The organism is Kitasatospora sp. NPDC094028, assembly GCF_049543595.1.
Lineage (GTDB): Bacteria > Actinomycetota > Actinomycetes > Streptomycetales > Streptomycetaceae > Kitasatospora.
In genome coordinates this window covers 1-54,179 of record NZ_JBMVFA010000019.1, presented here as the reverse complement: position 1 = coordinate 54,179, position 54,179 = coordinate 1, and the positions used below count along the sequence as shown (strand labels likewise).

The 54,179-nt window shown below is 73.0% G+C and carries 57 protein-coding genes (1 of these 57 running past the window's edge); 35 read left to right on the top strand and 22 right to left on the bottom strand.

Going from position 1 to position 54,179, the window contains the following annotated elements:
* The 3 genes from ACPC54_RS25800 to ACPC54_RS25790 all read left to right on the top strand — a co-directional run.
* On the top strand, nt 1–751 hold the 3' portion of the coding sequence (locus ACPC54_RS25800; protein ID WP_498968063.1) for an alpha/beta fold hydrolase. It extends 278 nt beyond the left edge of the window; 751 of the gene's 1,029 nt are visible here — the last part of the coding sequence; its start codon lies beyond the left edge, outside the window; it ends in the stop codon at nt 749–751.
* 139 nt (nt 752–890) lie between these two features.
* Complete coding sequence (locus tag ACPC54_RS25795) at nt 891–1,418, top strand: COG4315 family predicted lipoprotein (RefSeq protein ID WP_498968062.1); 528 nt, start codon at nt 891–893, stop codon at nt 1,416–1,418.
* Nucleotides 1,419–1,460: 42 nt separating this feature from the next.
* Nucleotides 1,461–1,964, top strand: coding sequence for a DinB family protein (locus ACPC54_RS25790; protein WP_498968061.1), 504 nt, complete (start codon nt 1,461–1,463; stop codon nt 1,962–1,964).
* 42 nt (nt 1,965–2,006) lie between these two features.
* On the opposite strand, the gene ACPC54_RS25785 is transcribed toward ACPC54_RS25790, so the two are convergent.
* On the bottom strand, nt 2,007–2,747 hold the full coding sequence (locus ACPC54_RS25785) for a 3-oxoacyl-ACP reductase family protein (protein WP_498968059.1): 741 nt from the start codon (nt 2,745–2,747) through the stop codon (nt 2,007–2,009).
* A 146-nt stretch (nt 2,748–2,893) separates the two neighbouring features.
* Between ACPC54_RS25785 and ACPC54_RS25780 the strand changes: the two genes are divergently transcribed.
* From ACPC54_RS25780 to ACPC54_RS25760, 5 genes are all read left to right on the top strand, one after another.
* Nucleotides 2,894–3,079 (top strand): hypothetical protein, encoded by a 186-nt coding sequence (locus ACPC54_RS25780; RefSeq protein WP_498968058.1) that lies wholly within the window; start codon nt 2,894–2,896, stop codon nt 3,077–3,079.
* Nucleotides 3,080–3,313: 234 nt separating this feature from the next.
* Nucleotides 3,314–4,330 (top strand): cytochrome c oxidase assembly protein, encoded by a 1,017-nt coding sequence (locus tag ACPC54_RS25775; protein WP_498968189.1) that lies wholly within the window; start codon nt 3,314–3,316, stop codon nt 4,328–4,330.
* A 75-nt stretch (nt 4,331–4,405) separates the two neighbouring features.
* Nucleotides 4,406–5,044 carry a YdcF family protein gene (locus ACPC54_RS25770; RefSeq protein WP_498968056.1) on the top strand — a complete coding sequence of 213 codons (639 nt, stop codon included), beginning with the start codon at nt 4,406–4,408 and terminating at the stop codon, nt 5,042–5,044.
* A gap of 84 nt (nt 5,045–5,128) precedes the next feature.
* Entirely contained in the window at nt 5,129–5,827 is a 699-nt protein-coding gene (locus ACPC54_RS25765) for a hypothetical protein (RefSeq protein ID WP_498968055.1), read from the top strand.
* A gap of 72 nt (nt 5,828–5,899) precedes the next feature.
* Entirely contained in the window at nt 5,900–6,328 is a 429-nt protein-coding gene (locus ACPC54_RS25760) for a hypothetical protein (RefSeq protein ID WP_498968054.1), read from the top strand.
* 88 nt (nt 6,329–6,416) lie between these two features.
* Here ACPC54_RS25760 and ACPC54_RS25755 read toward each other — a convergent pair whose 3' ends face one another.
* The 3 genes from ACPC54_RS25755 to ACPC54_RS25745 form a co-directional block, all read right to left on the bottom strand.
* Complete coding sequence (locus ACPC54_RS25755) at nt 6,417–8,636, bottom strand: NADP-dependent isocitrate dehydrogenase (protein WP_498968052.1); 2,220 nt, start codon at nt 8,634–8,636, stop codon at nt 6,417–6,419.
* A 165-nt stretch (nt 8,637–8,801) separates the two neighbouring features.
* On the bottom strand, nt 8,802–9,170 hold the full coding sequence (locus ACPC54_RS25750) for a DUF4180 domain-containing protein (RefSeq protein ID WP_498968051.1): 369 nt from the start codon (nt 9,168–9,170) through the stop codon (nt 8,802–8,804).
* A 13-nt stretch (nt 9,171–9,183) separates the two neighbouring features.
* Complete coding sequence (locus ACPC54_RS25745) at nt 9,184–9,588, bottom strand: helix-turn-helix domain-containing protein (protein ID WP_498968050.1); 405 nt, start codon at nt 9,586–9,588, stop codon at nt 9,184–9,186.
* A gap of 240 nt (nt 9,589–9,828) precedes the next feature.
* On the opposite strand from ACPC54_RS25745, the gene ACPC54_RS25740 reads away from it, so the two are divergent.
* Both ACPC54_RS25740 and ACPC54_RS25735 read left to right on the top strand, forming a co-directional pair.
* A complete protein-coding gene (locus ACPC54_RS25740; RefSeq protein ID WP_498968049.1) occupies nt 9,829–10,140 on the top strand; it encodes an SAV_915 family protein in 312 nt (103 codons plus the stop codon).
* A complete protein-coding gene (locus ACPC54_RS25735; protein WP_498968048.1) occupies nt 10,137–10,469 on the top strand; it encodes a hypothetical protein in 333 nt (110 codons plus the stop codon). The genes ACPC54_RS25740 and ACPC54_RS25735 overlap by 4 nt, the downstream gene beginning before the upstream one ends.
* Nucleotides 10,470–10,476: 7 nt before the next feature.
* Here the strand turns inward: ACPC54_RS25735 and ACPC54_RS25730 are convergent, their stop codons facing one another.
* Nucleotides 10,477–10,728, bottom strand: coding sequence for a hypothetical protein (locus ACPC54_RS25730; RefSeq protein WP_498968047.1), 252 nt, complete (start codon nt 10,726–10,728; stop codon nt 10,477–10,479).
* Nucleotides 10,729–11,096: 368 nt separating this feature from the next.
* Between ACPC54_RS25730 and ACPC54_RS25725 the strand changes: the two genes are divergently transcribed.
* A complete protein-coding gene (locus tag ACPC54_RS25725; protein WP_498968046.1) occupies nt 11,097–12,755 on the top strand; it encodes an APC family permease in 1,659 nt (552 codons plus the stop codon).
* 68 nt (nt 12,756–12,823) lie between these two features.
* On the opposite strand, the gene ACPC54_RS25720 is transcribed toward ACPC54_RS25725, so the two are convergent.
* Nucleotides 12,824–14,452 (bottom strand): FAD-dependent oxidoreductase, encoded by a 1,629-nt coding sequence (locus ACPC54_RS25720; protein ID WP_498968044.1) that lies wholly within the window; start codon nt 14,450–14,452, stop codon nt 12,824–12,826.
* Between the two features lie 343 nt (nt 14,453–14,795).
* Between ACPC54_RS25720 and ACPC54_RS25715 the strand changes: the two genes are divergently transcribed.
* From ACPC54_RS25715 to ACPC54_RS25675, 9 genes are all read left to right on the top strand, one after another.
* The gene (locus tag ACPC54_RS25715) at nt 14,796–15,968 is read left to right on the top strand and encodes a SchA/CurD-like domain-containing protein (protein ID WP_498968043.1); all 1,173 of its coding nucleotides are present in this window, start codon (nt 14,796–14,798) and stop codon (nt 15,966–15,968) included.
* A 31-nt stretch (nt 15,969–15,999) separates the two neighbouring features.
* Complete coding sequence (locus ACPC54_RS25710) at nt 16,000–16,428, top strand: cupin domain-containing protein (RefSeq protein ID WP_498968042.1); 429 nt, start codon at nt 16,000–16,002, stop codon at nt 16,426–16,428.
* Nucleotides 16,425–17,681, top strand: a complete 1,257-nt coding sequence (locus ACPC54_RS25705; RefSeq protein WP_498968040.1) for a beta-ketoacyl-[acyl-carrier-protein] synthase family protein — start codon at nt 16,425–16,427, stop codon at nt 17,679–17,681. Before ACPC54_RS25710 ends, ACPC54_RS25705 begins: the two co-directional genes overlap by 4 nt.
* A 5-nt stretch (nt 17,682–17,686) precedes the next feature.
* Nucleotides 17,687–18,928, top strand: a complete 1,242-nt coding sequence (locus ACPC54_RS25700; RefSeq protein WP_498968038.1) for a beta-ketoacyl synthase N-terminal-like domain-containing protein — start codon at nt 17,687–17,689, stop codon at nt 18,926–18,928.
* A gap of 49 nt (nt 18,929–18,977) precedes the next feature.
* Entirely contained in the window at nt 18,978–19,238 is a 261-nt protein-coding gene (locus ACPC54_RS25695) for an acyl carrier protein (RefSeq protein ID WP_498968037.1), read from the top strand.
* Between the two features lies 1 nt (nt 19,239).
* Nucleotides 19,240–19,695, top strand: a complete 456-nt coding sequence (locus ACPC54_RS25690) for an SRPBCC family protein (protein ID WP_498968036.1) — start codon at nt 19,240–19,242, stop codon at nt 19,693–19,695.
* Between the two features lie 17 nt (nt 19,696–19,712).
* A complete protein-coding gene (locus ACPC54_RS25685; protein ID WP_498968188.1) occupies nt 19,713–20,033 on the top strand; it encodes a TcmI family type II polyketide cyclase in 321 nt (106 codons plus the stop codon).
* 309 nt (nt 20,034–20,342) lie between these two features.
* The gene (locus tag ACPC54_RS25680; RefSeq protein WP_498968035.1) at nt 20,343–20,810 is read left to right on the top strand and encodes a hypothetical protein; all 468 of its coding nucleotides are present in this window, start codon (nt 20,343–20,345) and stop codon (nt 20,808–20,810) included.
* A gap of 81 nt (nt 20,811–20,891) precedes the next feature.
* Nucleotides 20,892–21,587 (top strand): class F sortase, encoded by a 696-nt coding sequence (locus ACPC54_RS25675; RefSeq protein WP_498968033.1) that lies wholly within the window; start codon nt 20,892–20,894, stop codon nt 21,585–21,587.
* A 71-nt stretch (nt 21,588–21,658) separates the two neighbouring features.
* Here the strand turns inward: ACPC54_RS25675 and ACPC54_RS25670 are convergent, their stop codons facing one another.
* Together ACPC54_RS25670 and ACPC54_RS25665 are read right to left on the bottom strand one after the other, a co-directional pair.
* Entirely contained in the window at nt 21,659–22,687 is a 1,029-nt protein-coding gene (locus ACPC54_RS25670) for a methyltransferase (protein ID WP_498968032.1), read from the bottom strand.
* A 54-nt stretch (nt 22,688–22,741) separates the two neighbouring features.
* Nucleotides 22,742–23,824 (bottom strand): right-handed parallel beta-helix repeat-containing protein, encoded by a 1,083-nt coding sequence (locus ACPC54_RS25665; protein ID WP_498968030.1) that lies wholly within the window; start codon nt 23,822–23,824, stop codon nt 22,742–22,744.
* Nucleotides 23,825–24,076: 252 nt separating this feature from the next.
* Between ACPC54_RS25665 and ACPC54_RS25660 the strand changes: the two genes are divergently transcribed.
* Complete coding sequence (locus ACPC54_RS25660) at nt 24,077–25,018, top strand: deoxyribonuclease IV (RefSeq protein ID WP_498968029.1); 942 nt, start codon at nt 24,077–24,079, stop codon at nt 25,016–25,018.
* A gap of 62 nt (nt 25,019–25,080) precedes the next feature.
* Nucleotides 25,081–27,228 carry an MMPL family transporter gene (locus tag ACPC54_RS25655; RefSeq protein WP_498968027.1) on the top strand — a complete coding sequence of 716 codons (2,148 nt, stop codon included), beginning with the start codon at nt 25,081–25,083 and terminating at the stop codon, nt 27,226–27,228.
* 45 nt (nt 27,229–27,273) lie between these two features.
* Here ACPC54_RS25655 and ACPC54_RS25650 read toward each other — a convergent pair whose 3' ends face one another.
* Entirely contained in the window at nt 27,274–27,504 is a 231-nt protein-coding gene (locus ACPC54_RS25650) for a hypothetical protein (protein WP_498968026.1), read from the bottom strand.
* Nucleotides 27,505–27,916: 412 nt separating this feature from the next.
* On the opposite strand from ACPC54_RS25650, the gene ACPC54_RS25645 reads away from it, so the two are divergent.
* The 3 genes from ACPC54_RS25645 (at nt 27,917) to ACPC54_RS25635 (ending at nt 30,238) form a co-directional block, all read left to right on the top strand.
* Complete coding sequence (locus ACPC54_RS25645; protein WP_498968025.1) at nt 27,917–29,380, top strand: amino acid permease; 1,464 nt, start codon at nt 27,917–27,919, stop codon at nt 29,378–29,380.
* A gap of 93 nt (nt 29,381–29,473) precedes the next feature.
* Nucleotides 29,474–29,686, top strand: a complete 213-nt coding sequence (locus tag ACPC54_RS25640) for a hypothetical protein (protein ID WP_498968023.1) — start codon at nt 29,474–29,476, stop codon at nt 29,684–29,686.
* Between the two features lie 249 nt (nt 29,687–29,935).
* Nucleotides 29,936–30,238, top strand: coding sequence for a DUF1330 domain-containing protein (locus ACPC54_RS25635; protein WP_498968021.1), 303 nt, complete (start codon nt 29,936–29,938; stop codon nt 30,236–30,238).
* 186 nt (nt 30,239–30,424) lie between these two features.
* On the opposite strand, the gene ACPC54_RS25630 is transcribed toward ACPC54_RS25635, so the two are convergent.
* Complete coding sequence (locus ACPC54_RS25630; RefSeq protein ID WP_498968020.1) at nt 30,425–31,633, bottom strand: alpha/beta hydrolase family protein; 1,209 nt, start codon at nt 31,631–31,633, stop codon at nt 30,425–30,427.
* 268 nt (nt 31,634–31,901) lie between these two features.
* On the opposite strand from ACPC54_RS25630, the gene ACPC54_RS25625 reads away from it, so the two are divergent.
* Both ACPC54_RS25625 and ACPC54_RS25620 read left to right on the top strand, forming a co-directional pair.
* Entirely contained in the window at nt 31,902–32,939 is a 1,038-nt protein-coding gene (locus ACPC54_RS25625; RefSeq protein ID WP_498968186.1) for a methyltransferase, read from the top strand.
* Nucleotides 32,940–33,071: 132 nt separating this feature from the next.
* Nucleotides 33,072–34,577, top strand: a complete 1,506-nt coding sequence (locus ACPC54_RS25620) for a purine-cytosine permease family protein (protein WP_498968019.1) — start codon at nt 33,072–33,074, stop codon at nt 34,575–34,577.
* A gap of 189 nt (nt 34,578–34,766) precedes the next feature.
* On the opposite strand, the gene ACPC54_RS25615 is transcribed toward ACPC54_RS25620, so the two are convergent.
* Nucleotides 34,767–35,939, bottom strand: coding sequence for an IS30 family transposase (locus tag ACPC54_RS25615; protein WP_498968017.1), 1,173 nt, complete (start codon nt 35,937–35,939; stop codon nt 34,767–34,769).
* A 301-nt stretch (nt 35,940–36,240) separates the two neighbouring features.
* On the opposite strand from ACPC54_RS25615, the gene ACPC54_RS25610 reads away from it, so the two are divergent.
* Nucleotides 36,241–36,963, top strand: coding sequence for a G1 family glutamic endopeptidase (locus ACPC54_RS25610; RefSeq protein ID WP_498968016.1), 723 nt, complete (start codon nt 36,241–36,243; stop codon nt 36,961–36,963).
* Between the two features lie 69 nt (nt 36,964–37,032).
* Here ACPC54_RS25610 and ACPC54_RS25605 read toward each other — a convergent pair whose 3' ends face one another.
* The 9 genes from ACPC54_RS25605 to ACPC54_RS25565 form a co-directional block, all read right to left on the bottom strand.
* A complete protein-coding gene (locus ACPC54_RS25605; RefSeq protein WP_498968014.1) occupies nt 37,033–38,058 on the bottom strand; it encodes an SDR family oxidoreductase in 1,026 nt (341 codons plus the stop codon).
* Between the two features lie 37 nt (nt 38,059–38,095).
* Nucleotides 38,096–39,358: a beta-ketoacyl-[acyl-carrier-protein] synthase family protein gene (locus tag ACPC54_RS25600; protein WP_498968013.1), complete on the bottom strand. Its 1,263-nt coding sequence runs from the start codon at nt 39,356–39,358 to the stop codon at nt 38,096–38,098.
* The gene (locus ACPC54_RS25595) at nt 39,355–39,609 is read right to left on the bottom strand and encodes an acyl carrier protein (protein WP_498968012.1); all 255 of its coding nucleotides are present in this window, start codon (nt 39,607–39,609) and stop codon (nt 39,355–39,357) included. Before ACPC54_RS25595 ends, ACPC54_RS25600 begins: the two co-directional genes overlap by 4 nt.
* Before the next feature lie 25 nt (nt 39,610–39,634).
* Complete coding sequence (locus ACPC54_RS25590; RefSeq protein WP_498968010.1) at nt 39,635–40,867, bottom strand: aspartate aminotransferase family protein; 1,233 nt, start codon at nt 40,865–40,867, stop codon at nt 39,635–39,637.
* Nucleotides 40,864–41,322 (bottom strand): type II toxin-antitoxin system RatA family toxin, encoded by a 459-nt coding sequence (locus ACPC54_RS25585; protein ID WP_498968009.1) that lies wholly within the window; start codon nt 41,320–41,322, stop codon nt 40,864–40,866. The genes ACPC54_RS25590 and ACPC54_RS25585 overlap by 4 nt, the downstream gene beginning before the upstream one ends.
* The gene (locus ACPC54_RS25580; protein WP_498968008.1) at nt 41,309–42,526 is read right to left on the bottom strand and encodes a GNAT family N-acetyltransferase; all 1,218 of its coding nucleotides are present in this window, start codon (nt 42,524–42,526) and stop codon (nt 41,309–41,311) included. The genes ACPC54_RS25585 and ACPC54_RS25580 overlap by 14 nt, the downstream gene beginning before the upstream one ends.
* Nucleotides 42,523–43,656, bottom strand: coding sequence for an acyl-CoA dehydrogenase family protein (locus ACPC54_RS25575; RefSeq protein ID WP_498968006.1), 1,134 nt, complete (start codon nt 43,654–43,656; stop codon nt 42,523–42,525). Before ACPC54_RS25575 ends, ACPC54_RS25580 begins: the two co-directional genes overlap by 4 nt.
* A 69-nt stretch (nt 43,657–43,725) precedes the next feature.
* A complete protein-coding gene (locus tag ACPC54_RS25570) occupies nt 43,726–44,769 on the bottom strand; it encodes a cytochrome P450 (RefSeq protein WP_498968004.1) in 1,044 nt (347 codons plus the stop codon).
* Nucleotides 44,770–45,267: 498 nt separating this feature from the next.
* Entirely contained in the window at nt 45,268–45,873 is a 606-nt protein-coding gene (locus ACPC54_RS25565) for a TetR/AcrR family transcriptional regulator (RefSeq protein ID WP_498968002.1), read from the bottom strand.
* Nucleotides 45,874–45,946: 73 nt separating this feature from the next.
* Here ACPC54_RS25565 and ACPC54_RS25560 point away from each other — a divergent pair, with 73 nt between their 5' ends.
* On the top strand, nt 45,947–46,852 hold the full coding sequence (locus ACPC54_RS25560) for an alpha/beta fold hydrolase (protein WP_498968001.1): 906 nt from the start codon (nt 45,947–45,949) through the stop codon (nt 46,850–46,852).
* 129 nt (nt 46,853–46,981) lie between these two features.
* Here the strand turns inward: ACPC54_RS25560 and ACPC54_RS25555 are convergent, their stop codons facing one another.
* Nucleotides 46,982–47,812, bottom strand: a complete 831-nt coding sequence (locus ACPC54_RS25555) for an SAM-dependent methyltransferase (protein ID WP_498967999.1) — start codon at nt 47,810–47,812, stop codon at nt 46,982–46,984.
* A gap of 219 nt (nt 47,813–48,031) precedes the next feature.
* Between ACPC54_RS25555 and ACPC54_RS25550 the strand changes: the two genes are divergently transcribed.
* The 5 genes from ACPC54_RS25550 to ACPC54_RS25530 all read left to right on the top strand — a co-directional run bounded on the left by ACPC54_RS25550 (nt 48,032) and on the right by ACPC54_RS25530 (nt 51,037).
* Nucleotides 48,032–48,604, top strand: coding sequence for an RNA polymerase sigma factor (locus tag ACPC54_RS25550; RefSeq protein ID WP_498967998.1), 573 nt, complete (start codon nt 48,032–48,034; stop codon nt 48,602–48,604).
* A complete protein-coding gene (locus tag ACPC54_RS25545; RefSeq protein WP_498967995.1) occupies nt 48,601–49,302 on the top strand; it encodes a hypothetical protein in 702 nt (233 codons plus the stop codon). The genes ACPC54_RS25550 and ACPC54_RS25545 overlap by 4 nt, the downstream gene beginning before the upstream one ends.
* Before the next feature lie 87 nt (nt 49,303–49,389).
* Complete coding sequence (locus ACPC54_RS25540; RefSeq protein ID WP_498967994.1) at nt 49,390–50,259, top strand: LysR family transcriptional regulator; 870 nt, start codon at nt 49,390–49,392, stop codon at nt 50,257–50,259.
* Between the two features lie 122 nt (nt 50,260–50,381).
* The gene (gene dmpI / locus ACPC54_RS25535) at nt 50,382–50,564 is read left to right on the top strand and encodes a 4-oxalocrotonate tautomerase DmpI (protein ID WP_498967992.1); all 183 of its coding nucleotides are present in this window, start codon (nt 50,382–50,384) and stop codon (nt 50,562–50,564) included.
* 275 nt (nt 50,565–50,839) lie between these two features.
* A complete protein-coding gene (locus tag ACPC54_RS25530; protein WP_498967991.1) occupies nt 50,840–51,037 on the top strand; it encodes a hypothetical protein in 198 nt (65 codons plus the stop codon).
* A 214-nt stretch (nt 51,038–51,251) separates the two neighbouring features.
* Here ACPC54_RS25530 and ACPC54_RS25525 read toward each other — a convergent pair whose 3' ends face one another.
* Nucleotides 51,252–52,634: an ABC1 kinase family protein gene (locus ACPC54_RS25525; protein WP_498967990.1), complete on the bottom strand. Its 1,383-nt coding sequence runs from the start codon at nt 52,632–52,634 to the stop codon at nt 51,252–51,254.
* 620 nt (nt 52,635–53,254) lie between these two features.
* On the opposite strand from ACPC54_RS25525, the gene ACPC54_RS25520 reads away from it, so the two are divergent.
* Nucleotides 53,255–54,088, top strand: a complete 834-nt coding sequence (locus tag ACPC54_RS25520) for an SAM-dependent methyltransferase (RefSeq protein WP_498967988.1) — start codon at nt 53,255–53,257, stop codon at nt 54,086–54,088.
* Nucleotides 54,089–54,179: the final 91 nt, after the last annotated feature.

Here is a 54,179-nt window from a genome sequence, read left to right as displayed (position 1 = left end):
GGTGCACCTGGTCGGCTGGAGCATGGGCGGCGGCGTGGCGCTCCAACTGCTGCGCGACCACCCGGAGTCGGTCCGCTCGCTCACCCTGGTCAACCCGGTCTCCCCGTACGGGTTCGGCGGCACGAACGGGGTCGACGGAAAGCTCAACTCGCCGGACGGCGCGGGCTCCGGCGCCGGCGGCGCGGCGCCCGAGTTCGTCCGGCTGCTGCGCGAGGGCGAGTCGGGCGCCGAATCGCCGTTCGCGCCCCGGTCGGTGCTGGACACGGCCTACGTCAGCGAACCGCTGGCGGAGCCGGAGCGGTACGTGACCGCGATGCTGACCACCCGGATCGGGGAGGACCACTACCCGGGCGACAGCCGCACGAGCGAGGCGTGGCCGGGCTTCGGGCCCGGGGAGCGCGGGGTGCTCAACTCGATGGCGCCGACGCACTTCCGGATCGACGACCTGGAACTGGTCGAGCCGAAGCCGCCGGTGCTGTGGATCCGCGGCTCGGCCGACGTGATCGTCTCCGACACCTCGCTCTTCGACCTGGCCCACCTGGGAGCGATCGGCGCCGTCCCGGGCTGGCCCGGCGCGGCCGAGTGCCCGGCGCAGCCGATGGTCGCGCAGACCCGCGCCGTCCTGGACCGCTACGCCGCGGCGGGCGGGCGGGTGCGCGAGGTGGTGGTCGAAGGGGCCGGGCACAGCGTGCAGTTGGAGCGGCCGGAGGAGTTCCTGGCCGCGCTGGTGGAGACGCTCGGCGAGGCCTGACGGCCGTGCGGTCCAGCGGCCGGCCGAGCAGCCCGGCCGGCCGCTGAACGCCCGCCGCCCCGGTCGCGTACCCCCTGGCGAGTCGCTTCGCAGGCCCATCGCCCCGCGGCCGGCGGCCCGTACGGAAGGAGCGTGCACCATGCGCCGTGTCGCCTGGGCAGCCACCATGCTGCCCGCCCTGGCCCTCGCAGCAGCGTGCGGCAGCGGCGGCGGTTCCAAGCCCGCCACGTCCAGCCCGCCGGCGTCCCCGGCACCGGCGCCCTCGGCGCCCGCCCCCTCGACCAGCCCGCCGAGCACGGGCACGGGCACCGTGGTCGCCGTCCACGGCAACAAGCTCGGCATGATCCTCACCGACAGCCAGGGCCGCACCCTCTACCTGTTCGAGAAGGACACCCCGACGATGTCCAGCTGTGACGGCGCGTGCGCGTCCGCGTGGCCGCCGCTGACCACCACGGGCGCTCCGCAGGCGGGCAGCGGCGTCGACGCCGCCCAGCTCGGCACCGTCACCCGGGCCGATCACAGCATCGAGGTGACCTACCACGGCCACCCGCTCTACTACTTCTCCGGCGACCAGAAGCCGGGCGACACCAACGGCGAGGGCTCGACCGCCTTCGGCGCCGGCTGGTACGTCCTCGCCCCCTCCGGCAGCAAGATCGACAACAGCTGACGCCCCGGCACGGCTGTCGGAGGCGCCTGCTAGCGTCCGGCCATGATGAAAACCGTGCCGTACACCGGCGAGGAGAAGGAGAGCCTGCACACGGCTCTCGACCGGCACCGCGACGTGGTGGTCTGGAAGATCCAGGGGCTCGACGACGAGCAGCTGCGCCGGCCGATGACGCCGTCCGGGACGAGCCTGCTGGGCCTGGTCAAGCACCTCGGCGGGGCCGAGCTGTGGTGGTTCCGGGAGACTTTCGGCCGGGAGACCGGTCCGATGCCGTTCGACATCGAGGCCGACGAGACCTCCGACATGCGGGTCGAGCCGCACGAGTCGACCGCCGACATCCTGGCGTTCTACACCCGGGCCCGGGCCGCGGCCGACGAGGTGATCCGCGAGCTCGACCTGGACGACACCGGCACCTCCTACTCGGGCACCACCGTCTCGCTGCGCTGGGTGCTGATCCACATGACCACCGAGACCGCCCGACACGCCGGCCACCTGGACATCCTGCGCGAGCTGGCCGACGGCGCGACCGGCGACCACGACCGCAGCTGAGTCGTCGGCCCCGCCCCGGGCCCCCTCATCCGGGGGCAGCGGTCACGCGGTGTAGCCGCCGTCCACGGCGAGGGCGGTGCCGGTGACGTAGCGGCCGCCGGGGCCGGCCAGGAACGCCACGGCGGCCGCGATGTCCTCGGCCTGCCCGTACGTCCCCAGCGCGGTGAGCGAGCGCTGGAAGTCGGCGGAGTCGCCGTCCGCCGGGTTCATGTCGGTGTCGATCGGGCCCGGGTCGACGATGGTGGCGGTGATCCCGCGCGGGCCGAGCTCCCGGGCCAGGCCCTTGGTCAGCCCGGTGAGGGCGGTCTTGGCGGTCGCCTGCAGCACGAAGTTCGCGCCGGGGACGCGCCCGTTGAAGCAGGACCCGATGCTGATGATCCGCCCGCCCTCGCCCAGGTGCCGGGCGGCGGCCTGGGCCGCGAGGAACACCGAGCGGATGTCGACGGCGAGCACCCGGTCCAGTTCCTCGACGGTCACCTCGGCGAGCGGGCCGTAGGTGAGGAAGCCGGCGTTGTTCACCAGGATGTCGAGGCGGCCCAGCTCCCGCACGGCCGTCTCCACCGCCTGCTCCGCGGCCCCCGCCTCGGCGAGGTCGGCCCGGACGGCGACGGCCCGGCCGCCGGCGGCCCCGATCTCCTTGACCACCGCGCGGGCCTGCTCCTCCGCCCGCACGTAGGTCAGCGCCACCGCCGCGCCCTCGGCCGCCAGCCGCTTCGCCACCGCGGCGCCGATCCCCCGGCTGCCACCGGTCACCAGGGCCACCTTGCCGGTCAACTCGCTCATCGTTCTTCCCCCTTCGTGGATGCCGCGTTCGCGACTCACCCACGGTAGGAGTTGACACCGATGTCAGGTTCAAGCGCTTTCTTCACGGCGGACGGCCGCTGTGCCATGCTGCACCAGCCCGATTCCCTCCGCCCGATGGGACCCTGATGACTCGCCGGACAGCCGCCCTGCTCCTCGTCCTCGCCGCCGCCCTCCCGGTCGCGGCCGCCACCGCCGGCACCGCCGGGGGCCACACCGACCAGCGCTCGGAGCACACCACCACGGCGCTCGCGCCCACCGGCGGCACCGCCGGGGGCCACACCTCCGAGCGCGGCGAGCCGAGCCACACCTGATCCACCCCGCCCGGGGCCGGGGCCGCCCCGGCCCCGGGCGGCCGCCGCGCGCCGCGCCGGCCGTGACGCACCGCACCCGCCCCGCCCCCGGGAACCCGTACGGAGGGGGTGGGCGCACCGCCCGAGGTAAGACCCGCCTAGGCTGTATGCCAAGCAAAACGGGCGAACCGGACCCTCCCCTGGGGCCACGAGGACGGAAAGCAGGACCCGCCGATGGGCGACGGAATGTCAGGCATGCACCACCACGGCGGGATGACCCGACTAGGCCCGTTCACCTTCGACAACGTCTGGACCTGGTCCCCCGACTGGGTCTTCCTGCTCGGCGGGCTGGTCGCCCTCGGCCTCTACCTGGCCGCCGCCGTGCGGCTGTACCGGCGCGGCGACAAGTGGCCGGTCGGCCGGGTGGTCGCCTGGGTGGCGGGCGTCGGCTCGCTGCTGCTGGTCACCTGCACCGGGCTGAACGACTACGGCATGGTGCTGTTCAGCGCGCACATGATCCAGCACATGGTGCTGTCCATGCTGACGCCGATCCTGCTGCTGCTGGGCGCGCCGATCACGCTGTCGCTGCGCGCGCTGCGCCCGGCCGGCAAGGGGCGCCCGCGCGGGCCGCGCGAGCTGCTGGTGGCGCTGCTGCACAGCCGGTACGTCCGGGTGATCTCGCACCCGGCGTTCACCATCCCGCTGTTCATCGCGAGCCTGTACGGGGTCTACTTCACCCCGATCTTCGACTTCCTGATGCAGTACCGCGCCGGGCACATCTTCATGATGGTGCACTTCCTGGCCACCGGTCTGGCCTTCTTCTGGCCGATCATGGGCGTGGACCCGGGCCCGCACCGGCCGGGCCACGTGATGCGGATCATCGAGCTGTTCATGGGGATGCCGTTCCACGCGTTCTTCGGCGTCGCCGTGATGATGGCCAGCCACCCGCTGGTGACCACCTTCACCGTGGACGGCGCGCCGCCCGGAACGAACCTGCTGGAGGACCAGAAGCTGGCCGGCGGGATCACCTGGGCGTTCGGCGAGATCCCGACCGCGATCGTGCTGGTCGCCCTGGTGTACCAGTGGATGGGCTCCGAGCAGCGCCAGGCCCGCCGGCGCGACCGGGCCGAGGACCGCAGCGGCGACGCCGAGCTGGAGGCGTACAACGCCTACCTGGCCTCGCTGAACAAGCGCGGCCAGCGCCCGGCCGCGGCCCGGACCGCCCAGGCCGCTCCGGCCCCCCGGACCGCCCCGGCGGCCGACGCCGGCTGAGCCCGCCCGCCGCACCGCACAGGACCCCCGTTCCGGCCCAGGAACGGGGGTCCCGTCGTACGCGTTCGACCGGACATGCACGTCCTGCTCCTGCCCGCCCTCCTGCTCACCGGCTACGTCCTGCTCTGGCTGCTCGGCTTCCTCGGCGTCGCGCTGTGCCAGCGGCGCCGGCCGGTGCCGGAAGGGGCCGACTACCTGGTGGTGCTGGGCGCGGCGCTGGACGGCTGCGAGCCCGGCCCGGCGCTGGCGGCCCGGCTGGACGCCGCGCGGGCGCGGTTCGCCGCCGAGGAGGCCGCCGGGCACGCGCCGCTGCTGCTGGTGACCGGCGGGAAGGGCCCGCACGAGGAGTGCACCGAGGCGGCCGCGATGGCCCGCTACCTGATCGCCCGCGGCGTCCCCGCCGGGCGGGTGCGGCGCGAGGAGCGGGCCGTGAACACCGCCGAGAACCTGCGGTTCAGCGCCGCCCTGATGGCCGCCGAGCGGCCCGGCTACCGCTGCACGGTGGTCACCAGCGGCTTCCACACCGTCCGGTCCGCCGTCGCCGCCCGCCGGGCCGGCGCCCCGGCCCACACCCTCGGCGCAGACCCGCTGCTCGCCCACGGCCCGTACGCCCTGCTGCGCGAGGCGGTGGGCACCGCGCTGGCCTGGCCGCGGGCCAACGGCGCCGTGCTCCTGCTACTGGCCGTCGGCGGGGTTCTGCTCGGCCCGGCCTGATCCCGCGGGCGCGCACGGCCCCCTGGATCAGCTCGCGCCGATGAGTCAGTATGAGAACGGAACCGAGTGCGGAGGGGGGGCTCTGTGACGTACGGGACGGCGTACCGGACCCGGGGGGAGTGGAGCAGGATCCAGCGGGCCTGCGTGCCGGCGGCCCTGGTGGCGGCCCTGGTCGCCACGGTGGTGGGCGGGCTGGCCGTCTGGCGGTGGATGGCCGACGACCAGGGGTGGGAGGCCTGGCACGGGTGGGCCCTGGGGGCGGCCGTGCCGGTCGGCCTCGCGGCCGCCGTGCCGTTCCGGCGGGAAGGCGTCCTGTCCGAAGCCGTCGCGGTCCTCCTCGTGTTCATGCTCCTGCCGCCGCTGGTCGGCGTCGGCGCGGCGGCGGCCGCGACCGGCGACATCCGGGAGTGGGGGCGCACCGGCCAGGCGGTGACGGCCACGCTGAGCGGCTGCCACGTCTCCGGCACGGTGCCGTTGGAGACCGACCGGGGCACGATCGGCTCGGTCGACGTCTACAGCTGCACCTACCGCTGGACGGCCGCCGGGCAGGACTGGGAGCAGGTCCGCCGCTCCCCGTTCGGCAACCACCCGGACGGCTACCGGGAGCAGGTGTGGACGGACGGCACGACCGGCGAGGTGGCCGAGCACCACCCGATCCGGATCGGCCTGTGCCTCCTGCTCGCCCTCGCCTGCCTGCTGGTCACCGTGCCCTCCTGGGGCGCGCACCTGGACCTGCTCCACCAGCACGGCCTGCTCGGGCGCCGCCCGACTGCCGACGACTGAGCCCGCCCCCTGGTCCGCGTCGGCCCCGGTCCGTCAGGATGTGGGCAGGACCGAACGGGGAGGGGGCGTCCGATGGAGCGGACGTGGTGGGATCGGCACGCCAGGCACGTGGGGACCGGGTTCGTGGTCCTGTGGTACGCCGTGGTGGCGTTCCTCGGCATCGCGTGGGCCCAGGAGTGGGCGGACACGCCCCGGGCCGTGACCGCCACCCTGACCGACTGCCGGTGGAACGACCCGACCGACCCGAAGTACGGGGTCACCTGCACCTACACGTGGACGGTCAACGGACGGACCTGGACCAAGGACTGGAAGAGCAGCCACCTCTACGACGACGGCCACCGGGCGGAGGTGTGGACGAACCCGGACACCGGCAGGCTCTCCCAGCACAGCCTGCTGCTCCCTGGATGGGGACTGTTCGTCGCCATCGTCGGGCCGGCCGTCTTCCTCGTGTCGCTCCGCCGGTTCAACCGCGATTCCCCCTCCTACCGCACGTTCCGCTGAGAAACGGCCGGTTCCGCCGCCCGGGCACGCCGCAGGCCCCGGGTCCGCCATCGGACCCGGGGCCTGTGTCAGCTCAACTCGGCCGGGTTCAGCCGAGGTTGGCGAGCGCCTCGTTGAAGGTCTTCGACGGGCGCATCACGGCGGCGGCCTTGGCCGGGTCCGGCTGGTAGTAGCCGCCGAGGTCGACCGGCGAGCCCTGGACGGCGATGAGCTCGTCCACGATGGCCTGCTCCTGGCCGGTCAGCGCCTCGGCCAGACCCGCGAAGGCCTGGGCCAGCTCGGCGTCCTCGGTCTGGGCGGCCAGCTCCTGGGCCCAGTACATGGCCAGGTAGAAGTGGCTGCCGCGGTTGTCGATGCCACCCAGGCGGCGGCTCGGCGACTTGTCCTCGTTGAGGAAGGTGCCGGTGGCGCGGTCCAGGGTGTCGGCCAGCACCTTGGCGCGGGCGTTGCCCGCGGTGGTGGCCAGGTGCTCGAAGCTGGCGGCCAGCGCGAAGAACTCGCCCAGGCTGTCCCAGCGCAGGTAGTTCTCCTTGACGAGCTGCTGCACGTGCTTCGGGGCGGAGCCGCCGGCGCCGGTCTCGAACAGGCCGCCGCCCGCCATCAGCGGGACGACCGACAGCATCTTGGCGCTGGTGCCCAGCTCCAGGATCGGGAACAGGTCGGTCAGGTAGTCGCGCAGCACGTTGCCGGTGACCGAGATGGTGTTCTCGCCGCGGCGGATGCGCTCCAGCGAGAACGTGGTGGCCTCGACCGGGGACTTGATCTCGATCTGCAGGCCGGTGGTGTCGTGCTCCGGCAGGTACTGCTTGACCTTCTCGATCAGCACGGCGTCGTGGGCGCGCTCGGCGTCCAGCCAGAACACCGCCGGGTCGCCGGTGGCGCGGGCGCGGGTGACGGCCAGCTTGACCCAGTCCTGGATCGGCGCGTCCTTGGTCTGGCAGGCGCGGAAGATGTCGCCGGGCTGGACGGCCTGCTCCAGGACGACGTTGCCCTCGGTGTCGACCAGGCGGACGGTGCCGGCGGACGGGATCTCGAAGGTCTTGTCGTGGGAGCCGTACTCCTCGGCCGCCTGGGCCATCAGGCCGACGTTCGGGACCGAGCCGATGGTGGCCGGGTCCAGGGCGCCGTTGGCGCGGCAGTCGTCGATGACGGCCTGGTACACGCCCGCGTAGCTGTGGTCCGGGAGGACGGCCAGGGTGTCGGCCTCCTTGCCGTCCGGGCCCCACATGTGGCCGGAGGTGCGGATCATGGCCGGCATCGAGGCGTCGACGATGACGTCGCTCGGCACGTGCAGGTTGGTGATGCCCTTGTCGGAGTCGACCATGGCGAGGGCCGGGCCCTCGGCCAGCTCGGCCTCGAAGGAGGCCTTGATCGCGGCGCCGTCGGCCAGCGCGTCGAGGCCGGCCAGGATGCCGCCGAGGCCGTTGTTCGGGTTCAGGCCGGCGGCGACGAGCGCCTCGCCGTACTGGGCGAAGGTCTTCGGGAAGAAGGCGCGCACGACGTGGCCGAAGATGATCGGGTCGGAGACCTTCATCATGGTGGCCTTGAGGTGCACCGAGAACAGCACGCCCTCGGCCTTGGCGCGGGCGACCTGCGCGGCCAGGAACTCGTTCAGCGCGGCGGCGCGCATCACGGAGGCGTCGACGACCTCGCCGGCCAGCACCGGGACGGTCTCGCGCAGCACGGTGGTGGTGCCGTCCTCGCCGACCAGTTCGATGCGCAGGGCGCCGTCGGCGGCGATCACGGCGGACTTCTCGGTGCTCGCGAAGTCGTTCTCGCCCATGGTGGCGACGTTGGTCTTGGACTCGGCCGTCCAGGCGCCCATCCGGTGCGGGTGGGTCTTGGCGTAGTTCTTGACCGACAGCGGGGCGCGGCGGTCGGAGTTGCCCTCGCGCAGGACGGGGTTGACGGCGCTGCCCTTGACCCGGTCGTAGCGGGCGCGGACGTCCTTCTCCTCGTCGGTCTGCGGCGCGTCCGGGTAGTCCGGCAGGGCGTAGCCCTGGGCCTGCAGCTCGGCGATGGCGGCCTTCAGCTGCGGCACCGAGGCCGAGACGTTCGGCAGCTTGATGATGTTGGCGCCCGGGGTCTTGGCCAGCTGGCCCAGCTCGGCGAGGGCGTCGCCGATCCGCTGGGCCTCGGTCAGACGCTCCGGGAAGGTGGCGATGATGCGCCCGGCCAGGGAGATGTCACGGGTCTCCACCCGCACGCCCGCCGTCTTGGCGTACGCCTGGACCACCGGCAGGAACGAGTAGGTCGCCAGGGCCGGAGCCTCGTCGGTGTGCGTATAGATGATGGTCGAGTCAGTCATCGGTACTCCGCTTCACGTCTCCAACGTCTTGACGTCAAGATATCTCGTCCCGGGCCCCTCGCTCCACCTCCCCCCGCCCCGGAGTGCGCGCCGGTCGCCCCGAGGGGCGCGGAACGGCCGGCTCCACCGTCCCCCCGGGGCGGGCGCACGGCAAGCCGGGCGGGCTCAGCGCGAGGTCAGCCGGGCCTCCAGCTCCGCCTCGTCGGCGAGGAACCACAGCTGCCGGCCGCGGTTGCTCTCCCGGACGAAGTCGCGCAGCGCGTCGGACGCGGCGACGTGGTCGGCGATGTCGCCGAGCACGACCAGGCCGACGCGGTAGTTGACGAACTTCTGCACGATGCCGCCGGCCACGCGGGTGCGCAGCGTGAAGAAGTCCGGGTGCAGCCGGGCGACGGGGGCGACGACCCAGGTGGCGCCGTGGCCGAAGGCGTCGCCGATGACGTCCATGGCGTCCTGCTCGGAGCGGATCGGCACGCCCTCGGCGGGCAGTCGCAGGACGGTCGGGCGGTCGGTCACGTCGGTCACGTCGGTCACGTCGGGTTTCTCCCTAGCTGAAGGTGTGGACGATGGCGAGCAGTGCGGCGGTGTCGGCGGGGTCGCCGAGGAGGATCAGGCGCAGCGTGCGGCCCTGCGGGTCGTGGACGGCCTCGACGTGCAGGGGGCGGCCGCTCTCGCGCGGGCCGGCGACGGCGGCGAGGACGGCGGTGCTGAGCCGGTCGGCCTCGGCGCGGTCGACGTCCTCGATCCGGACGACGGCGGACACCTCGGCGCGCCGCCGGGCGGGGGCGGCGGCGGGGGCACCGGTGAGCGCCTCCAGGTCGGCCCGGGCGATCCGGTACTGCTTGCCGATCCTGGTGGCGGCGAGCCTCCCGTCGCGGATGTAGCCGCGGACGGTGCGCACGTGCAGGCCGAGAAGTTCGGCCACCTGTTCCACCGAGTAGTACTGCGCCACCTGCGGCCACCCTCCCAGACTTCCTTATCCGCACACAAGATAGCAGCCGACAGGTGCGTTTAGGGAAGAATAAGGAGTGGTGTAGTCCATTTGAGGGACCCCGGCGTCAGAAGTGCGTCAACGCATCACCCCATCAGGTCAACGCTGCGTCAGGACCGGCGACGGCCGGCCCGGGCGGGCCTAGCGTCGACTCGGAAGCAGTTCCGACAGGCACCACCACCCCCACTCGGGAGCACTCGCATGGCCCGCGTCCTCTGGCACGTTCCGGTCACCGTCTCCGGCACCGGAAGCACCTCCGCCCTCCGCCTGTTCCGCCTGCGCGACGGCCGCCGCTGCGCGGTCGGCTTCTCCAGCCCCGAGGCCCTGGCCGCCCTGCTCGGCCCGGACCAGCCGTACACCGAACTCGCCGAGCCCGCACTGCGCGACCTGACCGCGCCGCTCGGCGTGGACACCCTGGTGCTGGATCCGCGCCTGGTCGCCCCGCCCGTCACGGCGGCGCCGGCCGCCCCGCTCGCCCCCGCCGGGCCGACCGCACAGCTCCAGTCCCGGTGACCGCCCTCCATCTGGTTCCGGGCGGCGGGGAGCCGGAGCCCGAGCCGGCCCGGACGCTGCACGCCATCGCCCGGGTCAGCTACGGGCCGCTGCCGCTGGACTTCGACCGGCTGGCGGCGGAGTTCCCGGCCGTCCGCGGCGGTCTGGCGCTCGCCGGGGACGCCGACCTGGAGCTGCGGCTGGCCTGCACCGGCCCGGCGGAGCTGCGGGCGGTGGCGGCGGCCCTGCACCGCGCGGGCGCGGCCAAGGTCCGGATCGACCTGGTGCTGCGCGCCCTCACCCCGGCGCCGACCGGCCCGGCGCCGGTGACGCTCCGACCGGTGAACTGACCATCCGTCAATCCTCGAATCCGGGGCGTGGGTTGGGGTTGACGCCCTGCCCGTCGATCGGCTGGCCCCAGGCGTCCTCGCCGTCCCCGCCCACGCAGTAGCCACTGCCCTGCACCTGCCCGCCGGCGGCCCGGCACTGTTCGGCGGTGACGTCGCGAAGGAGGTTCGGCGCCGCCGCGGCCGGGGTCGCGGCGGCGAGGGATATGACGGTGATGACGGCGGCCGCGAGGGCCGCCCGGGCGCGCAGCGTTGTGGTCATGCGGCCCAGAACAGCACGGCCGCGCGGCACCGGCGACCACAGCGCGCCCGCCCGGGTGGACGGCCCGCGGACGCCCTCCGACGCCCCTCGCCGCATCCCTATGCGGCCGTCGCCATTTCCATGTCCGCCGAGGGGCATCCATATTGCCTGCCCGCCGGACCAAGCTCAATTCGCGCTCAAATGCTGGACCTACTGGCCGGTCACGTAAGAGATCGAAAAGCAGACCACCCCCTACCAGGGAGAATGTCGGGAAAAGAAAGTAAACATTCAGCAATGGAATCTGTGCAGAGGCCTATGAATAGCCCTACTGTGTGGCAACTCTCCGAGCTCCGCCCACCCCGGAGCCCCCACACACAGAGAGATCGCCCATGGCTTCCCTCAACCAGATCTCGCCGCCCGGCCAGAGCACCGGCACCGGCGCGACCACCCACCGGTCGCTCAAGCGCCACGTCGGCCTCGTCGGCCTCATGTGGGCCTCGGTCGGCTCGATCATCGGCTCCGGCTGGCTCTTCGGCGCCAAGAGCGCCGTCACCGCCGCCGGTCCCGCGGCCGTCATCTCCTGGGGCATCGGCGCCGTCGCGATCGTGCTGCTCGCGCTCGTCCACGCCGAACTCGGCGGGCTCTTCCCGGTCGCCGGCGGCACCGCCCGCTACCCGCACTACGCCTTCGGCGGCCTGGCCGGCATGTCCTTCGGCTGGTTCTCCTGGCTCCAGGCGGCCACCGTGGCGCCGATCGAGGTCGAGGCCATGATCGGGTACGCCAAGGACGTCCCCGGATTCGGCGGGCTGCAGCACGCCGACAAGACCCTGACCACCAGCGGATTCCTCGCCGCGACCGTGCTCATGGCAATTTTCGTCGCGGTCAACTTCCTCGGTGTGAAGGTCCTCGCCCGGACCAACAGCATCGCCACCTGGCTGAAGATCTTCGTTCCTCTGCTCACGATCTTCATGCTGGCGATCACCAGCTTCCACGGCTCCAACTTCACCTCGCACGGCTTCGCCCCGTTCGGCGCCAAGGGCGTCCTCGCCGCGATCAGCACCAGCGGCATCATCTTCGCCCTGCTCGGCTTCGAGCAGGCCATCCAGATCGCCGGTGAGAGCCGCAACCCGAAGCGCGACATCCCCCGCGCCGTGCTCGGCTCCGTCGCCATCGGCACCCTGATCTACACCCTGCTGCAGGTGGTCTTCATCGGCGCGCTGCCGGTCACCGCCTTCGCCAACGGCTGGGACAAGCTCGACTTCCCCGGCATCGACGGCCCCTTCGCCGGTCTGGCCACCCTGGTCGGCCTCGGCTGGCTGTACTACGTGCTCAAGGTCGACGCGGTGATCTCCCCCGGCGGCACCGGCCTGATCTACACCACCTCCACCTCGCGCATCTCCTACGGCCTGAGCCGCAACGGCTACGCGCCGCAGAGCTTCGAGCGGCTGGACAAGAACGGCGTGCCGTGGGTCGGCCTGATCCTCTCCTTCGTGACCGGCGTGGTCTGCTTCCTGCCCTTCCCGAGCTGGCAGCAGCTGGTCAACTTCATCACCTCCGCCAGCGTGCTGATGTACGCCGGCGCCCCGCTGGCCTTCGGCGCGCTGCGCCGCCGGCTGCCCGACCGTGAGCGCTCCTACCGGCTGCCGCTGGGCGGGCTGATCTCCCCGGTCGCCTTCGTGGTCGCCAGCCTGATCATCTACTGGGCCGGCTGGGACACCCTGCTCCGCCTGGGCATCGCGATCGCGCTCGGCTACCTGCTGCTCGGCGGCTACGCGGCGTACGCGATCTGGAAGGGCCTGCCGAACGCGCCGCGGCTGAACTGGAAGGCCGCCCAGTGGCTCCCGGTCTACCTGCTGGGCCTCGGCCTGATCTCCTGGCAGGGCGGCTTCGGCAACGGCACCGGCCTGATCCCGCTGTGGTACGACATGGGCATCGTGGTCGTGTTCTCCCTCGCCATCTACTACTGGGCGATCCAGGTCGCGCTGCCGGCCGAGGAGATCGAGCGCGAGGTCGCCGACGTGGAGGTGATCGACGCGGGCGGACACTGACGAACACCGATGCCTGACAGCAGGACGGGCCCGCCGGTCGCGACGACCGGCGGGCCCGTCCGCGTGTCCTACAGGCTCAGCACCGTCCGCAGCGCGGCCGCCACCTCGGCCTGCGCGTCCCGCGCCGGGCCGCCGGGCGAGCGCCAGGCGACGAAGCCGTCCGGGCGCACCAGCACGGCGCCCCGCGGGCCGAGGCCGTGCAGCTCGGCGAAGTCGGTGCCCGGCTCCGGCGCCAGGTCGTCCTCGGCCCCGGAGCCGATCCGGCAGGCGTCCAGCGGGACGGCCAGCCGGTCGGCGGCCCGCCGGGCGCCCTCCTGCCAGTCGGCGCCGTCCGGCCCGGTGAGCAGCACCATCGCCTGCTCGTACAGGTCCAGCGTGGACAGCCGCACGCCGGCCCGCAGCAGCCACTGGTGCGGCGCCCGGCTGCCCGGCTCGCCCGCCGACTCGAAGGCCTCCGGGACGACCGGCCCCGCCGGGTCGGCGCCGGCCACCGCGCCGACCGGGTAGCGGTAGCCGAGCGCCACCGCCAGCACCCCGGCCTGCCGGCTCACGCCCGGCACCACCGCGTAGCCGGGGTGGCTGTGCTCGGCCGAGCGGGCCGAGGCGCGCTCGCCGGTCACCCGGGCGACCGGCAGCCGCTCCTGCTCGTACGTCTCCAGCAGGCCCGGGCCGGCCCAGCCGCACAGCACGGCGGCCAGCTTCCAGGCCAGGTTGTGGGCGTCCTGGATGCCGGTGTTGGAGCCGAACGCGCCGGTCGGGGACATCTCGTGCGCCGAGTCCCCGGCCAGGAAGACCCGCCCGAGGCCGTACCGGTCGGCCACCCGCTCGGCCGCATGCCAGGGCGCCCGCCCGGTCACCTCGACGTCCAGCTCCGGCAGGCCGACCGCGGTGCGGATGTGCCGCTCGCAGCGCTCGTCGGTGAACGCCTCCAGCGGCTCGCCGTGCTCCGGGTGCCAGGGCGCGTGGAAGACCCACTCCTCCTGGTTGTCCACCGGCAGCAGCGCGCCGTCCGCCTCCGGGTTGGTCAGGTAGCAGGCGATGAAGTGCCGGTCGCCGACCACCTCGGCCAGCCGCTTGGCGCGGAAGGTGATGCTGACGTTGTGGAACAGCTCCCCCTTGCCGCTCTGCCCGATGCCCAGGCGCTCGCGGGCCGGGCTGCGCGGGCCGTCCGCCGCGACCAGGTACTCGGAGCGCACCACCCGCTCCTCGCCGCTCTCCCGGCTGCGCAGCAGGGAGGTGACGCCGTCCGCGTCCTGCTCGAAGGAGACCAGCTCGGTGCCGAAGCGCACGTCCCCGCCCAGGTCGCGGGTCGCCTGCAGCAGCACCGGCTCCAGGTCGTTCTGGCTGCACAGGCACCAGGCGGTGGGGCTGAACCGGGCCAGCCGCCCGCCCGGGTCGATCTCCCGGAACAGCCACTCCTGCTCCTCGCCGGTCAGCGAGGGCGCCTGCAGGATGCCGTGGTTGCGGGCGAGCACCGAGGCCGCCCCGCGGATCGCCGGCTCGATCCCGGCCGTCCGGTAGAGCTCCATGGTGCGGACGTTGTTGCCCCGGCCGCGCGGGTGGTGCGAGGTGTCGGCGTGCTTCTCGACCAGCAGGTGCCTGACACCCAGTCGCCCGAGGAACAGCGAGGCCGACAAGCCGACCAGCGAGCCGCCCACGATCAGGACCGGCACCCGGTCGTCAACCTTCGGATTCATCAATCGCTCCGCCCTGTAGGGGGATTCCGCGGCCCGGCGAATCGGCTCGGCGCCGCCCTCGACGGGCCCGCACGGCCGGGGGCCCCGGTTCTCCATCCCCCGCCCGGCCGCCCTTGTGCCGCCCCTTCGCCCGGATGGCCCGCAAATCTCGCGGGCGCGCCGACCGGCCGATGACGATCGACCTCAGGCCTGGCGCCGACCGCCCGGGCCGACCGCCACCGCACCGCCTCCCCCGGGGCGGAGCATCCGCCGGATCCGGCCGCCCGCCGGCCCGCGGCGTGCGGCGTGCGGCCCCGAGCAGACGCGGCCCAGCGCAGATGTGGCCCAGAGCAGAAAGTGGATCATGACTACCCTGTCCGAACCGCAGCGGAAGCAGCCCTCCGACGACAACGACTCCCGGCTGAGGGTGGTGCTGATGCTGGAGATCCAGGACGGCGCCCAGCAGCGCTTCCTCGACGTCTACGAGCAGCTGCGCCACCAGGTCGCCTCGGTGCCCGGCCACGTCAGCGACCAGCTGTGCCAGTCGATCAACGACCCGCGCCAGTGGCTGATCACCAGCGAGTGGAAGGACCAGGAGACCTTCCTCCAGTGGGTGGACAGCCCCGCCCACCGCGAGATGGTCAAGCCGATGCACGGCTGCGTCAGCGACAACTTCCGCTCCCTGCGCTACGCCGTGCTGCGCGAGACCTCGGCGGCCGGCTCCACCGGCACCCGCGCCCCGATGGAGGTCCCGCCCGGGCTGCCGCGCACCGAGCCCGCCGCCGGGCAGGCCGGCCCGCCGAAGGCCGACCCGGGCCCGGACGGCGTCGTCCGCCACGCGCTCACCTTCACCGTCAAGCCCGGCAGCGAGCCCGAGGTGGCCCGCATCCTGTCCGGCTACGCCTCCCCCAAGGCCGAGGTGGACGAGCACACCCGGCTGCGCCGCACCTCGCTGTTCCTGCACGGCAACCGGGTGGTGCGGGCCGTCGAGGTCGAGGGCAGCCTCGGCGACGCGCTGCGGCACGTCGCGATGCAGCCCGAGGTGCGGGCCGTCGAGGAGGCGCTCAACCCGCACCTGGAGGAGGCCCGGACGCTGGGTGACCCGCAGTCCGCGCGCGCCTTCTTCGCCAAGGCCGCGCTGCCCGCCCGGCACCAGGCGATCGCCAGCGCCCCCGTCTCCGGCCGGCTGCACCGGCACGCCGTGCTGTACCCCGTCCGGCCGGGCTGCGGGCCGGCCGTCGCCGAGCTGCTGGCCACCTACGACAACCTGGCCACGGCCGACCCGACCGGCCCGGTCGCCGCGAGCACCGTCTTCCACCGGGACGACGTGGTGGTGCGCCTGGTCGACCTGCGGGTGCCGGCCGAGGCCGACCCGGTGGCCGCCCTCGGCGTCGCCGGCGAGCGGGAGGCCGCCGCGCTCGGCGCGCTGCTCGACCTCGGCGCCCACGGGGACCTGCGCACCGTCGCCGGGCTGAGCGCGCTGCTCGCCGCGCGCGCCATGAGCCCGCTCACCGACCGCAGCGCGCAGGAATCCTGACGACTCCCGATCCCACCGGAGGCAGCACACCATGACCACCACGCCGTTCCCACGCATCGTCTCCGTCCACGAGGCGCCGGAGAACCGCCGCCACGGCGCCGAGCTGCGCACCATGCTCACCCCGCCGAGCTGCGGGGCGACCAGCGGCTTCATGGGCCTGGCCATCGTCCGGCCGGGCGAGCGGATCAACGAGCACTACCACCCGTACTCCGAGGAGTTCGTGTTCGTCGTCTGCGGCGACCTGGAGGTCGACCTCGACGGGAAGAGCTACCCGCTCAAGCCCGACCAGGGCCTGATGATCCCGATCAACGTACGCCACCGCTTCCGCAACGTCGGCGACACCGAGGCCCGGATGGTCTTCCACTGCGGCCCGCTCGCCCCGCGCCCCGACCTCGGCCACGTCAGCACCGAGGAGGCCGACGCCGCCGGCCCGCCGGAACCCGCGAAGGTCGCCTCGTGACACGGCGGGTCGCCGTCACCGGGATCGGGGTGGTCGCGCCCGGCGGGGTCGGGGTGCCGGCGTTCTGGGAGCTCCTCACCGCCGGCCGCACCGCCACCCGGGGCATCACGCTCTTCGACCCCACCGGGTTCCGCTCCCGGATCGCCGCCGAGGTCGACTTCGACCCGGCGGCCCACGGGCTCGGCCCGGAGGAGGTCAGACGGGCGGACCGCTACGTGCAGTTCGCGATGGTCGCGGCCGACGAGGCGATCGCCGACGCGGGCCTCGACCTGCGCGCCGAGGACCCGTGGCGGATCGCCGTCTCGCTCGGCACCGCGGTCGGCGGAACCACCCGGCTGGAGCACGACTACGCCCTGGTCAGCGCGCACGGCGCCCGCTGGGACGTCGACCACCGGCAGGCCGAACCGCAGCTGCACCGGGCCTTCGCGCCCAGCACGCTGGCCTCCACCGTCGCCGAGCGGGTCGGGGCGCACGGACCGGTGCAGACCGTCTCCACCGGCTGCACCTCCGGCCTGGACGCGATCGGCTACGGCTTCCAGGCCGTCGAGGAGGGGCGCGCCGACATCTGCGTCGCCGGCGCCTCCGACTCCCCGATCTCGCCGATCACCGTCGCCTGCTTCGACGCCATCAAGGCCACCAGCGAGCGCAACGACGACCCGGAGCACGCCTCCCGCCCCTTCGACGCCCACCGGGACGGCTTCGTGCTCGGCGAGGGCGGCGCCGTCCTGGTGCTGGAGGAGCTGGAGCACGCCCGCCGCCGCGGCGCCCGGATCTACGGCGAGCTCGCGGGCTTCGCCACCTTCGGCAACGCCTACCACATGACCGGCCTCACCACCGAGGGGCTGGAGATGTCCCGGGCGATCGACCACGCCCTCGACCACGCCCGGGTGAACTGCACCGACGTCGACTACGTCAACGCGCACGGCTCGGGCACCAAGCAGAACGACCGCCACGAGACCGCCGCGGTCAAACGCTCGCTCGGCGGGCACGCCTACGAGACGCCGATGAGCTCGATCAAGTCGATGGTCGGGCACTCGCTCGGCGCGATCGGCGCCCTGGAGGTGGTCGCCTGCACCCTGGCGCTCGCCCACAACGTGGTGCCGCCGACCGCCAACTACGAGACTCCGGACCCGGAGTGCGACCTCGACTACGTGCCGCGCACCGCGCGCGAGCTGCCGCTGAGCCACATCCTCTCGGTCGGCAGCGGATTCGGCGGCTTCCAGTCCGCCGTCGTGCTCAACAGAACGGGGTGAGTTCCATGACGTCACGTCAGCAGGGCCGCCGGGCCGTGGTCACCGGCCTCGGCGTGGTGGCGCCGAACGGTGTCGGGGCCGACGCCTTCTGGAAGGCCACCAGGCAGGGCGTGAGCGTCCTCGACCGGATATCCCGCGAGGGCTGCGGCGACCTGCCGCTCAAAGTCGCGGGCGAGGTACGGGACTTCGACCCGCAGGCGGTGATCGACAGCCGCTACCTCGTGCAGACCGACCGGTTCACGCACTACGCGATGGCCGCCGCCGACCTCGCCGTCGCGGACGCCCGCTTCACGCCCGACCCCGAACAGCCCTTCGCGGTCGGCGTGGTGACCGCGGCCGGCTCCGGCGGCGGCGAGTTCGGCCAGCGCGAGCTGCAGCAACTCTGGGGCCAGGGGCCGAGGTTCGTCGGCCCGTACCAGTCCATCGCGTGGTTCTACGCGGCCAGCACCGGCCAGATCTCGATCCGCGGCGGCTACAAGGGCCCGTGCGCCGTCGTCGCCAGCGACGAGGCCGGCGGCCTGGACGCGCTCGCGCACGCCGCCCGTACGATCGGGCGCGGCACCGACGCGGTGGTGGTCGGCGCCGCCGAGGCCCCGCTGGCGCCGTACTCGATGGTCTGCCAGCTCGGCTACCCCGAACTGAGCCTCGAAGAACGGCCCGAGGCGGCCTACCTGCCGTTCACCGCGCACGCCCGCGGCTTCTCCCCCGCCGAGGGCGGGGCGATGCTGCTGCTGGAGGACGAGCAGTCGGCCCGCCGCCGCGGCGCCACCGTCCGGGCCCACCTGGCCGGGCACGGCGCCACCTTCACCGGCGCCTCCCGCTGGGAGGAGTCCCGGGACGGCCTGGCCGCCGCCATCCGGGCCGCGCTGGACGAGGCCAGGCTCGCGTCCGAGGAGATCGACGTGGTCTTCGCGGACGCCCTCGGCGTGCCGGCCGCCGACCGGGCCGAGGCCCTGGCGCTGGCCGACGCGCTCGGCCCGGCCGCCGAACGGGTGCCGGTGACCGCGCCCAAGTCCGGTACCGGGCGGGCCTACTGCGGCGCGCCGATGCTGGACGTGGCGGCCGCCGTGCTGGCCATGGAGGACGGCGTCCTGCCGCCCACCCCCAACGTCACCGAGGTCTGCCACGACCTCGCCCTGGTCACCGGCCGCGCCCGGCCGGCCGAACTGCGCACCGCCCTGGTGCTCAGCCGCGGCCTGATGGGCTCCAACTCCGCGCTGGTGCTCCAGCGCGGCGAACGGCCCTGACCCACTCCCCCGATCACCCCCCGAATCACCCCTCCCGAAGGGACACCCCGTGAGCAACACCCTCGGCTACCCCGAGCTGGCGGACCTGATCCAGGCCCGGGCCGGCGTCAACATCGCCCCGGCCGACCTCGAACAACCCGGCGCCCACTTCGACGACTTCGGTGTCGACTCGCTCGGACTCCTGGGCGTCGTCGGCGAGTTGGAGAACCGGCACGGTCTCAAGGTCACCACCGGCGCCGAATCGGCCAAGACCCCCGCCGAGTTCCTCCAACTGGTCAACTCCTCCCTCTCCACGAAGGCAGGCGCCTGAGATGCCCGGACACACCGACAACGAGATCGTCATCAACGCTCCGCTCGACCTGGTCTGGGAGATGACCAACGACCTGGAGAACTGGACGGAACTGTTCAGCGAGTACGCCTCCGTGGAGGTGCTGGAGCGCACCGGCGACCGGGTCCGCTTCCGGCTCACCATGCACCCCGACGAGAACGGCAACGTGTGGAGCTGGGTCTCCGAGCGCACCACCGACCGGCCCTCGCTCGCGGTGAGCGCCCGCCGGGTCGAACCCGGCCCGTTCGAGTTCATGGACATCCGCTGGGAGTACGCCGAAGTCCCGGCCGGCACGAAGATGCGCTGGATCCAGGACTTCGCGATGAAGCCCACCGCGCCGGTCGACGACGACGGCATGGTCAACCACATCAACAAGAACTCCCGCATCCAGCTGCAGCTGATCCGGGAGAAGGTCGAGAAGCGGGCGGCCGAGCGATGACCGGAGCCGGAAGCGGGATCCACCGCGCCCTGATCGTCGCCCGGATGAAGCCCGAGGCGGCGCCCGACATCGCCGAGGTGTTCGCCGACTCCGACCGCGGCGAACTGCCGCACCTGATCGGCGTCACCGGGCGCAGCCTCTTCCAGTTCGGCGACGTCTACCTGCACCTCATCGAGGCCGACCGCCCGCCGGGGCCGGCCGTCGCCAAGGTCGCCGGGCACCCGGAGTTCCGGAGCGTCAGCGACCGCCTCACCGCCTTCGTCCAGGCCTACGACCCGGCCACCTGGCGCGAGCCGAAGGACGCGATGGCGCGCGAGTTCTACCGCTGGGAGCGCTGACCGCGCCCCCGCGCGTCCCGTGACCTCCATGGGCCCGCCCCCGGCCGTGCGCCGGGGGCGGGCCCAGGTGCGTGCGGCCGCGCGGCCGCTTCCCGCAGACTCAATCCGGCATCACCCGGATCGCCGGAGCACCCGGGTGAACACGCCCGGGACTCCACCCGAAGGGCGCACCGCCCGTGGCGGCGCCGACACGCTCCGGTGGCAGGCGGCCGCACGGTGGATGACGGTGGATCAGGCGCCTGTCCCCGCGAGTCCCCTTGCCCGGCACCCTGCCGGCGGTCGCGGCCCCGCGCCGGAAGGATCATCCTCATGCGTTCTGCACGCACGCTGTTCGCCGGAGCGGCCGTCGCCGCCGTCCTCACCGTGGGAGCTCCCATGGCCTTCGCCGACGGCTCTGCCGACCAGGGCAAGAACCTCACCTGGCAGGAGAAGACGGACAAGCCCGCCGACGCCCCCAAGGCCGGCGACGACAAGAAGCCCGCCGCCCCCGCCGAGGAGCACAAGACCACCGAGCACAAGGGGACCGAGAGCAAGGGCACGGAGTCCAAGGGCTCCGAGTCCAAGGGTTCGGAGGGCAAGGGCTCCGAAGGCAAGGGCTCGGAGGCCAAGGAGGAGGAGCACAAGGCCCCGCACGGCGGCGTGCACACCGGCGGCGGCGGCCTGGCCCTGTCCGGCGGCGGGCTCGCCTCCGGCGCCGTCCTGCTGCTCGGCGGCCTCGGCGCCGGTGCCTACGCCCTGCGCCGCGGCCGCCGCACCTCCGGCGCCACCGCTCTCTGACTGCACTCCCCCGCCGCCTCTGGGCGCCCCCGTCACCGGGGGCGCACCGGGGGCGGCGGGCCGTCCCCGGAAGGGTGAACGATGGCCGGTCCCGGCCCCGGAATGCCCCGCCTGCTGCGCGCCGGCATGGGCGCGGCAGCGGTCGGCCTGCTGCTGATCTACAACTCGGTGGACACCACGCCGGACAGCGACCCGGCGGCCGCCGCGGCCGCTCCCCCGGCCGCCACCGCCGCCCCCTCCGGCGCGGCCCCGGCGAAGCCCTCCCCGGCCTCCCCGGCCGCCCCGGCCGCCGCGGCCGGCGCGCCGGTGCTCAAGCGCGCCAGACCGACCCGGCTGCGCATCCCGCAGATCGCCGTCGACGCGCCCTTCACCGAGCTGGCCCTGGGCCCCACCGGCCAGCTCGACGCACCGCCGCCGGACGACAAGAACCTGGTCGGCTGGTACCGCGACGGCGTCACCCCGGGCGAACGCGGCAGCGCCGTCGTCGCCGGCCACATCGACACCAGCAAGGGCCCGGCGGTGTTCCTGCTGCTGAGCCTGCTGCTGCCGGGCAACAAGGTCGAGGTGAGCCGCGCGGACGGCACCGTGGCCGTCTTCTCCGTCGACTCGGTGGAGACCTTCGCCAAGAACGCCTTCCCCGACCAGAAGGTCTACGGCAAGACCCCCGACGCCCAACTGCGCCTGATCACCTGCGGCGGCACCTACGACAAGAAGAAGCGCGACTACCTCGACAACGTGGTCGTCTTCGCCCACCTGGAGTCCTCCCACAGGGGCTGACCTCCGATGGCGCCAACGGCCGCTGCTCCCCGACGAGTCGGGAAGCAGCGGCCGTCGCGGTGCGGGTGGGATCAGGGGCGGACGGTGGCCTCGAAGGCGTGCAGGTAGGGGTTGACCGGGCGGACTTCGGTGACGGTCAGGCCGGCGCCGGTCATCAGGCGGACCATGCTCTCCTCGGAGTGCTTGGCACCGCCGACGTTGAGCATCAGCATCAGGTCCATCGCGGTGGTGAAGCGCATCGAGGGGCTGTCGTCGACGAGGTTCTCGACGACGACCACGCGGGCGCCGGGGCGCGCGGCGGAGACGACGTTGGCGAGGGTGCGGCGGGTGCTGTCGTCGTCCCACTCCAGGATGTTCTTGATGATGTAGAGGTCGGCGCGCACCGGGATGTCCACCCGGCAGTCGCCCGGCACCAGGTGGGCGCGGGCGGCGAAGGCGCCGCCGTCGCGCAGCCGGGGGTCGGCGCCGGCGACGACCTTGGGCAGGTCGAGCAGGGTGCCGTGCAGGGCCGGGTGCTTCTCCAGCAGGCTGGCGAGGACGTGGCCCTGGCCGCCGCCGATGTCGACCACGGTGTCGATGCCGGTGAGGTCGAGGTAGTCGGCGAAGTCCTTGGCGGACTGCCGGCTTGAGGTGGTCATCGCCTTGTCGAAGACCTTGGCGGAGTCGCCGCCCTCGCTGTGCAGGTAGTCGAAGAACTCCTTGCCGAACAGCTCGGGGAAGACGTTGCGGCCGGAGCGGACGGCCTCGTCGAGCATCGGCCAGGCCTCCCAGGTCCACGGCTCGGTGCACCAGAGGGAGATGTAGCGCAGCGAGTTGGGCGCGTCCTCGCGCAGCAGGCGGGACATCTCGGTGTGCTCGAAGCGGTCGCCGGCGGCCTCGGCGAAGAGGCCGTAGCAGGTGAGCGCGCGCAGCAGGCGGCGCAGCGCGCGGGGTTCGGTGTCGAGGGCGACGGCGAGTTCGTCGACGGTGGCCGGGGTGTCGCCGAGCGCGTCGGCGACACCGAGCCGGGCGGCGGCCCGGACGGCGGCGGCGCAGGCGGCGCCGAAGACGAGTTCGCGCAGCCGCATCGCGGCCTGGGGGTTGGCGGGGGCGGTGGTCATGGCGGTCCTTCGCGGTGGGGGTGGGCGGGCGGCGGCGTGGGGCGGGGGTGCGGGTCAGCAGTGGCCGGACGGCTCGGAGACCGCGCAGGTATTGCGGGCGAAGACGTTGCCGGCGCCGGTGTCGCGGTCGGCGAGGTCGGCCGGGGCGTTGCCGCTCAGGTGGTTGCCGGTGACGGTCGCCCGGGCGTTGGGGACGCCGACGGCGCTCTTGAAGAGGACGATGCCGCCGGAGAAGTCGGAGCCGCCGCTGTTGTCGTGGACCTCGTTGTCGGTGACCCGGGTGTCCTCGGTGCCGGTGAGCACGATGCCGGCGCCCTGGATGGCGCCGAGCCGCGGGTTGGCCGGGCAGAACTTGTTGTTGGCGACGACCCGGTTGCGGCGGACGTCGAGGTCGCCGGCGCGCGGCACGCCCTCGTCGCCGACGACGAAGACGCCGGCGCAGTTGCCGCTCATCTCGTTGCCCTGGACGGCCAGTCCGCGCAGCCGGCGGACGGTGACGCCGACCCGGTTGCCGGTCAGCTCGTTGCCCTCGACGACGGTGCCGCCGGTGTCGGGCGCCCCGCCCTCGCGGTAGGCGTAGTTGGCGAGGAAGACACCGGACTGGCCGTTGTCGGTGGAACGGTTGCCGATGATGGTGGCCCGGGTGGACATCTCCTGGCTGATGCCCTGCTGGACGTTGTCGTGGACGTAGGTGGCGAGGACGGACAGGCCGGTGGTGCCGCTCGCGTCGATGCCGTTCCTGCGGAAGCCGGTGACGGCGAGGGACTCGACCGTCACCCCGGCCAGCGGCGCCTGCTCGGTGCCGTCCACGCAGATGCCGTGCCCGGCGGCGGCGCAGGCGTTCTCGGTGCCGTCGCCGGGGGTGATCACGGTGGCCGCGCCGGAGCCGCGCAGGGTGAGGCCGGGGGTGGTGATGCGGACGCTGCCGCGGTAGGTGCCGGGGAGGACCTGGACGGTGTCGCCGGGCCGGGCGGCGTCGACGGCCTGCTGGATCGACTCGCCGGGGCCGACGAGGTGCAGCGCGCCGCCGTCCGCGGCGTGCGCCGGGACGGCGGCGGTCAGGGTGGCGAGGACGGTGGTCAGGGCGGTGGCGGCGGCGGTGGCCGCGGCGAGGAGGTGGACCCGTCGCGTGGGCATGTGTGGTGACCTGTCTTTCTGACGCGCACGGTGTGGCGAGGTGGCCTGACGCGGTGTGTGCGGGTGGTGACGGCCGGTGGGGTACGGCCGTGTCGACGGTACGAGCGCCCACCGGGGCCCGCCACCAGGGCTGGGCTGCCGGGCTGACGGGGCGTCGGCCGGCGGTGGGACGGCCCGGCGTGGCGCGGGTGTCACCGTTGACGGGACGGGCCGCGCGCGGGCCGCGTCCGCGGCCGTGCCATGCTCGGGGCCATGAGCACCGCGCCCGTTCCGTCCCTCGCCGACCTCCGCAACCCGATCGGGGCGCACGTCCCGGTCGCCGGGAAGGGGCTGGTCGGGACGGGCCTGGCGTACGCCCGGCGGGTCGGCGCCGAGACGGTGCAGGTGTTCACGGCCAACCCGCGCGGCTGGGCCACTCCCCCGGGCAACCCGGCGCAGGACGAGGAGTTCCGCGCCGCCTGCGCCGAGCAGGGCATGACGGCCTGGGTGCACGCCCCCTACCTGATCAACTTCGGCTCGGACAACCCGGCCACCCGGGAGCGCTCGGCCGCCTCGCTGCGGCACTCACTGCGCCGCGGGCGGGCGATCGGCGCGCTGGGCGTGGTGCTGCACACCGGCTCGGCGGTAGGGACGGCACCCGGCGGCGGCTCGCGGCGGGCCGAGGCGATGGCGCAGGTGCGCGCCGACGTCCGGCCGCTGCTGGCGGAGCTGGACGGGCTCGGCGAGGACGCGCCGTGGCTGCTGCTGGAGCCGACCGCCGGACAGGGCAGCTCGCTGTGCTCCCGGCTGGAGCAGCTCGCCGAGTACGTGGAGGCGCTGGACGGCCACCCGAAAGTGGGCGTCTGCCTGGACACCTGCCACGCCTTCGCGGCCGGGCACGACCTGGCCGCACCGGGCGGGGTGACCGCCGCGCTGGACGCGCTGGCCTCGGCGGCCGGGCCGGGACGGCTGCGGCTGATCCACGCCAACGACTCGGAGGACGTGGTCGGGGCGCGCAAGGACCGGCACGCCAACATCGGCGCCGGGATGATCGGGGCGGAGCCGTTCCGGGAGCTGTTCGAGCACCCGGAGACGGCCGGGGTGCCGCTGGTGGTGGAGACCCCGGACCGCAAGCACGGCGGGGACGGCACGGGGCACGCGATGGACATCACGGCGCTGAAGGAACTGCGGGAACGGGCGGCCGTCGCCGTCTGAAGCTGCCGGGCGGCGCGAGCGGTGTCAGGCTGGAACGAGTCTCCGCCTCTGGGGGTAGTGCTGTGTCCCCGACCGAGTCCTCGACCGTCTCCCCGGCTGCGTCCCCGACCTGGAAACTCGCCGCGCTGCCGTGCGGACGCCGGAGCAAGTGGGTGGTGCTCGCCCTGTGGCTGGTGCTGCTCGTCGCCCTGGGCCCGCTGGCCGGAAAGCTGACCGGCGCCGAGGACAACCAGGCGTCCAGCTGGCTGCCCGGCAGCGCCGAGTCCACCGTCGTCCTGAAGGAGCAGCGGACCTTCCAGCCGGTCGACACCGCGCAGGCCGTCGTCGTCTACCAGCGCGCCGGCGGCATCACCCCCGCCGACCGGGCGGAGGCCGCCCGCGAGGCGGCCGGCTTCGCCGCCGTGCCGCACGTCGTCGGGCCGGTGGTCGGGCCGGTGCTCTCCGGCGACGGCCAGGCGATGCAGACCGTCGTGCCGATCGACATCAGCGGCAGCAACGGCTGGAACGCCCTCAAGCCGGCCGTCGAGACCCTGCGCACCACCGCCGCCGCCAACAGCCACGGCATGGCCACCCACGTCACCGGCCCCGGCGGGATCGGCGCCGACCAGGCCAAGGCCTTCGCCGGCATCGACAGCTCCCTGCTCGCCGCCACCGTCAGCGTGGTGATCATCCTGCTGCTGCTCACCTACCGCAGCCCGGTGCTGTGGCTGCTGCCGCTGCTCTCCGCCGCCGGCGCGCTGACCGTCTCGCAGGCGTTCATCTACCTGCTGGCCGAGCACGCCGGCCTGACCGTCAACGCGCAGAGCGCCGGCATCCTGATCGTCCTGGTGCTCGGCGCGGGGACGGACTACGCGCTGCTGCTCACCGCCCGCTACCGCGAGGAGCTGCGCCGCCACGAGGACCGGCACGAGGCGATGGCCTTCGCCCTGCACCGGGCCGGGCCCGCCGTCCTCGCCTCCTCGGCCACCGTGGTCGCCTCGATGCTGTGCCTGCTGATCGCCGAGATGAACTCCACCCGCGGCCTCGGCCCGGTGCTGGCGATCGGCGTGCTGGTCGCGCTGGTCGCCATGCTGACCCTGCTGCCCGCGCTGCTGGTGATCGTCGGCCGCTGGGTGTTCTGGCCGGTCAAGCCCGGCTACGGCACGCCCGAGCCGACCCGCAGCGGCCGCTGGGCGCACGTCGGGGCCTGGATCGCCCGGCGGCCCCGCAGGGTGTGGGTCGGGACGGCGCTGGCGCTCGCGGCCTGCTGCGTCGGGCTGGTCTCGCTGAACGCCTCCGGCGTGAGCACGGCCGGCACGTTCACCGGCAAGCCCGACTCGGTGGTCGGCCAGCAGGTGCTGGAGCAGCACTTCCCCGGCGGCACGGGCGCGCCGCTCACGATCGTCTCCAGCGCGGCCGGGGCGCCGGCCGTCCGGGCCGCCACCCAGTCGACCGCCGGGGTGGCCGCCGCCTCGCCGCCGGTCGTCCGGGACGGGCGGGCGCTGTTCCAGGCCACCCTCACCGACCCGCCGGACAGCCGGGCCGCCAAGGACACCGTCGACCGGGTGCGCGCCGCCGTGCACGCCGTGCCGGGCGCGGACGCCAAGGTGGGCGGCAACACGGCCGTCATCCTGGACGCCGGACGGGCGGCCGCGAACGACAACCGGGCGATCATCCCGCTGGTGCTCGGCGTGGTGCTGCTGATCCTGGCGGTGCTGCTGCGGGCCGTCACCGCGCCGCTCGTACTGATCGCGACGGTGGTGCTGTCGTACGCGGCGGCGCTCGGGATCAGCGCGTTCTTCTTCGCGAACGTCTTCCACTTCCAGGGCCAGGACCAGGCGTTCCCGCTCTTCGTCTTCGTCTTCCTGGTCGCCCTGGGCATCGACTACAACATCTTCCTGATGACCCGGGTCCGGGAGGAGTCCGCCCAGCACGGCACCCGACAGGGCGCGCTGACCGGGCTGTCGGCGACCGGCGGCGTGATCACCTCGGCCGGGCTGATCCTGGCCAGCACCTTCGCCGTGCTGGGGACGCTGCCGCTGGTGGCCTTCGCCGAGATCGGCTTCGCGGTGGCGCTGGGCGTCCTGATGGACACGCTCGTCGTGCGCTCGGTGCTGGTCACCGCGCTGACCATGGACCTGGACCGGCACATGTGGTGGCCGGGGCGGCTGTCGCGGGCCTCGCACGCGGTGGACGCGGACGCGGTGGGCACGGTGGGCGGACAGCGCTGAGCCCGGGGGCCGACGTACGGCCCCCGGGCCCGGGGTGCGGCGGGATCAGCAGCCGCAGTCGCTCTCGGACTCGGAGTGCTCCGAGAAGTTGAACCAGTTGGCGTGCGGCCCGAACAGGCCGACGCCCGCGGAGCCCGACTCCAGGGTCTGGCTGCTGGAGCTCTGGGAGTGGTTCGGAGCGTGACCCCACGCCATCGCCGAGGTCGGCGTGGCGACCACGGCGCCGGCCACGGCCACGATCACGGCGAGCTTGCGGATGTTCCCACGAAGCGACATCTGATGTCCTCTAGGTTCGTTGGTACCTGGCTTGGTCACTGGCACTCGACCGGCGCGCCCGGACGGCCGGTCGGACCGCCCGGCGGGGCCGGGCGGCGCCCCACGGGAGGCGCCGGTCGAGGTTTGCACACGAACCCGCCGACCCGGGGGGCGCGACGCCACCGGGCTGGGGCATCCGGGTGAGGGATCCCCCCGGCCGGCGCAACGCGCGGGGGCCGGACGAGTGCCCGTCCGGAGGCCCTCCGACCGGAAGACTTTCGGTGACGGACCGGGCGTTCCGAACAAATCCCGTCGATTTGGTGCAAGGTAGCGCGGCGTCCGAGCATGAGCGGTCGCTCCACCGAGCGCGAGCAGCACCCACGCCCGGGCGGGACCCGGCCACGGGCGGCACCACGAAAGGCGCACCACCCTCATGCAGACCAGCCCGGCCGCACCCCGGCAGGCGACCCGACCGAGCGGACCGGAGACCCCGGACCAGGCCAGCCCGACGCCCGGGGAGAACGGGTCGACGAGCGGTTCGACGAGCGGTTCGGAGACCGGCTCCAAGACCGGCTCGAAGACCGGTTCGAAGAGCGGCCGCTTCGGACTGCCGACCGCCACCGCCCTGGTCATGGGCAACATCATCGGCGGCGGCATCTTCATGATCCCGGCGGCCGTGGCCCCCTTCGGGACGCTCAGCCTGGTCTCCTTCGTCGTGCTCACCGTGGGCGCGATCGCCCTGGCGCTGGTCTTCGGTCAGCTGGCGCGCCGCAACCCGCGCACCGGCGGGCCGTACGTCTACGCCCGCGAGGCCTTCGGGGACTTCGCCGGCTTCCTGTCCGCCTGGTCGTACTGGATCACCACCTGGGTGAGCAACGCCGCGCTCGCGGTCGCCGCGGTCGGCTACCTCGACGTGCTGGTGCCGGTCGCGAACAACACGGCCGTCAGCATCGCCGTCGCGCTCGCCTTCCAGTGGCTGCCCGCGCTCGCCAACCTGGCCGGCACCCGGTACGTCGGGGCCGTCCAACTCGTCTCCACCGTCCTGAAGTTCATCCCGCTGGCACTGGTCTCGGTGGGCGGCCTGTTCTTCTTCGACCCGAAGAACCTCGGCCCGTTCAACGCGAGCGGCCAGGGCGTGCTCGGCGGCATGAGCGCCGCCGCGGCGATCCTGCTGTTCAGCTACCTGGGCGTCGAGTCGGCCGCGATGAGCGCCGGCCAGGTCCGCGACCCGGAGCGCAACGTCGGCCGGGCCAGCGTGCTCGGCACCACCGGCGCGGCCGTGGTCTACCTGCTGGGCACCCTCGCCGTGTTCGGCACCGTCGCGCACGAGACGCTGGTGCACTCCACCGCGCCGTTCTCGGACGCCGTGAACGCCATGTTCGGCGGCACCTGGGGCGGCACCGCGATCGCCGTCGCCGCCCTGGTCTCGATGACCGGCGCGCTCAACGGCTGGACGCTGCTGGCCGCGCAGGCCCCGTACGCGGCCGCGAAGGACGGGCTGTTCCCGGCCGCCTTCACCAAGGAGAAGCGCGGCGTGCCGACCTTCGGCGTGATCGTCAGCGTCGCGCTCGCCTCGGTGCTGACCATCGCCAACTTCGCCAGCGGTGCCAAGGGCGCGTTCGACATGCTGGTGCTGATCACCGTCTTCACCGCGACCGTCCCGTACCTGCTCTCCACCGCCGCCCAGCTGTACTGGCTGGTGCGCGGCGCGAGCGAGAAGGTCGACGGCGGGCGGCTGGTCCGCGACGCCGTGCTCGGCGTCGGCGCGTTCGGCTTCTCGCTCTGGCTGCTCGCCGGGGCCGGCTACGCCGCCGTCTACCAGGGCGTGCTGTTCCTGTTCGCCGGCATCCTGGTCTACGTCTGGATGGCCGGGCGCCGGCGAGGCACCGAGGACTGACCGGGCCCGCTCCGAACAAGCCGTCCGTGCCGGGGGATCCCCTGGCACGGACGGCTTGTTCGTGGCCGGATTGGCTCCCGGCCGGGAGGAACCATGACTGGTCAGGGCTGGTACGAGGGCTGGGACGGGGACAAGGACGCCGAGCAGGAGCGGGTGCTCGGACAGGCGGCGCGCGCCGAGCGCTTCGGGTGGATCGCGATCGGCGGGGTGTCGGCGCTCCTGATCGTCGCCGTGCTCGCGGCGGCGGCGCTCGCCGTGGTCGCGGTGGTCGCCTGCTACCTGCTCATCACCGCCTCACGCCCGTAGTCCGGCCGGAGACGCATGCCGCAGGCAAGCTCACGCCTCGGGTTCGGATGCGGATCGACGCGCCCCTGGTCCTGGCCGGCAGCGCCGTCGTCGTCGTCGGTGGTGGATTCGTCCTCTTCGCGGCGGCCCGGTCGAACCTCGCCGAACTGTTCGCCCTGACCCAGGCCGAGTCGACAGCTTCGCTCGAACCGCGGACTCCCCGCGAAGTCAGATGTCATCATCGAATACTGTTCGAATATTGGAGGTTCCATGCCCAAGGGCTACTGGGTCAGCGTCTACCGCACCATTTCCGACCCCGAGAAGCTGGCCGCCTACGACGAGCTGGCCCGGACGGCCGTCCGGGCCGGGGGCGGGCGGGTCCTCATCCGCGGCGGCCAGGTCGTCGCACACGACGGCGGAATCGCCGAGCGCACCATCCTGGTCGAGTTCGACAGCTTCGAACAGGCCGTCGCGGCACGCGAGAGCCAGGCCTACCAGGAGGCGCTGGTCGTCCTCGCCGACGCCGTCGAGCGCGACTTCCGCATCGTCGAAGGCGTCGAAGGCCTCGACTGACCGTCGGCGACCCACCCGGCGTCCACTACGCCGCGGCCAGTCCGCCTCCCCACGGTGAACTGGCCGCGGCCATCGACGCCTTCGCCCTGGCCCACGCCGAACACGACGCCGAGCCCTACCGCTGGGCCCACGACGGCAGCCCACCCAAAGCCGCATGAACCCCCGAAGGGTCAACGCGGCGCTGCACTACTTCTGGAAGAGCACTTCCGGCTTGTTCGGCGAAGGGCCGTCCAGCAGCGGACTGTCGATCCCCTTCAGCGTCTTGTCGAAGAACGCCGTCACGTACTCGCGGGTGATCTCCACCCCGCGTGCCGGGGAGAAGGGCCCCGTCGGGAACCCGGCCTGCTGGTGAAGCAGGTCCGAGTCGGCGAAGCTGAAGTGGTCGGCGCCGGTGACCGTCAGCCACTTCTTGTAGCCGCCGAGGGCGGCCCAGGCCCGCTCCCACACGATGCCGTCGCCCCTGCCGGGCGTGTGGCCATCGGCCCTGCCCAGCATGAGGAACGGCCGGTTGATCTGGCCGGGCTTCGGGGCCGGGAAGAAGGTGCCGTCCATGTCCACTCCGGCCCGTACGCGCGGGTCGGCGATCATCGTGGCGGCGGCCGCCGCTCCGCCGAGGGAGTGTCCGGCCATGCCGATCGCGTGCTTGTCTATGAGGTGTGCCAGCGGCCACGCGGCGTGGCCGTGCGTCAACTGATCGATCACGAAGGACACGTCCCGCGCGCGGCCGGCGGTTTCGGCGTTGAAGTCGATCTTCGTCGGATCGTCGCAGACCGCGCAGGGCGACGTCTCGCCGTTCGCCAGCGTCTCGCCGCTGTCCTCGTAGGTGTGGCCGACGAGCGCGACGACGTAGCCGTGACTGGCCAGCTCGGTCGCCAGCGAGGTGAGCATCATGCGCGGGTTCTCGGCCGCGGCCGAGAGGACCACCAGGGGATGCTTGCCGTGCTGCGGCCGCGCGCCGTCGAAGGCGTGAGTGGTGACGCCGGCAAGGCTCTGCGGGGTGATGAGGCTCGCCGGAGTCTTCCCGCGCTGGAGGACTCCGGCGGCCTCGCCGAGGGTCATGTACGGGGCCGGAGTCCCGGTCCCGGGGACGGCCGGGTAGACCATCGTGACGGTCAGTTGGCGGGGGCCGGACGACGGCACCCACGGGTCGGGACGGTTCTCGTCGGTGAGGTGGATGATGTCCTCGCCGGCGGCGTACGGACCGGTCGGTGCGGGGAGCGTGCCCTGGAAGGACCGCGTGGGCGCGGTGGGCGTGGCCGGTGCGGTGTCGAACGCGTGCGTGGCCACCGGCGCGGCCGACGGTGTGGTCGTGGCGGCGAACCCGGCGCCGGTTCCGGTGACCAGGGCGGCGAGCGCCAGCACCGAGACAGCGCTGATACGGCGATTGCGTTTCATGGGATCGACGCTAGATTCCGTGGCTCCCTGTCGAATCGGCCCACGGATGCAAACACTCCGGTGTCGTTCGTAACCCCCACGAGGTACCGGAGTCACCCGCCGGGAGTATGTCGCGCGGCGCGGGGTTCCCGACGGTCGGCGCCTCGGTCGGCGCCCACCGGATCGCCCGCCTGTTCCCTGCTCGGCCGTCTCGGCTCCGGAGCGGGCCGCGGCGAGCTCGCGCTGCGCCGTCGGCGGGACCGCGCAGGCCGACAACAGCGCGCCCTTCCTGCGGTACGGATCCCGGGGCCATGGGGTCGAGTGCGTTCAGGTCATGCTCAACCGGGTCGGACTCGGGCACACCATCGCCGTCGACGGCCAGTTCGGGCCGGACACCAAGGGCATGGTGGAGGACTTCCAGCGGGCGCACGGCCGCCTCTACATCGACGGCATTGTCGGCCGCGAGACCGGACCCGCCCCCGGCGGCGGTAGCGTCGCGACGACCGTGCGGGACGAGGCGGGACGAGAGGGGTCGGCGGGCATGGCAGAGGAACAGGATGTCGTGCGGGCGGTGCGGACGGAGGACGAACTGCTGGAACTGCTCGACGGGCTGTTCGCGCGGGATCGGGAGGATCGGGAGGAACGGGCGGAGCGCCACGAGGGCCGGAGCCGGCCGACCGCGGCCGACCCGGGGCAGCCGGACGAGAACCTGGCGGACCTGCTGGAGCGCGGCGTGATCCGGGCGCCCGCGGGCGGACGGGGACTCGACCTCGGCTGCGGCAACGGCCGCAACACCCTTCACCTGGGGATGCACGGCTTCGCCATGGACGGACTGGACCCCTCCCGGCAGGCGCTGGAGCGGGCGCGCAGCCGACAGGAGCAGTTCGAGTACCACCTCGGCTTCGACACGGGAGTGCGCTTCCACTGCGGGGACGCCTTCGGCCCGGCGGGGGCGGCCCTGACCGGTCCGTACGACCTGGTCTACGACTCGGGCCTCTTCCACCATCTGCCACCGCACCGGCGGCCCGGCTACCTGGCGCTGGTGGGGCGGTTGCTGGCGCCCGGCGGGCACCTGGGGCTGATCTGCGCCGCGCCGGACGGCGACGGGTCGGGGACGCGGGTCCCGGACGCGCAGCTGTACCGGGACGGCACCCTGTACGGCGGCCTGGCCTACACCGCCGACGAGCTGCGCCGGATCTTCGTCGCGGGGCCGCCGAAGCTCCAGGAGGTGGAGCTGCGGCGGATGCGCGACGAATCGGCGCCGGACGCGCGCCGGTTCGGCCGGTCCGGGCTGTGGGCCGCGCTGTTCCGGCGCCCGGAGGAGTGAGCCCGGAGGAGTGAGTCGGGGGCCGAAATGGACAAAGTAGGATGACCTAACTCCCGCGCTACGCGCGAAGAATTCCATGAATGCCCGCTTTGCCCGATTCACATCCCGATTCACCTGCCCGGAGCGACCCTTATGGACAACCTGTCCGCCGCCGACAGCGCCGTCGGCGCGATAGAGACCCGCGGTATCGAACCCGTCCCCGACCACGAGCGCGGGGGCAGAGTCCGCGAGCTCTTCCCGACCTGGGTCGCGGCGAACATCAGCGTCCTGCTGCTCACCATGGGCGCCGCCCTGGTGGTGCTCAACCAGCTGAACTTCTGGCAGGTCCTGATCGTCGCGGCGTGCGCCGCGCTCGTCTCGTTCGGCCTGGTCGGTGTGCTGTCGGTCTCCGGGAAGTGGGGCGGGGCGCCGGGCGCGACCCTCTCGCGGGCCACCTTCGGGGTGCGCGGGAACCTCTTCCCCGGCGCGATCCTCTGGATCGCCCGGTTCGGCTGGGAGACGATCAACGCCGTCACCGGTGCCTACGCCGTGCTGACCGTCCTCGACCTGCTCTTCGGCGTGAAGAGCAACACCGCGCTGGTCGTGGTCACGCTCTTCACCTTCGTCGCCTGCACCTTCCTGGTCTCCGGCATGGGCCGGAAGGCGCTGAACGTCTGCAACACCTGGTCGACGTACCTCTTCGGCGTCTTCAGCGTGCTGGTGCTGGGCTACCTGGTCGCGACCATGAACTGGAGCGAGGTCTTCGCCAAGCCCGCGGGTACCGCCGCGATGATGATCGCCGGCATCGGGACCATCGCCGCCGGCGGCATCAGCTGGGTCCCCACCGGCCCGGACTTCGCCCGCTACCTGCCGCACGCCGCCTCCGGCAGGAAGATCGTCGGCGTGACGGTTTCCGGCGCCGGTCTCGTGATGGTGCCGATGGTGCTGATGGGCGCCGTGATGGCGGTGGCCTCACCCGGCCTGGCGCAGGCCGCGGACCCGGTCTCCTTCCTCGGTGACCTGCTGCCGACCTGGCTGGCCGTGCCCTACCTGCTGACCGCGATCGTGGGCATGCTGCTGATCAACAGCCTCTCCATGTACTCGGCCGGCTTCACCGCGCAGACCATGGGCGTCAAGCTGCCGCGCGCCCTGGCCGTCAGCATCAACGCCGTGATCTCGCTGGTCGGCGGACTGCTGCTGATGCTGGTCGCCAAGAGCTTCCTGGGCTCCTTCATCACCTTCCTGATCCTGCTCGCCGTCTCCTTCTCGGCCTGGATCGGCGTCTACGCGGTGGACATGTTCCGGCGCCGGTCGCGCACCGTGCGCTACGACGCCGCCGCGCTGATGGACACCAGCAGGAACAGCCGGTACTGGTACACGGGCGGCTTCTGCTGGCAGGCGATGGTCTCCTGGGTCTTCGCGCTGCTGACGGGTCTCGCCTTCACCAAGTGCGACTGGTTCGCCGGCCCGCTCTCCGACACCCCGGTCGGCAGGTACGGGCTCGCCTGGGCGGCGACCATCGTGATCTCCGGCGTGATCATGGCCCTGCTCCCCGCACCCCGGGAGAACACCCCCGCCACCGCCGCCGCCCCCGCCACCGCCACCGCCGAGCAGCCCGCCGGCCTCCGGTCGGAGCAGCCCGAGAACGTCACCGTCTGACCGCTCGGCGCGAACCTCGGGCGACACCCGCACGGGCCACGCCCTCGCGATCACCTACGTCCGCCCTCGGCGTCATCGCGCCCCTCAAGATCCGGCCGCCGGACGACGGCTCCGATAAGCACCGAATCCACACGAAGGCCCGCTCCGTCTGGCGGTTTCTAGCGGTCGTTGCAACACGTGGTTGATTGTCTAGGCCGCGAGGAGTTTAGCCAGACGCTCGGCTGGGGTTTCCCAGCCGAGCGTTTTGCGTGGGCGGCGGTTGAGTTGGTCGGCGACGGCGGCCAGGTGTTCGGGGGTGTGGACGGCCAGGTCGGTGCCCTTGGGGAAGTACTGCCGCAGCAGGCCGTTCGTGTTCTCGTTGGAGCCGCGCTGCCAGGGGCTGGCCGGGTCGCAGAAGTAGACCGGGATGTCGGTGGCGAGGCTGAACTCGCCGTGCCTGGCCATCTCGCTGCCCTGGTCCCAGGTCAGCGAGCGCTTCAGCTCGGTAGGGAGCGTGCGGGCGGTGGCCACCAGGGCGTCGCGGACCGTCTCGGCGCTGTGGTCGGCGGGCAGGTGCAGCAGCATCACGAAGCGGGTGGAACGCTCAACCAGAGTGCCGATCGCCGACTTCTGGTCCTTGCCGATGATCAGGTCGCCCTCCCAGTGCCCGGGGACGGCCCGGTCCTCGGCCTCGGCGGGACGCTCGCTGATCATGACCATCGGCTGGGTGAAGCGCGGCTGGCGGCAGTTGGCCTGCCGCTGGGGCCTGCGGCGGGCGCGTCCGCTGCGCAGGGCGGCGGCCAGCTCGCGCCGCAACTGGCCGCGGCCCTGGACGTAGAGCGCCTGGTAGACAGTCTCAGGAACCACGTGCATCTCCGGCCGGTCGGGGAACTGTGCCCGCAGAGCGTGGCATATCTGCTCCGGACTCCACCGCTCGTCCAGCATCGCCTGGACGGCGTCCCGCAGCTCCGGGTTCGACGTGATCTTCCGGGGCTTGGGGCGGGGCCGGCGGGCGTCGGCGCGGGCCTGGGCGGCATGCGGCCGGTAGGCACCGCTGCCGGGATGGTGATTACGGCGGATCTCCCGGCTGACCGTGGACGGGCTGCGACCCAACTCGGCGGCGATCGCCCGAACGGTGGCCTTCTCCCGCAACCGGTCGGCGATGTGGATGCGCTCGTCCTCGCGCAGGTACCGGGACGGGCCAGGAGGCGGCACCACCGCGTGAATCGGTGGTGCCGCCTCCTGTCGGCGATCGGCGCTGCGGCCGTAGGTCCAGCGCCTCCCGGTCCTGGGATTGACCCCGACGATCCGGCACGCCTCTGTGTTGCTGTAGCCCTGCTGCACGAGTCGGGAGTATGCCTCCCGCTCCCGGGTCAGCTTCACAGGGCCCTGAGCGATCGTCCGGACCTTACGGATCTCAAAGTCCAATGCATCCCCTGAACTGGGGTGTTGCAACGACCACTAGAACCTAAGTCTCACGGTGCGGGCCTTCGGCGTTCGCCCAGCGGACGGTTCGTCAAGTCGCCTTCCCGGCACGGCAATGACTTCGCCAATCTTCTCCTTGCACCTCTTGTCCGGGTCATGACGCCCCCGTCATCCTGTACTGCCGCCCGCCAACGGCAGCCCCCACGGCCCAGGTTGACGGTGTGGACCTCCTGTTCGTCCCCTCACGAAGGAGTTCGGCATGCGCAAGTCCCTGATACGCGTCGTCACCCTCGCGGCCACGGTCGCGGCCTTCGCCGCCCCCGCCGTACCGGCCAGTGCGACAGCCGCCCACGCGGCCCTGTCCTTCCGCCCCCTGTCGTACAACACCAACGGCTACAACTGGGGCGGATACGCCGCCCAGGGCAGCGGCTACAGCTCGGTCTCGGCCTCCTGGGTCGAGCCCGACGCCACCTGCAACTCCTCCAACGACCTGTACGCGCCCTGGGTCGGCATCGACGGCTACGGCTCGTCCAGCGTGGAGCAGACCGGCGTCGCCACCGACTGCTCCAGCGGCAGCCCGGTGGACCAGGCCTGGTACGAGATGTACCCGGCCGCCCCGGTCTACCTGAGCCAGACCTCGTACCCGGTGTCGGCCGGCGACCGGATCTCCGCCTCGGTGACCTACGTGGGCAGCAGCCGCTACACCCTCAAGCTCGTCGACTCCACGGCCGGCTGGACGTACACCACCACCAAGTCCACCTCCGCCCAACGGACCAGCGCCGAGGTCATCATCGAGTCGCCGACCGGCTCCTACCCCAACTTCGGCACGGTGACCTTCACTTCGGCCACCGTCAACGGCAAGTCCCTCGGCTCCGCCAACCCGGTCGCACTCGACCCCAGCTCCAACGCCGGTTACGAGGCCAGCACCAGCCCGCTCAGCTCCGGCGGCACCAGCTTCAGCGACACGTACATCCAGGAATAGCCGCTCCCGGTGCCGGGGCGGGCCCCGCCCGCCCCGGCACCGGCCGCCGAGTCCGGATGTGACGTCGGGTCAGGAGGTCGTGGTGAACGCGGTCCACGGCTGCGGGCGGGCCAGGGCGAGGCGGGGTTTGGTTTCGGCCCAGTGGCGGACGGCGGTGGCCATCACGGTAGCGGGGTCGGTGACCGGATGGGTGGGGGTGAAGGGCTCGGTCATCGAGGTGTAGCTCTGGAACATCGCGAGCAGCTTGACGGCTTGGGCCTGGAACGGGGAGAGGTGACGGTCCGCCATGGGAAGGAAGAAGCGGTTCCAGCGTTCTGCCGGGACGAGCGGCGGGCGCTCCACCGGGGCGATCCCGTGAGCGGCGCGACAGGAGTTGAGGGTGTTGCAGATGACGTCCAGCAGGGCGGAGAGCGTCAGGCAGGACGGCCCTGCCGCGATCACCTCGGTGCGCGGGGCCGGCGGGGGCTCGGCCAGGGCGGCAGCCGCGAGCACTTCGGCGACCTGGTCGACCGGGCTGATCTCGGCGTAGCCGTCCGGGTCGCCGACCACGACGGCGGCCAAGCCGGAGACCAGGGCCTGCAGGATCGTGTAGGGCCCGGAGAAGCGGGCGATCCGCCCGTCCCCGCTGCGGCCGACGACCAGCGGCGGGCGGACCACGGTGAGCGGTCCGGGGTGCTCGGCCCGGGCCAGGTCCTCGCAGCGGGCCTTGGACCACTCGTAGCCGTTGCGGTAGCCCTCGAACTGCGCGCCGCGCAGGTCGCCGGGGTTACGGGTGCCGCCGACGTAGGCGGTCGAGACGTGCACCAGGTGGGTGTCCCGGTCGGCCAGGGCGAGCACCGCTCGCAGCGGCTCCACGTTGGCGGCGACGGCCTCCGGGCGGGTGAGGGTCCAGCGGGTGGTGGCCGCCGCGTGCACGATCACGTCCCAGTGGCCGGCCAGTTCGGCCGGCGGGGGTTCGGCCCCCATCCGCCAGGAGAGCGGGCTCTCGGCGGTGGCTCGGCGGGCCACCGGTACCAGCGTGTGGCCCGCCGCCCGCAGCAGGCCGCTGACCTCGGCGCCGACCACACCGGTCGCGCCGGTCAAGAGGATTCGCATGGGATGTCCCGGTACGAGCAGGGGAATCGGAAAGGGGTCAGGCGGGGACGAGCACCAGGCAGGCGTTCTGGCCGCCGAACCCGAAGGAGTTCGAGAGGACCGGCCCCGGCGCGATCCCGCGTGGCGCGGAGCGGACCAGGTCCACCAGGTCGGCCTCCGGACTGGTGCCCAGGTTCGCGATCGGAGGCACCTCACCCCGGACCGCGCAGAGCAGGCCGAGCGCCGCCTCCAGCGCTCCGGAGCCGCCGATCAGATGGCCCGTCACACCCTTCATCGCCGTCACGGGCAACGTCCCGGCACCGAAGCAGCGTTCGATCGCCCGCGCTTCCGCCCGGTCGTTGAGCACCGTCGAGGTGCCGTGCGCGTTGACGTGACCGATGTCGGCCGGCGCCAGCCCCGCGTCGGCGATCGCTCGTTGCATGCAGCGGGCCGCCATCTCGCCGTTCTCGATCGGGGCGACGATGTGGAAGGCGTCGCAGTTGTCCGCGTACCCCGCCACCTCGCCCAGGATCGCCGCACCCCGTGCCAGGGCCGCGTCCCAGCGTTCCAGCACCAGAACCGCAGCCCCCTCGGCCATCACGAAGCCGTCCCGGTCCGCGTCGAACGGGCGGCTGGCGAGGGCCGGTTCGCCGTTGCGCGCCGACATCGCCCGCATCTTCGCGAACGCGCCGACGATCACCGTGGTCACCGGCGCGTCCACGCCTCCTGCCACCGCCGCGTCCAGCTCGCCGTAGCGGATCCGCCGGGCCGCCTCGCCGATCGCGGTGGTGCCGCTGGCGCACGCCGAGGAGTACGTGGTGCAGGGGCCACGGAAGCCGTAGCGCAGGGCCAGCCGGGAGGCCGCCGAGTTCGCCATGGTGCGCGGCACGGTGTGCACGGGCAGGCCGCCGGGGCTGTCCCAGTGGTCCGTGGTCACCTGCTCCATGCTGGCCAGACCACCCATGCCGGTGCCGATCTGCACGCCCACCCGCTCCGGCGGCAGGCCGCCGCCATCGGTGAGCCCCGCCGCGGTCACGGCGTCGGAGGCCGCGCACAGCAGCAGGGTCGCGGCCCGGTCGATCTGCCGGGCCTCACGGCGGGTCAGGTACGCGTCGACGTCGAACGGCGGCACCAGCGAGGCGACGTGCACCGAGACGCCCCGCTCCACCAGGAGGTCGACCACCCCGGCGGTGGGCCGGACCTTGAGCACCGACTCGTAGGCCTCCTGCACACCGGTGCCCGCCGGACACTTCACCCCGATCCCGGTGACCGCCACCCGGTGGCCACCGTCCGGACGCCTGGAACCCCGGTTCGCCGTCACCGGGCCTCCGCCGTCCGGAGCGTGAGCAGGTCGATCGCCTGGCCGACGTCCTCGGCCCGGGTCAGGTCCTCGACCTCGATCCGCAGGGCCAGCGCGCGCTCCAGGCGGGAGCCGATCTCCATCAGCTCCAGGCTGTCGATGCCGTAGTCGGCCAACAGGCTGGTGCGTTCGTGCACCTCCTCCACCTCCGTGCCGAGCACGTCCGAGATCGTCGTCCTGACCACCAGGGCCAGTTCCTCACGCGTGGGCATGTCCGTCCTTCCTGAGGGTGCGGGTTCATCGGGCGGCCACGGCGGTCAGGGCCTCGTCCAGGATGCCGAGCCCTTCGGCGAGTTCGGCCTCGGTGGCCACCAGCGGCGGCAGCAGCCGGATGGTGGTCGGGCGGCCCAGACAGGGCGAGACCAGCAGGCCGCGGGTGGCGAGTTCGAGCACCATCGCGCCCGCGTGGGCGGGCGTGTCCAGGTCGACGCCGCGCAGCAGACCCCGCCCCCGCACCTCGCGCACCGTCTCCGGGTGGCGGGCGCGGAGGTACGCCAGGCCGGAGTCCAGCAGGGCGGAGAGTGCCCGGCCGTGCCCCGCCAGGCGGTCCATCGCCTCCAGTGCGGGCGGCAGGGCCGCGCAGCTCAGCGGGTGTCCGCCGAAGGTCGCGGAGTGCAGGAACGGATCGGCTTCCAGCGGCGCGTACAGCCGCTCCGAGCACACCAGTGCCGACAGCGGGACCACGCCGCCGCCGAGCGGCTTGCCCAGCAGCACGCCGTCCACCGGCAGGTCCTCGGCCAGCGCGAGCGAGGGCTCGCCGCAGCGGCGCAGGCCGCACTGGATCTCGTCGGCGATGACCATCGCGCCGTGCTCCACCGCCGCCGCGCACCACTGGCGCAGCACGTCCACCGGGAGCGGCACCGCGCCGTTCTCCCCCTGGACCGGCTCGAACACCAGCGCGGCCACCGGTCCCGCGGCCAGTTCCCCGGCGACGGCCCGCGCGTCCTGCGGGTCCAGGTGCGTCACCTCCACGGTGCAGCCGCGCAGGCCCACCCGGTACAGCGGACTGTGCGTCAGGGCCAGGGCGCCGAGCGACTTCCCGTGGAAGCCGCCGCGCACCGCGAGCACCCGCTCCCTGCCGGTCGCCAGCCGGGCCAGTTTGACCGCGACCTCCACCGCGTCCGAGCCGTTCAGCCCGAAGTGGACCTTCGGCAGGGCGTGTCCGAGGTGCGCCGCCAACCGGCCGGCCGCGTCGGCCGCCACGGGGTTGGCCAGGCTCCGGGTGGCGGTGGGCATGGTGTCCAGCTGCCGGTGGACGGCGGCGAGCACCTCGGGGTGGCGGTGGCCGAGCAGGGTGACGGCGTACGAGCCGAAGTCCAGCACCCGGCGCCCGTCCGACAGGGTCACCCTGGCGCCTTCGGCGGTCGTCTCGACCGCACCGCGCCCGGCGAAACCACCGGTCAGCGCGAGCTTGCTAGACAGGTGCCGACGCACCTGGTCGAACACCTCGGTCGCGGCGGCCGGCGTCATCGGGTCACCGCCGCGACCGGGACGAGCCGGCTGCGCAGCGCGGTCAGCATCTGCTCGGCGTTCTCCCGCAGGGCGTCGGCCGCGATGGGGTTGAGCATCTCCGCGAGCAGCGGGATGCCGATGTCGAAGTCGGCGCACAGCACCACGAGGCTGCCGCCGTCGGCCGCCTGCCTGACCGCCCAGTGGCCCGAGAACTCGCCCAGGTCTCCGGTGAGTTGGCGGAAGTCGAACCGCCGGGCCGCCGGGTCGATCACCTCCGCTTCGGTCCACCGCAGCACCGATCCCTCCAGCCGCACCGACCAGGCGGTGGTGCGGTGGCGTTCGTCGGTTCGCTCGACCACCACCACCTCGTCCACGCTCTCCATGCAGTGCTGGTACGACTCCACGTCCACCACCGCCGCCCAGACCAGCTCCGGCGGCGCGGCGATCGGCAGTTCCACCTCAACGTGCGGCACGGGACAACCTCTTCGGTTCGGGGAGGGACAGGGGGAGGTAGGCGGCTGCGTGCGGCCCGAGGGCCTTCGCCCTCGCGGCCGTCAGGGCCGGGGGCAGCATCCGGCGCAGCAGGGCCCGCCGCAGCGGGCGGAGATGCGTCATCGCGTACCACTGCTCGACGAGGTCGCAGCCGAGTTCGACCTTCGGCTGGTAGGCGGTCTGGGCGAACCGGATGTGGGTGCACCCCGAGTCGATGGCCAGCCGGATCGCCGCGTGGTGCACCGCGTGGTAGAGCCCGGCCTCGTGGGCGATCCGGTAGTCCAGGCCGATCCGGGCTCCGGTGGCGCCCGTCCCGGCGAACAGGCAGAGGAGGAAGGCCACCAGGCGCTCGCCCTCGAAGCAGGCCACCAGTCGGCGCCCGGCCGGCTGCCCGGTGTGGACGGCGGCCAGGAAGTCGGCGTCCAGTACGTCCAGCCGCTGTTCGGCCCGGTCCATCACCTGCCGGTACAGCCCGAGCATCTCCGGCAGCAGGTGTGCGAAGTCCTCCAGCACCTCCGTCCGCAGCCCGGGCCAGGCCGCCGCCCGGCGCAGTTTGCTGCGCGCGTTGCGCCGCGCCTTGGCGGGCAGACGGGTCAGGTAGTCCTCGAACCCTCCCGGCCCCAGGCGGAGTTCGGTGTCCGGGAGGGCGGGCAGGAAGAAGAAGCCGGCGCCGGCCAGGGAGGGGCGCAGCGCCGCCAGTTCGACGGGCGCGAAGTCCTTGAACACCACGGTGCCGAGTCCCTCGCGGCGGGCCAGCGCCAGCGTCCCGCCGATCAGCGCGTCGAGGGCCGGCGACGGCAGCCGGCGGTCGGTCAGCAGGTGGCCCTGGCCGAGCAGGTGGCCGCAGAAGAGCATCGGCACCCGCAGCAGGTCGGGGAACAGGCGTCGCAGGGGTGCGAGGCGCCGCCGGTCGTCGGCCCCGAGCACCTCGTCCAGCGACAGCCGGGAGAAGAGGCTGACCGGCAACACCGCGAGCGCCTCCGGCTCCCCGCCGGCGTCCTGACGGAGCACCAGGTGGGCGTACCCGTCCGGACCGATCGCGGACGCCTCCATCGCGCGCAGCACGTCGCGCGACCACATCGGGTCGTCCGGCGGCGCCAGGCGCTCCCACAGCCCCTCCGGGAGCGCGTCGACGCCGCGGACCACCTCCACCCGGTAGCCGGCCGCGGCTTGCACGCCCGTCATCCGATCCGCAGCGGACGGCCGTCGAGGTACTCGCGCAGCGGGCCGGCCATCCGTGCCCGGGCGGGCGGGTGGAAGCCGAGTGCCCCCGCCGCCGAGGCCAGGTAGCTGCCCTCGGTCGAGCCGACGAAGGCCATTCCGCCCAGGGCGGTCAGGCAGCTGCGGCTGGTGCGCGCGATGGCGTCCTCCGCCGCGTAGCGGGCCGTCAGCGCGGCCACCAGCAGGCCGTCGTCCCAGGGCTGGTGGCGGTCCGCCATCGCGCGGGCCACCGACTCCACCGCGAGCATCGCGGCCTCCACCTCCGCCAGGGGCCCGGTCGGGTCCTGCGGGGGGCCGCCGGGCTTGGTCAGCACCCGCTCCACCAGTGCGCTGGCCACGCCCAGGTAGCCGGCCGTCAGCAGCAACTCGAACCAGAGGAAGCCCGCCGTGTTGAGGTCGTCCGGCACCGCGTCGGCCGTGACCTCGGTGACCAGGACCATCTCCTGGTCGACCTCGACCTCGGTCAGCACCACCTCCTCGCTCTCCGCGCCGGCCAGCACCGTGTTGCGCCAGAACGGTCGCACCTCGATGCCCGGCGTGGCGGCGGGGATCAGCGCGACGGCCAGCCGCTCGACGCCGTCCTCGTCCGCGAGCAGCACCGAGGCCGTCAGCAGGTCCATCGAACGGGAGAGGCTGCACGGCATCTTGCTGCCGTTCAGCACCACCCGCTCCCCCCGGCGACGGGCGGTGATGTGCGGCTTGAGGATGTTCTGGCCGGCCCGGCCCTCCGCGAAGGCGGAGGCCAGGAGCAGGCCGTCGGCGGCGATCGAGGCGAGCAACGACTCCTCCGGACCGCCCGGGGAGGCGGATCGGACCAGTCCGGCCACCGAGAAGTGGTGCATCGTGGTGGCCACCGCCAGCGAGGGGCAGCGGGCCCCGAGCCCGCGCTGGACGCGCACCGCTTCCAGGGCGCTCACGCCCTTGCCGCCCAGGGCGCGGGGCACCAGCAGGCCGGGGCCGCCGGCCGCGCGGAACGCGCCGATCGCCGGACTGGGCGCGCTCTCCAGGTGCTCCAGGGGCTGGGCTGCCAGAGCCGCGTCCAAGCCGGGCAGGTGGGTCTCCAGGGCGGCACGTTCGCGCTGCAGGAAGTACACGGGACCGGTTCCTCCAAGGACGGTGATCAGACTGCGGGAGGTGATCAGGACTGCGGGACTGCGGACGGGTCAGCCGGCCAGGGCCAGCGGGAGGCGGGTGAAACCACGCAGGCCGTCGCCGGTGCGCCGGGTCGGTGGCCCGGACAGCGTCAGGTGCGGGAAGCGGTGGAGTAGTTGGCGCAGCAGGACGGCTCCCTCCAGTCGGGCCAGCGCGGCGCCCACGCAGTAGTGCGCGCCCGCGCCGAAGCTCAGCACCCGGCCGTCCGTCCGTCCGATCATGAAGGCGTCCGGGTCCGCGAACACCTCGGGGTCCCGGTGAGCGGCCGCCATGACCGTGATGACGCTGGCTCCGGCCGGCAGGGGGACCCCGGCGACCTCCGTGGCCCGTGCCGTGATCCGTTCCGTCATCGGCACCGGGCCGTCCCAGCGCAGCGACTCCTCCAGTGCGGCCGGCACCAGCTCGGGCCGACGCCGTAGCAAGGCCCACTGCTCGGGATGGCCGAGCAGGGCGTTCACCGCCATCCCGAGCATCGCGACCGTGGTCTCGAAGCCGGCGGCGAACACCAGGACCAGCACGTCGACGAGTTCGTCGTCCGTCAGCCCGGCGCCGTCCGTCAGGGGGCCCACTGCCAAGGCCGAGGCGAGGTCGTCGGCAGGCCGGGAACGGCGTTCGTGCAGCAGTCCGGTGAAGTACTTCCGCAGCCCCCTCACTCCCCGGTCGGCCCGGGCCCAGTCCTCCGGGGTGCGGACGGGCTCCAGCAGCCTGGCGGCATCGTCACCGAGCAGGCACAGGCCCTGCTGATCCGCGCGCGGCACGCCGATCAGCTCGCCGACCATCGCGACCGGAAGGGGCAACGCGACCAACTCGTGGAAGTCGGCGACCCCGCCACCGGCGGCGGTCTCCGCGAAGGCGTCCAGCAGTTCGGCGCCGAGCTCCTCCACACTGGCCCGCAGTGCTGCGACCCGGCGGGCACTCAACTCCCGGGTCACCAGGCGGCGGAGCCGATCGTGGGCGGCGTGGTCGGTGGCCAGCATCGAGGAGTAGAAGAAGTCGGCGGCCGGGCGGCCGATGCCTTCCGGAATTTTCCGCTCGCACCATTCCCGGTCAGGCACCAGGAAGTCGGGGCCGGTGAGAACGGAGTGGCAGCCTGCGAAAGTGGTCGAAAAGTGCGAGCCGATCGCCGCACTGTAGTAGACCGGCGCCACCTCCCGGAGTCCGAGCAGGGCGGGGTAGGGATTATCCCTGCCCTCCGGGGTAAAAACCGATAAAAGGATCGTCTCTGGATTCAACAGTCCAGCCTTGGGTCCGATCGACGGAAAGACAGTTCCCACCCGTTCTTTCCACGGTACCCGTGCAGTATATATCGGAGATTACGACACTCACTCAACCTGGCCGTTCCAAAGGATTATGATGGTCAGTTCGAACACATTCCAAACCGAAGCCGGCACCGCAGGTCGCGGAAGCGCCGGCGAATGGACACGGCCGACCGCCGAACGCCGGATGCGCCCCCGAATCACACGGGGCGAGCGGGAGAGCGCCCGGATGCTGTGCGGAGCGGCCCGCTCCAGGGCCGGTTGGCGTCCTGAATCAGCAATCGTGGCCGATGGGGCTCACGAACCGGGAAAGAGTCGGCCGAGGTGGTAGTGCAGAACGGTGGTCGCGTCATCCGCCGTGCGCTGGCCGAGCAGAACGCTCAGGCCGAGGCCGGCGGAGACGGCCAGGAGGACGACGGCCTCCTGGCCGGCATCCAGGCGTGGATCGGCGCCCCCGGCCTGCTGGGCGGCTTCGAGCTGCCCGACGAGGAACTCCTCCATCTCGTTGGGTGCCGCGAGGAACTGCCGGCCGCCGAGGGCGGTATCGGTGACGGAAAGCACCGCGTACTCGGTGTGGACGAGGTGGAAGATCCGGCTCTCCTCGTCGGTCGGGACGGCTTCGAGCAGGACCGCCTCGACGATGTCGCGCGGAGTCGGCGAGGAGCCGGCCGCCCTCACCCGGTCGCGGACTCGCTCGCCCATGCGCGCCGTCAGGCGGTCGAGTGCGGCCAGCAGCAGCCGCTCCTTGGTGTCGAAGTAGTACTGCACGAGCCGCACCGAGATGCCCGCCTCGATGGCCACGGACCGCATGGTGACGGCGTGCAGGCCGGTGTCCGCCGCCGCGCGGAGCAGGGCGTCGATGATCTGTGCCCGTCGCTCGTCATGGTCCACCAGCTTCGGCATCCGGTTCCCTCCAGACTCTTTTATGGTACAAACATACCATCAAGTCCTGCAGTTTCACGTGCCGGGAGGGACCATGACCAGAACGAGTGTCGGACGTTTCGTCAGCGAGGAAGCCCGCGGGAAGTTCCTGGAGGCGTACGACCGCGCCATGGAGCTGTGGCCGGGCCCACGCGAGGAACTGGACATCGAAACCGGCTACGGCACCGTCCACGTCCACCGCTACGGGGCCCGAAGCGGCGAGCCGATCGTCCTCCTGCACGGCCACGCCGGACACGCCTCCAACTGGTACCCGCAGGTCGCCGCCCTCGGCGAGAACCACCCGGTCTACGCGATCGACACGCTCGACGACCCCGGCCGCAGCGTGCAACGCGCCACCGCGGCCGGCCCCAAGGACAACGCGGCCTGGCTCGGCGAGGTCCTCGCCGGACTCGGGCTGGAGCGTGTCCACCTGGTCGGCCTGTCCTACGGCGGATGGCTGGCCCTCAACCAGGCCGTTCACGCACCCGAACGCCTCGCCTCGATCGCCCCGCTGGACCCCGGCGGGATCGAGAAGGTCCCCGCACGGTTCTACGCGCACATGATCGGCGGGCTCTTCGGAATGCTCGCCCCGCGCCCGCTCCGCCCCGCCCTCGGGCGCCTGCTCGCCAACCCCGCCCTGAGCTCACCGCCCGAGATGATCGCTCCGCTGATGCTGGGCATGCGGACCTACAAGCCGAACACCCGCCCTGCGGCCAGACCGTTCACCGACGAGGAACTGAGCTCGATCCGGCTGCCCACCCTCGTGCTGCTCGGACGCCGCAGTGCCCTGCTCCGCCCCCGTCAGGTACTGGAGCGGGTCACCGCGCTGATCCCGAACGTTCAGGCCGAGATCGTGCAGCGGGCCGGCCACGGCCTCAACCTGGACCGTCCCGAGCTGGTCAACGAACGCCTCCTGCAGTTCATCGCCGCACTCCGGGCCGAGCCCACCCAAAGCGAGTAGCACCGTCTGCCGCTGCCCGCAGAGCCGGCACCGAGCACGTATTCGGAGTGCGTCGTCGTCACCGGCCCCGTCCAGTCGGACCTTGCGGCCGACCACGGGTCGGCGAACCGCCGTGGGGCGCGGGCCCGGTCAGGGGCGGGTGGCGACGGCGGTGAGGCAGGAGGCTTCGGCGTCGGTGATGTGCTCGGTGGTGGGGTCGGGGCGCCAGGTGGGGGTGGTGACGATGCCCGGGGCGAGGAGGGTCCAGCCGGTGAAGAAGCGGGCGAAGTCGGAGCGGGTGAGGGCGCGGACCGGGCTGCCGGCGTCGCGGTAGACCTGGGATATCCGGGCGGCTTCGGCCGGGGCGTGGTCGGGGGTGAAGTGGCTGATCACCAGGGCGGAGCCGGGGGCGGTGAGGGCGCTCTTGAGGACTTCGGCGATCTCGTGGGCGCCCTCGGGGACGAAGTGGAGCAGGGCGACCATGCTGAGCGCGATCGGCCGGGTGAAGTCGAGGACGCCGGTGTCGCGGATCGCGGCGAGGGCGGCGGCCGGGTCGCGCACGTCGGCCTGGACGTAGGCGGTGCGGCCCTCGGGGGTGCTGCGCAGCAGGGCCTGCGCGTGGGTGAGGACGATGGGGTCGTTGTCGGCGTAGACCACCCGGGCACGCGGGTCGACGGACTGGGCGACCTCGTGCAGGTTGGGCGAGGTGGGGATGCCGGTGCCGATGTCGAGGAACTGGGTGACGCCGGCCTCGACCAGGGCGCGGGTGGCGCGCTGCATGAAGCCGCGGTTGGCACGGGCGGCGGCGGGTGCGTGCGGGAAGACGGCGAGGGCGTGGCCGGCGGCCTCCCGGTCGGCGGGGAAGTTGGTCGCGCCGCCGAGGAAGTAGTCGTAGACGCGGGCCGGGTGGGGGCGGTGGATGGCGAGGTTGACCTCGACGTCCGGGGGGAGGTCGGTGTCGTCGTGCTGTCCTGTGGCCATGCGCGTCCCCCCTGCGTCGGCGTGTGGGTCCCACTATGCCCGGCGGGCGGGCGCGCCGGGGGTCGGATCCGGCCGGATGTGATCAGCGATCAGCTGTTGTGTCGTCATCTGTCAGTTCAGATAAGCCTATTTGTGATCGTTTACCCATTCATCGCATCTCTGCGCTTGGATGCACCCGGGGGAACAGGGAGACGGGGAGAGCCGACGAGGAGGGGCACCATGACCAACGACGAGGAGTGGGCGGCGGTACGGCCCGCGCACCGGCTGTCCTACGAGGCGTTCTGCGACGACCACGGGCGGGCCTGGCAGGGCATCGCCCGGGCCCGGCTGCACCGCGGGGACCTCGTCGAGCGGGCCGTCCACGGCATCCGCGCCGACCTGCGGCGCAACTGGGTCACCGTCCTGCACCAGCCCGCCACCGCCCACTACGGGTGGATGACCGCCAAGCGGCACGTCGCCGAAGTCGCCCTGGGCAGCGGCCTCGGCGACGCCCCACCCAGAGCGGTCGTCCCGGACTGGGTGGTCGCCGTCCAGCGCGCCCACCTGGAGACCCGGCTCGGCCTGGACGTCCTCGACCACGACCACGACCACCTCTACGCGGCCGTCCTGCGGCTGCCGGAGCGCCAGCACGACCTGATCGTGCTGCGGTTCATGACCGGGCTGGAGTACCGGACCATCGCCTCGTACCTCGGGCTCACCGAGTCCAGCGCCCGCGCCGACACCCGGCGCGGGCTCGACAAGCTCCGCCGGCTGCTGGGCGGCGGCGCGGCGGGTTCGGAGGAGATGCGGTGAGCCGCGGACGCGAACTGTGGCCGGCGGCGCCCGCGGACTGCGGAAGCGAGGACGCACCGGATCGGCCGGTCGAACTGCCGGACGGCGCCTGCGCCCCCGACCTGCGGCGCCTCGTCCGCCCGCGACCGCCGCTCGGCGCCGAACACGTCCAGGCCCGGCACGAACTCGACCTCGCCGCCACCCTGGTCATCGCCCAGCCCGAGGCCGCCGCCTCGCTCGCCCTGCTGGCCGACAACCGCCGCCGGATCCAGCCCGGCGGCGCGCTCGTGCTGGCCGCGCTGCTCCACCTCACCGGGTACGAGGACGGCTGCCAGTTCTGGCTGCAGTTCGCCGCCGGGGGCGGCAACGCGACCGCCGCCAGCTGCCTGTCCCTGCTGCACGCCGGCCGGGGCGAGCACGCCGACGCCGACTACTGGCGCGGCCAGGCCGACCGGCTCGCCGCCGAGCCCCGGGTGCCCGCCCCCCGGGCCACGCCGGACGGTCCGCCCCGGCTGGGACCGCCGCTGCCCGCGGCCGTCTGGACCGAGACCCTCGCCGCCTGCCACGAGGGCCTCTCGCTCCGGCTGCCGCCCCGGGTGGCGGCCGTCGTCCACCAGCTGCCGGTCGACTCCGACGACGAGGACCACGGCGAGATCCCGCAGCCGTCCCCGACCCTCGTCGACGACCTGGCCCGCGCCGCGCGCCCGCGCCGCGCCTGAAGGGAGGCCCGCGCGGTGCCGCTCGGCGGGATCACGGCGCGGGCTGCGACCATGGAGCCGTCCGCAAGATCGTTCGCAGGGGGATCCATGGAGCTACGGCAGTTGCGCTGCTTCGTCGCCGTCGCGGAGGAGTTGCATTTCGGGCGGGCCGCCGAGCGGTTGTTGTTGGGGCAGCCCGCGGTGAGCCAGCAGGTGCGGCGGCTGGAGCGGGAGGTGAAGGTCGAGCTGTTCGACCGGTCGCCGCGGTACGTGCGGCTGACGCCGGCCGGTGAGCGCTTCCTGCCCGCCGCCCGGCGGGTGCTGGCGGCGGAGGACGCGGCCCGGGCGCTCGCGGCGGAGCTGGCGGCGCCCGCGGTGCTGCGGCTCGGGACCGTCACCGGGCTCGGCGAGCGGCTCGACCTGATCCTGGACGCCTACCAGCGACGGGCCCCGGAGGTACGGGTCGAGCTGGAGTCGGTGCCGGTGCGGGAGCGGCTGGTCCGGTTGGCGGACGGGCGGCTGGACGCCGCGTTCGTCCGCGGCGCCGTCGCCGACGGCAGCCCCGAGCTGCGCTTCGTGCCGGTCTGGCAGGAGGAGTTGGTGGTCGCGCTGCCCGCCCGGCACCCGCTCGCCGGGCAGCCGGTGGTCGACCTCGCCGAACTCGCCGCCCTGCCGCTGCGGTTGACCGAGCGGCCCAACCACCCGGCGCTGGTGGACCTGGTCCTGGAGGCCTGCGCGCGGGCCGGGTTCCGGCCGGGCCTCCTCCCCTCGCAGAGCATCCTCCAGGACACCCTGGCCTCGATCGGCACCGGCGCTCCCTCGTGGACGGTGGTGTACGCCGCCAACGCCCGGACGACGACCACCCGGAGGATCGTCTTCCGGCCCTGCCGGACCCCGCTGGCCCTGACGACCTCCGTCGCCGTGCGCCGCTCCGCCCCACTGCCCCGGGTGCTCCTGGAGGCCTGCCGAACGGCATGACCTGCGACGATCAGGATTCGTGATCGCTGCGAGATCGAATCGGGTCTGGGTGCGGGCGCCCCGATCGGGTGAACTGGTCTCAGCCGGAGGAACCGGCGGAACAACCCGATCAGGAGCCGAACATGCCGATCGTCACCATCCAGCAGGGCCCGCGCACCGTCGAGCAGAAGCGCGAGCTGGTCAAGAAGGTCACCGAGGCATTCGTGGAGGCCCTGGAGGTCCCCGCGGAGAGCGTGCTGGTGTGGGTGCAGGAGTACCCGGCCGAGAACTGGGGCGCGGCCGGCAAGCTCACCGCGGACAAGTAGTCGCGGGGCGGACCCACGGGGCGGTGCCGGGTTGGGCCCGGCACCGCCCCGGGCCCCGGTCGCCCGGTCGCCCGGTCGCCCGGTCGTCGACGAACTCACGTAACAATTGCCAGTGGGCGTCACAGGTGAGCGACCAACAGATTAAACCGTCAACAAAGTTCCCGCCGTGCGGGATTCCGGGTGACGGAGAGCGATACGACAAAGTCCCGCGAGTAACTACACAGCGGATTGTCGCCCGATGGGGCATCCCTTATTCTGTAGTTCACAGTTAAGCGATGAACCACATTGTGGAGGCGAAGAGAGTGGAGGACGCCGGCGAGAAGGCGCTGGAGAGGCTGGCACACGCGGTGCGGCAACCCACCTCCCGGGCACTCGACAACGCCAAGGCCCTCTTCCCGTTCATCGCGGACGAGACCGCGACGAACGACGACGAGTCCGCCGCCCGGCCCGCCGGGACTGCGAGCCGGGCCTAGCGGCCGGTCCCGCTCTTCAGGGCGAAGGCCCGCAGCCCCACGCCCCTGATGGTGTCGCGCGTCTCCCGCCCGGCGCCCTGAAAAGGGTCCGAACGGCGCTACCGGCGCCAACTGTACGGCGCTTCCGGGGCGCCATGTCAACGTTCCGATGTGCCCATCGGAAACCCCGGCGGGGCGAATCGGATTACTGGGCGAGCCCCACAAAAAGGAGGAATCAATAGTCCGCGGCGGGCGAATCGGGCGCGGGCGAATCGGGCTCGGAGGAATCGGGCGCGAAGCCCGGCATTCCCGCCAGGGCCTCCGCCCGGTACGGGATCCGGGCGCCCAGCTGGCTGAGCATGGCCATCTCGGCCATCCACACCCGCTGCATCTGCACGTACTCCGGCAGCGCCACCATGCGGTCCCGGAGGATCTCCGCGTCCTTGGTCAGCGTGACCCTGCGCACCGCCTCGCGCAGCCAGGCGCGGTCGAAGGTGAACACCTCCTCGACCAGCGGCTGGACGAGCATCTCCAGCGAGCGGGTCAGCCAGCCCCAGTCCTCGGCCTCACCCTTCGCCCCGCCCTCGCGCTCCCGGAGGAGGCCCATCTTCCGCATCCCCGCGACCATCCGCTCGGCGTCACCGCCGGCGCAGGCCCGCATGATCCGGCCCATCTCCGGCGCCTGGCCCTCCGGCAGCCGGACCACGGCGCCGAAGTCGAGCACCCCCAGCCGGCCGTCGCCGGTGAGGCGGAAGTTCCCCGGGTGCGGGTCGGCGTGCATCAGGCCGCAGCGGTTCGGCCCCGCGTGGTTGAAGCGGGCGAGCAGCAGCCCCAGCCGGTTCCGGTCGTCCTGGTCGCCGTCCGCCATGACGGCGGACGCCGGCGTGCCGTCCAACCACTCGGTCACCAGGACGCGTTCGGCCGCCTCGACCACCGCGGGCACCAGGAAGTCCGGGTCGTCGGCGAAGGCCTTCGCGAACACGGCCTGGGACGCGGCCTCCTGGAGGTAGTCCAGCTCCTCCATCGTCCGCGCGCGCAGCTCCGCCACGATCTCCTTGACGTTGAGCTCGCCGCCGGTCACCCGGTCGATGATCGGGCTGATCCGGATCAGGTGGCCGAAGTCCGAGGCGAGCGCCTCGGCGGCGCCGGGGTGCTGGACCTTGACCGCGACCTCCCGCCCGTCGTGCCAACGCCCGCGGTGCACCTGGCCGATGGAGGCGGTGGCCACCGGCTTGTCGCCGAACTCCGGCAGCGACTGCCGCCAGTCGTCGCCCAACTGCTCGCGCAGCACGGCGTGGACCGTGCGGGTCGGCAGGGCGGGCCCGGCCTCCTGCAGGCTGGTCAGCGCCGCCCGGTAGGGCCGCACCAGGTGCTCCGGCAGTGCGCTCTCCATCACGCTCAGCACCTGGCCGAACTTCTGCGCGCCGCCCTTGAGTTCACCGAGCACGGCGAAGAGCTGCCGGGCGGTGCGCTCCTCGATCTCGGTCCGGATCAGGTCCTCGGCGCCGCCCGCGAGCCGCCGAGCGAGCCCGAACGCGCTGCGCCCCGCGAATCCGACCGGAAGCGAGGCCATCTTCAGAAAGCGGCGCGCCGTTCCCTTCGGCAGTTCACCGTCCACAGGTGTCCCCCTCCCCGCCGTCGGCGCCGCCACCCTGTCTCGGAGTATGTCGAACTCCCCAAGGCTCAGTCAAAAGTGCGGCCGATTGCCAACACCGCGTGCAGCTGGGGAAGTTCCCGACCTCACCGGCCGCCGGACCGGCCACCACCGGCTCCGACCTGCGGCCCTCCGCGCCGCACCGGCCTCCCCCGGGCGGAATTCGCCGCCGGTCTCCACACCCGCCGAGGAATCGAATTCGGCCGATTCGGGCCCGAACGGTTTCGACCACACTCCACCCTGGGGAACCGCCGCGCTCAATCTGTTCAAGATTGCACCATCGCCCACCGGTGGCGCGCGCCGGACGGCCGTACGCCGGGAGCCCGCCCGCGCGGGCAAAGGGCGCACTTGCACACGTTCTCGCCCCATCCGCACCCCTGTTAGCATCCCGACCATCCATTTCACCCCCACCGATTCCTTGACATTCCCGTGCTTCCGCCGACGAGCGCTGCCCCGCCCCCGACCTGCTGAGACACCGTCCAGCAGCGCGCGCCGGGCACCCCGCGAAGATCACCACGCATGGCCGCACCAGATCTCCAAGAGCAAGCCTCCGAAGACGCTTCGACTGTGAGGATGGATCGACTATGAGCACGACCGCGCCCGCTTCCGGCGAGAACGCCGTGGGCTCGCTGTACGACCAGCTGACCGACGCGCTGTCCGCCGCACTGGGCGACAACATCCACTTCGGGTACTGGGACGACGAGCACGACGACACGCCGATCGACCGGGCCACCGACCGCCTCACCGACCTGGCGGCCGAGCGGCTGGCCCCGGCGGACGGGATGCGCGTGCTGGACGTCGGCTGCGGCAGCGGCCGCCCCGCGGTGCGGATCGCCGACCGGCACCGCCTCCACGTGACCGGCGTCAGCATCAGCGAGCACCAGATCAAGGTCGCCCAGGACCGGCCGGAGGTCGGGGACGCGGCCGGGCAGGTCGCCTTCCAGCTCGCCGACGCGACCGATCTCCCCTTCGCGGACGGCTCGTTCGACGGCGCCTACGCGATCGAGTCCCTGGTGCACATGGCGGACAAGAAGGCGGCCGTCGACCACGTCGGCCGGGTGCTGCGGCCCGGCGCGCGGTTCGTGGCCGTGGACTTCTTCCTGGACGGCGAGGTCTCCCCGCAGGACGCCCAGGTGCTGGCCACCGCCTGCGGGCTGCTCCAGTTCGCGCCGCTGATCAGCCGCGAGGAGTACCGGCGGCTGCTGGACGAATCCGGCCTGGAGCTCGTCGAGTTCACCGACATCCGGGCCAACATCGCCCGCTCGTACCGGGTCGCCTCCGAGGCCTTCCACCAGGCGCTGCGCGCCATGGTCGGCGGCGAGCTCGGCCCCGAACACCGCGCCGCGGCCCAGCTGTTCGAGACCTTCGGGGCGCTCCCGCCGGTCGGCTACGCGCTGATCACCGCCGTGCGCCGCTAAGGCTTGTCTGATAATTGATCTTGTGGCAGGTCGAGGCGAGGTGACGGACGCGGCGTGGGAGCTGATAGAGCCCCTGTTGCCGCAGGTGGAC

What these genes read in the sequence shown, in the direction of transcription:
- ACPC54_RS25795 (WP_498968062.1), top strand. Translation starts at nt 891, where the DNA reads ATGCGCCGTGTCGCCTGGGCAGCCACCATGCTGCCCGCCCTGGCCCTC.
- ACPC54_RS25790 (WP_498968061.1), top strand. Translation starts at nt 1,461, where the DNA reads ATGATGAAAACCGTGCCGTACACCGGCGAGGAGAAGGAGAGCCTGCAC.
- ACPC54_RS25785 (WP_498968059.1), bottom strand. Translation starts at nt 2,747, where the DNA reads ATGAGCGAGTTGACCGGCAAGGTGGCCCTGGTGACCGGTGGCAGCCGG.
- ACPC54_RS25780 (WP_498968058.1), top strand. Translation starts at nt 2,894, where the DNA reads ATGACTCGCCGGACAGCCGCCCTGCTCCTCGTCCTCGCCGCCGCCCTC.
- ACPC54_RS25775 (WP_498968189.1), top strand. Translation starts at nt 3,314, where the DNA reads ATGCACCACCACGGCGGGATGACCCGACTAGGCCCGTTCACCTTCGAC.
- ACPC54_RS25770 (WP_498968056.1), top strand. Translation starts at nt 4,406, where the DNA reads ATGCACGTCCTGCTCCTGCCCGCCCTCCTGCTCACCGGCTACGTCCTG.
- ACPC54_RS25760 (WP_498968054.1), top strand. Translation starts at nt 5,900, where the DNA reads ATGGAGCGGACGTGGTGGGATCGGCACGCCAGGCACGTGGGGACCGGG.
- ACPC54_RS25755 (WP_498968052.1), bottom strand. Translation starts at nt 8,636, where the DNA reads ATGACTGACTCGACCATCATCTATACGCACACCGACGAGGCTCCGGCC.
- ACPC54_RS25740 (WP_498968049.1), top strand. Translation starts at nt 9,829, where the DNA reads ATGGCCCGCGTCCTCTGGCACGTTCCGGTCACCGTCTCCGGCACCGGA.
- ACPC54_RS25730 (WP_498968047.1), bottom strand. Translation starts at nt 10,728, where the DNA reads ATGACCACAACGCTGCGCGCCCGGGCGGCCCTCGCGGCCGCCGTCATC.
- ACPC54_RS25725 (WP_498968046.1), top strand. Translation starts at nt 11,097, where the DNA reads ATGGCTTCCCTCAACCAGATCTCGCCGCCCGGCCAGAGCACCGGCACC.
- ACPC54_RS25720 (WP_498968044.1), bottom strand. Translation starts at nt 14,452, where the DNA reads ATGAATCCGAAGGTTGACGACCGGGTGCCGGTCCTGATCGTGGGCGGC.
- ACPC54_RS25715 (WP_498968043.1), top strand. Translation starts at nt 14,796, where the DNA reads ATGACTACCCTGTCCGAACCGCAGCGGAAGCAGCCCTCCGACGACAAC.
- ACPC54_RS25710 (WP_498968042.1), top strand. Translation starts at nt 16,000, where the DNA reads ATGACCACCACGCCGTTCCCACGCATCGTCTCCGTCCACGAGGCGCCG.
- ACPC54_RS25700 (WP_498968038.1), top strand. Translation starts at nt 17,687, where the DNA reads ATGACGTCACGTCAGCAGGGCCGCCGGGCCGTGGTCACCGGCCTCGGC.
- ACPC54_RS25690 (WP_498968036.1), top strand. Translation starts at nt 19,240, where the DNA reads ATGCCCGGACACACCGACAACGAGATCGTCATCAACGCTCCGCTCGAC.
- ACPC54_RS25680 (WP_498968035.1), top strand. Translation starts at nt 20,343, where the DNA reads ATGCGTTCTGCACGCACGCTGTTCGCCGGAGCGGCCGTCGCCGCCGTC.
- ACPC54_RS25675 (WP_498968033.1), top strand. Translation starts at nt 20,892, where the DNA reads ATGGCCGGTCCCGGCCCCGGAATGCCCCGCCTGCTGCGCGCCGGCATG.
- ACPC54_RS25670 (WP_498968032.1), bottom strand. Translation starts at nt 22,687, where the DNA reads ATGACCACCGCCCCCGCCAACCCCCAGGCCGCGATGCGGCTGCGCGAA.
- ACPC54_RS25665 (WP_498968030.1), bottom strand. Translation starts at nt 23,824, where the DNA reads ATGCCCACGCGACGGGTCCACCTCCTCGCCGCGGCCACCGCCGCCGCC.
- ACPC54_RS25660 (WP_498968029.1), top strand. Translation starts at nt 24,077, where the DNA reads ATGAGCACCGCGCCCGTTCCGTCCCTCGCCGACCTCCGCAACCCGATC.
- ACPC54_RS25650 (WP_498968026.1), bottom strand. Translation starts at nt 27,504, where the DNA reads ATGTCGCTTCGTGGGAACATCCGCAAGCTCGCCGTGATCGTGGCCGTG.
- ACPC54_RS25645 (WP_498968025.1), top strand. Translation starts at nt 27,917, where the DNA reads ATGCAGACCAGCCCGGCCGCACCCCGGCAGGCGACCCGACCGAGCGGA.
- ACPC54_RS25640 (WP_498968023.1), top strand. Translation starts at nt 29,474, where the DNA reads ATGACTGGTCAGGGCTGGTACGAGGGCTGGGACGGGGACAAGGACGCC.
- ACPC54_RS25635 (WP_498968021.1), top strand. Translation starts at nt 29,936, where the DNA reads ATGCCCAAGGGCTACTGGGTCAGCGTCTACCGCACCATTTCCGACCCC.
- ACPC54_RS25630 (WP_498968020.1), bottom strand. Translation starts at nt 31,633, where the DNA reads ATGAAACGCAATCGCCGTATCAGCGCTGTCTCGGTGCTGGCGCTCGCC.
- ACPC54_RS25620 (WP_498968019.1), top strand. Translation starts at nt 33,072, where the DNA reads ATGGACAACCTGTCCGCCGCCGACAGCGCCGTCGGCGCGATAGAGACC.
- ACPC54_RS25610 (WP_498968016.1), top strand. Translation starts at nt 36,241, where the DNA reads ATGCGCAAGTCCCTGATACGCGTCGTCACCCTCGCGGCCACGGTCGCG.
- ACPC54_RS25605 (WP_498968014.1), bottom strand. Translation starts at nt 38,058, where the DNA reads ATGCGAATCCTCTTGACCGGCGCGACCGGTGTGGTCGGCGCCGAGGTC.
- ACPC54_RS25595 (WP_498968012.1), bottom strand. Translation starts at nt 39,609, where the DNA reads ATGCCCACGCGTGAGGAACTGGCCCTGGTGGTCAGGACGACGATCTCG.
- ACPC54_RS25590 (WP_498968010.1), bottom strand. Translation starts at nt 40,867, where the DNA reads ATGACGCCGGCCGCCGCGACCGAGGTGTTCGACCAGGTGCGTCGGCAC.
- ACPC54_RS25580 (WP_498968008.1), bottom strand. Translation starts at nt 42,526, where the DNA reads ATGACGGGCGTGCAAGCCGCGGCCGGCTACCGGGTGGAGGTGGTCCGC.
- ACPC54_RS25565 (WP_498968002.1), bottom strand. Translation starts at nt 45,873, where the DNA reads ATGCCGAAGCTGGTGGACCATGACGAGCGACGGGCACAGATCATCGAC.
- ACPC54_RS25560 (WP_498968001.1), top strand. Translation starts at nt 45,947, where the DNA reads ATGACCAGAACGAGTGTCGGACGTTTCGTCAGCGAGGAAGCCCGCGGG.
- ACPC54_RS25555 (WP_498967999.1), bottom strand. Translation starts at nt 47,812, where the DNA reads ATGGCCACAGGACAGCACGACGACACCGACCTCCCCCCGGACGTCGAG.
- ACPC54_RS25550 (WP_498967998.1), top strand. Translation starts at nt 48,032, where the DNA reads ATGACCAACGACGAGGAGTGGGCGGCGGTACGGCCCGCGCACCGGCTG.
- ACPC54_RS25540 (WP_498967994.1), top strand. Translation starts at nt 49,390, where the DNA reads ATGGAGCTACGGCAGTTGCGCTGCTTCGTCGCCGTCGCGGAGGAGTTG.
- dmpI (WP_498967992.1), top strand. Translation starts at nt 50,382, where the DNA reads ATGCCGATCGTCACCATCCAGCAGGGCCCGCGCACCGTCGAGCAGAAG.
- ACPC54_RS25530 (WP_498967991.1), top strand. Translation starts at nt 50,840, where the DNA reads ATGAACCACATTGTGGAGGCGAAGAGAGTGGAGGACGCCGGCGAGAAG.
- ACPC54_RS25520 (WP_498967988.1), top strand. Translation starts at nt 53,255, where the DNA reads ATGAGCACGACCGCGCCCGCTTCCGGCGAGAACGCCGTGGGCTCGCTG.